48 protein-coding genes and 1 pseudogene (1 of these 49 cut by a window edge) are annotated in these 56,396 nt (G+C 72.2%); 15 read left to right on the forward strand and 34 right to left on the reverse strand.

Features of this window, described 5'->3' with window-relative positions; all coding sequences use genetic code 11:
- The 3 genes and pseudogenes from Apa02nite_RS09665 to dprA form a co-directional block, all read left to right on the forward strand.
- Positions 1–242: the 3' portion of a YraN family protein gene (locus Apa02nite_RS09665; RefSeq protein ID WP_067698658.1), read on the forward strand. The gene continues 118 nt to the left of window position 1, outside the view; the window shows 242 of its 360 coding nt (coding positions 119–360); the start codon falls outside the window, past its left edge; its stop codon occupies positions 240–242.
- Positions 242–1,756 (forward strand): annotated as a pseudogene (locus tag Apa02nite_RS09670) (YifB family Mg chelatase-like AAA ATPase); the annotation flags it as partial. The gene Apa02nite_RS09665 and the pseudogene Apa02nite_RS09670, both read left to right, overlap by 1 nt.
- 297 nt (positions 1,757–2,053) lie before the next feature.
- Positions 2,054–3,229 (forward strand): DNA-processing protein DprA, encoded by a 1,176-nt coding sequence (gene dprA, locus Apa02nite_RS09675; RefSeq protein ID WP_203824765.1) that lies wholly within the window; start codon positions 2,054–2,056, stop codon positions 3,227–3,229.
- Positions 3,230–3,707: 478 nt separating this feature from the next.
- Here the strand turns inward: dprA and Apa02nite_RS09680 are convergent, their stop codons facing one another.
- Both Apa02nite_RS09680 and Apa02nite_RS09685 read right to left on the reverse strand, forming a co-directional pair.
- The gene (locus Apa02nite_RS09680) at positions 3,708–3,893 is read right to left on the reverse strand and encodes a regulator (RefSeq protein ID WP_067698744.1); all 186 of its coding nucleotides are present in this window, start codon (positions 3,891–3,893) and stop codon (positions 3,708–3,710) included.
- A gap of 1,139 nt (positions 3,894–5,032) precedes the next feature.
- A complete protein-coding gene (locus tag Apa02nite_RS09685; protein ID WP_203824733.1) occupies positions 5,033–5,236 on the reverse strand; it encodes a hypothetical protein in 204 nt (67 codons plus the stop codon).
- Between the two features lie 99 nt (positions 5,237–5,335).
- On the opposite strand from Apa02nite_RS09685, the gene Apa02nite_RS09690 reads away from it, so the two are divergent.
- From Apa02nite_RS09690 to Apa02nite_RS09705, 4 genes are all read left to right on the forward strand, one after another.
- On the forward strand, positions 5,336–5,596 hold the full coding sequence (locus Apa02nite_RS09690; protein ID WP_203824734.1) for a hypothetical protein: 261 nt from the start codon (positions 5,336–5,338) through the stop codon (positions 5,594–5,596).
- Positions 5,597–6,424: 828 nt separating this feature from the next.
- On the forward strand, positions 6,425–6,829 hold the full coding sequence (locus Apa02nite_RS09695; RefSeq protein ID WP_067698664.1) for a winged helix-turn-helix domain-containing protein: 405 nt from the start codon (positions 6,425–6,427) through the stop codon (positions 6,827–6,829).
- A gap of 111 nt (positions 6,830–6,940) precedes the next feature.
- Complete coding sequence (locus Apa02nite_RS09700) at positions 6,941–8,206, forward strand: tyrosine recombinase XerC (RefSeq protein WP_203824735.1); 1,266 nt, start codon at positions 6,941–6,943, stop codon at positions 8,204–8,206.
- 70 nt (positions 8,207–8,276) lie between these two features.
- Positions 8,277–9,467: an aminotransferase class V-fold PLP-dependent enzyme gene (locus Apa02nite_RS09705; protein WP_203824736.1), complete on the forward strand. Its 1,191-nt coding sequence runs from the start codon at positions 8,277–8,279 to the stop codon at positions 9,465–9,467.
- Here Apa02nite_RS09705 and Apa02nite_RS09710 read toward each other — a convergent pair.
- From Apa02nite_RS09710 to proS, 13 genes are all read right to left on the reverse strand, one after another.
- Positions 9,432–9,899: a murein hydrolase activator EnvC family protein gene (locus Apa02nite_RS09710; protein ID WP_203824737.1), complete on the reverse strand. Its 468-nt coding sequence runs from the start codon at positions 9,897–9,899 to the stop codon at positions 9,432–9,434. The two genes, Apa02nite_RS09705 and Apa02nite_RS09710, sit on opposite strands and share 36 nt — an antisense overlap.
- A 75-nt stretch (positions 9,900–9,974) precedes the next feature.
- Positions 9,975–10,298 (reverse strand): DUF2469 domain-containing protein, encoded by a 324-nt coding sequence (locus Apa02nite_RS09715; RefSeq protein WP_067698673.1) that lies wholly within the window; start codon positions 10,296–10,298, stop codon positions 9,975–9,977.
- A complete protein-coding gene (locus tag Apa02nite_RS09720) occupies positions 10,295–11,140 on the reverse strand; it encodes a ribonuclease HII (RefSeq protein ID WP_203824738.1) in 846 nt (281 codons plus the stop codon). Before Apa02nite_RS09720 ends, Apa02nite_RS09715 begins: the two co-directional genes overlap by 4 nt.
- Complete coding sequence (locus Apa02nite_RS09725) at positions 11,140–11,604, reverse strand: NUDIX hydrolase (protein ID WP_239164220.1); 465 nt, start codon at positions 11,602–11,604, stop codon at positions 11,140–11,142. Before Apa02nite_RS09725 ends, Apa02nite_RS09720 begins: the two co-directional genes overlap by 1 nt.
- A 55-nt stretch (positions 11,605–11,659) precedes the next feature.
- Positions 11,660–12,322 carry a signal peptidase I gene (lepB, locus tag Apa02nite_RS09730; protein WP_067698676.1) on the reverse strand — a complete coding sequence of 221 codons (663 nt, stop codon included), beginning with the start codon at positions 12,320–12,322 and terminating at the stop codon, positions 11,660–11,662.
- The gene (gene lepB, locus Apa02nite_RS09735; RefSeq protein WP_067698678.1) at positions 12,319–13,209 is read right to left on the reverse strand and encodes a signal peptidase I; all 891 of its coding nucleotides are present in this window, start codon (positions 13,207–13,209) and stop codon (positions 12,319–12,321) included. Before lepB (Apa02nite_RS09735) ends, lepB (Apa02nite_RS09730) begins: the two co-directional genes overlap by 4 nt.
- A gap of 156 nt (positions 13,210–13,365) precedes the next feature.
- Positions 13,366–13,722 carry a 50S ribosomal protein L19 gene (gene rplS, locus Apa02nite_RS09740; protein WP_067698680.1) on the reverse strand — a complete coding sequence of 119 codons (357 nt, stop codon included), beginning with the start codon at positions 13,720–13,722 and terminating at the stop codon, positions 13,366–13,368.
- Between the two features lie 119 nt (positions 13,723–13,841).
- Positions 13,842–14,606 (reverse strand): tRNA (guanosine(37)-N1)-methyltransferase TrmD, encoded by a 765-nt coding sequence (gene trmD / locus Apa02nite_RS09745; protein WP_067698683.1) that lies wholly within the window; start codon positions 14,604–14,606, stop codon positions 13,842–13,844.
- On the reverse strand, positions 14,603–15,172 hold the full coding sequence (rimM, locus tag Apa02nite_RS09750; RefSeq protein WP_067698685.1) for a ribosome maturation factor RimM: 570 nt from the start codon (positions 15,170–15,172) through the stop codon (positions 14,603–14,605). The genes trmD and rimM overlap by 4 nt, the downstream gene beginning before the upstream one ends.
- Before the next feature lie 5 nt (positions 15,173–15,177).
- Positions 15,178–15,435 carry an RNA-binding protein gene (locus Apa02nite_RS09755; RefSeq protein WP_067698687.1) on the reverse strand — a complete coding sequence of 86 codons (258 nt, stop codon included), beginning with the start codon at positions 15,433–15,435 and terminating at the stop codon, positions 15,178–15,180.
- Positions 15,413–15,949 carry a 30S ribosomal protein S16 gene (gene rpsP / locus Apa02nite_RS09760; RefSeq protein WP_203824739.1) on the reverse strand — a complete coding sequence of 179 codons (537 nt, stop codon included), beginning with the start codon at positions 15,947–15,949 and terminating at the stop codon, positions 15,413–15,415. Before rpsP ends, Apa02nite_RS09755 begins: the two co-directional genes overlap by 23 nt.
- 173 nt (positions 15,950–16,122) lie before the next feature.
- Positions 16,123–16,770, reverse strand: a complete 648-nt coding sequence (locus Apa02nite_RS09765; RefSeq protein WP_203824740.1) for a ribonuclease FAU-1 family protein — start codon at positions 16,768–16,770, stop codon at positions 16,123–16,125.
- Positions 16,771–16,772: 2 nt separating this feature from the next.
- Entirely contained in the window at positions 16,773–18,179 is a 1,407-nt protein-coding gene (gene proS / locus Apa02nite_RS09770; protein WP_203824741.1) for a proline--tRNA ligase, read from the reverse strand.
- A gap of 83 nt (positions 18,180–18,262) precedes the next feature.
- Here proS and Apa02nite_RS09775 point away from each other — a divergent pair, with 83 nt between their 5' ends.
- Both Apa02nite_RS09775 and Apa02nite_RS09780 read left to right on the forward strand, forming a co-directional pair.
- Entirely contained in the window at positions 18,263–18,748 is a 486-nt protein-coding gene (locus tag Apa02nite_RS09775; RefSeq protein WP_203824742.1) for a SigE family RNA polymerase sigma factor, read from the forward strand.
- Entirely contained in the window at positions 18,738–20,177 is a 1,440-nt protein-coding gene (locus Apa02nite_RS09780) for an outer membrane protein assembly factor BamB family protein (RefSeq protein WP_203824743.1), read from the forward strand. The genes Apa02nite_RS09775 and Apa02nite_RS09780 overlap by 11 nt, the downstream gene beginning before the upstream one ends.
- An 8-nt stretch (positions 20,178–20,185) precedes the next feature.
- Here the strand turns inward: Apa02nite_RS09780 and Apa02nite_RS09785 are convergent, their stop codons facing one another.
- From Apa02nite_RS09785 to Apa02nite_RS09800, 4 genes are all read right to left on the reverse strand, one after another.
- Positions 20,186–21,262, reverse strand: a complete 1,077-nt coding sequence (locus Apa02nite_RS09785; RefSeq protein WP_203824744.1) for an amidohydrolase family protein — start codon at positions 21,260–21,262, stop codon at positions 20,186–20,188.
- 18 nt (positions 21,263–21,280) lie between these two features.
- Complete coding sequence (locus Apa02nite_RS09790) at positions 21,281–21,865, reverse strand: Uma2 family endonuclease (RefSeq protein WP_203824745.1); 585 nt, start codon at positions 21,863–21,865, stop codon at positions 21,281–21,283.
- Between the two features lie 66 nt (positions 21,866–21,931).
- Positions 21,932–23,479, reverse strand: coding sequence for a signal recognition particle protein (ffh, locus tag Apa02nite_RS09795; protein ID WP_203824746.1), 1,548 nt, complete (start codon positions 23,477–23,479; stop codon positions 21,932–21,934).
- A gap of 64 nt (positions 23,480–23,543) precedes the next feature.
- Positions 23,544–23,771: a hypothetical protein gene (locus Apa02nite_RS09800; protein WP_067698703.1), complete on the reverse strand. Its 228-nt coding sequence runs from the start codon at positions 23,769–23,771 to the stop codon at positions 23,544–23,546.
- A gap of 231 nt (positions 23,772–24,002) precedes the next feature.
- Between Apa02nite_RS09800 and Apa02nite_RS09805 the strand changes: the two genes are divergently transcribed.
- Both Apa02nite_RS09805 and Apa02nite_RS09810 read left to right on the forward strand, forming a co-directional pair.
- A complete protein-coding gene (locus Apa02nite_RS09805) occupies positions 24,003–25,769 on the forward strand; it encodes a stealth family protein (RefSeq protein ID WP_203824747.1) in 1,767 nt (588 codons plus the stop codon).
- 28 nt (positions 25,770–25,797) lie between these two features.
- A complete protein-coding gene (locus Apa02nite_RS09810) occupies positions 25,798–27,060 on the forward strand; it encodes a nucleotide sugar dehydrogenase (RefSeq protein WP_067698707.1) in 1,263 nt (420 codons plus the stop codon).
- Positions 27,061–27,994: 934 nt separating this feature from the next.
- Here the strand turns inward: Apa02nite_RS09810 and Apa02nite_RS09815 are convergent.
- The 3 genes from Apa02nite_RS09815 to Apa02nite_RS09825 form a co-directional block, all read right to left on the reverse strand.
- Complete coding sequence (locus Apa02nite_RS09815; protein WP_239164221.1) at positions 27,995–28,423, reverse strand: GtrA family protein; 429 nt, start codon at positions 28,421–28,423, stop codon at positions 27,995–27,997.
- A 112-nt stretch (positions 28,424–28,535) separates the two neighbouring features.
- Positions 28,536–29,528 carry a glycosyltransferase family 2 protein gene (locus Apa02nite_RS09820; protein ID WP_203824767.1) on the reverse strand — a complete coding sequence of 331 codons (993 nt, stop codon included), beginning with the start codon at positions 29,526–29,528 and terminating at the stop codon, positions 28,536–28,538.
- Complete coding sequence (locus Apa02nite_RS09825; protein ID WP_203824749.1) at positions 29,528–31,156, reverse strand: hypothetical protein; 1,629 nt, start codon at positions 31,154–31,156, stop codon at positions 29,528–29,530. Before Apa02nite_RS09825 ends, Apa02nite_RS09820 begins: the two co-directional genes overlap by 1 nt.
- 85 nt (positions 31,157–31,241) lie before the next feature.
- Here Apa02nite_RS09825 and Apa02nite_RS09830 point away from each other — a divergent pair, with 85 nt between their 5' ends.
- Positions 31,242–33,245, forward strand: a complete 2,004-nt coding sequence (locus Apa02nite_RS09830; RefSeq protein ID WP_203824750.1) for an acyltransferase family protein — start codon at positions 31,242–31,244, stop codon at positions 33,243–33,245.
- On the opposite strand, the gene Apa02nite_RS09835 is transcribed toward Apa02nite_RS09830, so the two are convergent.
- Together Apa02nite_RS09835 and Apa02nite_RS09840 are read right to left on the reverse strand one after the other, a co-directional pair.
- Positions 33,228–33,905 (reverse strand): hypothetical protein, encoded by a 678-nt coding sequence (locus Apa02nite_RS09835; RefSeq protein ID WP_203824751.1) that lies wholly within the window; start codon positions 33,903–33,905, stop codon positions 33,228–33,230. The genes Apa02nite_RS09830 and Apa02nite_RS09835 overlap by 18 nt on opposite strands.
- Positions 33,906–33,907: 2 nt before the next feature.
- Positions 33,908–36,085 carry a glycosyltransferase gene (locus Apa02nite_RS09840; protein ID WP_203824752.1) on the reverse strand — a complete coding sequence of 726 codons (2,178 nt, stop codon included), beginning with the start codon at positions 36,083–36,085 and terminating at the stop codon, positions 33,908–33,910.
- A gap of 102 nt (positions 36,086–36,187) precedes the next feature.
- Between Apa02nite_RS09840 and Apa02nite_RS09845 the strand changes: the two genes are divergently transcribed.
- The gene (locus tag Apa02nite_RS09845; RefSeq protein WP_203824753.1) at positions 36,188–38,464 is read left to right on the forward strand and encodes a glycosyltransferase; all 2,277 of its coding nucleotides are present in this window, start codon (positions 36,188–36,190) and stop codon (positions 38,462–38,464) included.
- A 343-nt stretch (positions 38,465–38,807) separates the two neighbouring features.
- Positions 38,808–39,293: a CAP domain-containing protein gene (locus Apa02nite_RS09850; protein WP_203824754.1), complete on the forward strand. Its 486-nt coding sequence runs from the start codon at positions 38,808–38,810 to the stop codon at positions 39,291–39,293.
- 225 nt (positions 39,294–39,518) lie between these two features.
- Here the strand turns inward: Apa02nite_RS09850 and Apa02nite_RS09855 are convergent, their stop codons facing one another.
- The 7 genes from Apa02nite_RS09855 to ftsY all read right to left on the reverse strand — a co-directional run bounded on the left by Apa02nite_RS09855 (position 39,519) and on the right by ftsY (position 49,175).
- Positions 39,519–40,586 carry an O-methyltransferase gene (locus Apa02nite_RS09855; RefSeq protein WP_203824755.1) on the reverse strand — a complete coding sequence of 356 codons (1,068 nt, stop codon included), beginning with the start codon at positions 40,584–40,586 and terminating at the stop codon, positions 39,519–39,521.
- 55 nt (positions 40,587–40,641) lie between these two features.
- Complete coding sequence (locus Apa02nite_RS09860; protein WP_203824756.1) at positions 40,642–42,912, reverse strand: glycosyltransferase; 2,271 nt, start codon at positions 42,910–42,912, stop codon at positions 40,642–40,644.
- A gap of 31 nt (positions 42,913–42,943) precedes the next feature.
- The gene (locus tag Apa02nite_RS09865) at positions 42,944–45,211 is read right to left on the reverse strand and encodes a [protein-PII] uridylyltransferase (protein ID WP_203824757.1); all 2,268 of its coding nucleotides are present in this window, start codon (positions 45,209–45,211) and stop codon (positions 42,944–42,946) included.
- Positions 45,212–45,215: 4 nt separating this feature from the next.
- Positions 45,216–45,554, reverse strand: coding sequence for a P-II family nitrogen regulator (locus tag Apa02nite_RS09870; RefSeq protein ID WP_014694245.1), 339 nt, complete (start codon positions 45,552–45,554; stop codon positions 45,216–45,218).
- A 36-nt stretch (positions 45,555–45,590) separates the two neighbouring features.
- On the reverse strand, positions 45,591–46,961 hold the full coding sequence (locus Apa02nite_RS09875; RefSeq protein ID WP_275412456.1) for an ammonium transporter: 1,371 nt from the start codon (positions 46,959–46,961) through the stop codon (positions 45,591–45,593).
- 209 nt (positions 46,962–47,170) lie between these two features.
- The gene (locus Apa02nite_RS09880) at positions 47,171–47,968 is read right to left on the reverse strand and encodes an aminoglycoside phosphotransferase family protein (protein WP_067698730.1); all 798 of its coding nucleotides are present in this window, start codon (positions 47,966–47,968) and stop codon (positions 47,171–47,173) included.
- A 40-nt stretch (positions 47,969–48,008) separates the two neighbouring features.
- The gene (gene ftsY, locus Apa02nite_RS09885) at positions 48,009–49,175 is read right to left on the reverse strand and encodes a signal recognition particle-docking protein FtsY (protein ID WP_203824758.1); all 1,167 of its coding nucleotides are present in this window, start codon (positions 49,173–49,175) and stop codon (positions 48,009–48,011) included.
- Positions 49,176–49,320: 145 nt separating this feature from the next.
- Between ftsY and Apa02nite_RS09890 the strand changes: the two genes are divergently transcribed.
- The gene (locus Apa02nite_RS09890) at positions 49,321–51,000 is read left to right on the forward strand and encodes an alkaline phosphatase D family protein (RefSeq protein WP_203824759.1); all 1,680 of its coding nucleotides are present in this window, start codon (positions 49,321–49,323) and stop codon (positions 50,998–51,000) included.
- 51 nt (positions 51,001–51,051) lie between these two features.
- Here the strand turns inward: Apa02nite_RS09890 and Apa02nite_RS09895 are convergent, their stop codons facing one another.
- From Apa02nite_RS09895 to smc, 3 genes are all read right to left on the reverse strand, one after another.
- Positions 51,052–51,672, reverse strand: a complete 621-nt coding sequence (locus Apa02nite_RS09895) for a hypothetical protein (protein ID WP_203824760.1) — start codon at positions 51,670–51,672, stop codon at positions 51,052–51,054.
- Positions 51,673–51,749: 77 nt separating this feature from the next.
- Complete coding sequence (locus Apa02nite_RS09900; RefSeq protein WP_067698738.1) at positions 51,750–52,364, reverse strand: HAD family hydrolase; 615 nt, start codon at positions 52,362–52,364, stop codon at positions 51,750–51,752.
- 7 nt (positions 52,365–52,371) lie between these two features.
- On the reverse strand, positions 52,372–55,962 hold the full coding sequence (gene smc, locus Apa02nite_RS09905; RefSeq protein ID WP_203824761.1) for a chromosome segregation protein SMC: 3,591 nt from the start codon (positions 55,960–55,962) through the stop codon (positions 52,372–52,374).
- Between the last annotated feature and the right edge of the window lie 434 nt (positions 55,963–56,396).

The following is a 56,396-nucleotide window of genomic DNA, read 5'->3' on the forward strand; positions in this document are numbered from 1 at the left end:
ACCTGATCCTGCGGGACGGCGACGACGTGGTGTTCTGCGAGGTCAAAACGCGGCGGACGGCGACGTTCGGGCCACCGGCCGCCGCTGTCGACCCGCGCAAGGTGCGCAAACTGCGGCTGCTCGCCGTCCGCTGGCTGGACGAGTCCGGGACACACGCCCGGCAGATCCGGTTCGACGTGGTCGAGGTGCTCCCGCAGCGACGCGGCGCCAGCCGGGTCGTGCACATCCGGGCGGCGTTCTGATGAGCTACGCCCGCGTGCTCTGTGTCGGCCTGGTCGGCGTGGCCGGCCGCCTGGTCGAGGTGGAGGCCGACCTCTCCGTCGGCCTGCCCGCCGTGGTGCTGACCGGCCTGCCGGACACCGCGCTGCACGAGGCCCGCGACCGGGTCCGGGCCGCCGTGGTCAACAGCGGGCGGGAGTGGCCGAACCGCCGGATCACCGTCAACCTGCTGCCGGCCGCACTGCCCAAACAGGGCAGCAGCTTCGACCTGGCGATCGCGGCGGCGCTGCTGGCCGGTGCCGGCGATCTGCCGGCCACCCCGCTGGAGGGCGTGGTGCTGCTCGGCGAGCTCGGGCTGGACGGCGCGGTCCGCCCGGTCCGCGGCGTGCTCCCGATGGTGGCCGCCGCCGCGCAGGCCGGGATCACCCGGGTGATCGTCCCGCTGGCCAACGCCCGGGAGGCGACGGTGGTGCCCGGCGTCACGGTCCGTGCCGTCGACTCGCTGCGCCGGCTCGTCGACTTCGTCCACGGCGCCGGTCGCCTGCTCGAGCCGCCGCCGGAGTCACCGCACGCGCCCCGCTCCGGCCCCGACCTCGCCGACGTCTCCGGCCAGCAGCTCGGCCGGTACGCCCTGGAGATCGCCGCCGCCGGCGGTCACCACCTGGCCCTGCTCGGCCCGCCGGGCGCGGGCAAGACGATGCTCGCCGAACGCCTGCCGTCGATCCTCCCCGAGCTCGGCGACGAGGCCGCACTCGAGGTGACCGCACTGCAGTCGATCGCCGGCGTCCTCCCGCCGGACAGCGGCCTGATCCGGCGCCCGCCGTTCCAGGCGCCGCACCACAGCTCCAGCCTGGCCTCCTTGATCGGAGGAGGGAGCGGTCTGGCCCGGCCGGGTGCGCTCTCCCTGGCTCACCAGGGGGTCTTGTTTCTCGACGAGGCACCGGAGATAGGACGAGCCACCCTGCAGGCGCTGCGCCAGCCGCTGGAGAACGGCCGGGTGGTGCTCGGCCGCGCCCGCGGCACCACCGAGTACCCGGCCCGGGTCCAGCTGGTGCTGGCGGCGAACCCGTGCCCGTGCGCCTCGACCGCCGGCGACACGAGCTGCACCTGCAGCCCGCTGGTCCGGCGGCGCTACCTGGGCCGGCTGTCCGGCCCGCTGCTGGACCGGATCGACATCCGGATCGACCTGCTGCCGATGCGGGCCGCGCAGCTGATGGCCACGGCGGGCCCGGCCGAGTCGTCGGCCGTCGTCGCCGCCCGGGTGGCCCGGGCCCGGACGGCGGCCGCGCAGCGGTGGGCGGCGGACGGGTGGCGGCTCAACGCCGAGGTGCCGGGTCCGCAGTTGCGGCGTCCGCCGTGGTTGCTGCCGGGCCAGGACACCGCCGTGCTCCGGGAGGCCCTGGACCGGGGAAGGGTGTCGGCGCGAGGCTTCGACCGCGTGATCCGGCTGGCCTGGACGATCGCAGACCTGGACGGCCGTGAGCGCCCGGGCCGCGAGGACGTCGCCGAAGCCCTGCAACTACGAACCGGCCGAGCCGGCCCCACAGCCGGACCACCTCGGACCACCTCGGCCCACCGCTGCCGCCCCCGCCGCGGCCCCGCCGGTTCACGACCGCTCACCCCGACCCGCCACCGCCACCACCACCGCGGCCTCGCCGGATCAAGACAGCTCACCCCGACCCGCCACCACCACCACCGCGGCCTCGCCGGATCGAGACCGCTCGCCCCGGGCCGCCACCGGGTCCGCCGAGGCCAGCGTGCCTGCTGGCAGCGCGTCCGCGTCCGGTTCCGGTTCTCCGGGCAGCTCCGCGGCCGCCGGATCGGCGGTGCCGCGATGAACGGGCCGGGCAGCGACGCCGACCGGGCCGCCCGGGTCGCCCTCACCTGGCTGGCCGAACCCGGCAACCGGGCGGTCTGGACGATGGTCCAGCGAGGCGGGGCGGAGGCCACCCTGGACCGCCTGATCGCCGGGGACATCCCCGACGGTCCACTGCGGTCCGCGGTAGCCGCCCGCTCCCGGGCCGACGACCCGCGCCGGGCGGCCGAGATCGCGCTACGGCTCGGCGACGAGGTCGGCGCCCGGCTGATCGTCCCGGCCGACCCGGAGTGGCCGGCCCGGGTGAGCGCACTGGCCACGCTGGAGACCGACATCGCGGGGCGGGTCAATCAGGACACCCGGCCGCCGCTCTGCTTCTGGGTCCTCGGGTCGCTGCCGCTCGGCGCGACGCTGGATCGGTCGGTCGCGATCGTCGGGGCGAGGGCCGCTACCGGGTACGGCGTGCACGTGACCAGCACCCTGGCCTACGACCTGGCCGAACGGGGCTGGACGGTGGTGTCCGGCGGGGCGTTCGGCATCGACGCGGCGGCACACCACGGTGCACTCGCCGCGGACGGGCTGACCGTGTCGGTGCTGGCCTGCGGGGTGGACCGGCCGTACCCGGTGAGCAACGCGGCACTGTTCGCGCGGATCGCCGAGCGGGGGCTGCTGATCAGCGAGTGGCCGCCGGCCGCCGAGCCGTTCCGGCACCGGTTCCTGATCCGGAACCGGGTGATCGCGGCGGCCACCGCGGGCACCGTCGTGGTGGAGGCCGCGGCCCGCAGCGGCGCCACCCAGACGATGAGCCGGGTGCTGGCCCTGAACCGGCCCGCCATGGTGGTGCCCGGGCCGGTGACCTCGGCGATGTCGGTCGGCTGCCACGAACTGTTGCGAGCCCATCCGGCGACCCGGCTGGTCTGTTCGGCCCACGACGTACTGCAGGAGGTCGGCCGGATCGGCGAATATCTGGAACCGCCGCCGCGCGGCCAGGAACGCGTCCGGGACCGCCTCGATGAGGAGTCCGCGCTGATCCTGGAGGCATTCCCGCGGCGCGGCCCGGCCACACCGGAGGAACTGGCGGCAACGGCAAGGCTCGATTTGCGTACGGTCCTACGCCGCCTGACCCTGCTGGAAGCCACCGGACTGGTCATCCGCACGGAGTCAGGAATAACGCTGGCCCCCCGAAAACCCTGACCCCCGCCCCGCCCCGCCCCGCCCCGCGCAGCACCACCCTCCCAAACTCCACACACAAGACCGCCCCAACCGTTACGTGGGCACTTTGGGTGCGGAACGCACCAAAACCCCACACACAAAGCCGCCTCAACCGTTACGTGGGGACTTTGGGTGCGGAACGCACCAAAACCCCACACGCAAGGCCGCCTCGAATACAGCGTGGGGACTTTGGGTGCGGAGCGCACCGAAACTTCACACGCAAGGCCGCCTCGAATACAGCGTGGGGACTTTGGGCGCGGAGCGCACCGTTACTTCACACACGCGATAGGACTTACACGCGGATGCTCCGGCTCGCTCGGATGCCGAGGGCATTGGGTGCGTTCGGGGTGGCGGTGGGCAGCGCCGGGGCCGGGCCGGGCGACGGTGCCGCGTTGACGCTGCGGCACGGTGGCCCGGTCCGGTCGGCACGCTTCCGCCGGACCGCTCGGCGCGGAGCCGGTCAGTCCTCGGATTCGTCCAGGTCACGGCGATGGACCTTCATCCATGCCTCGACGTCCTCGGTCAGCCACACCTTGCCCTGCGCAAGGTCAGCGGCCGGCTTCGGAAAGTCCGCGCGGCTGGTGATCTGGTACGCCCGCTGGCGGCTCACTCCACCGAGGCGGATACGGATCTCGTGTGCGCCCATGAGGCGGATCGGCTTCACTCCCACATGATCGACCGTAGGCGCGGGACTATTAGGCATTCAGCAGGTTGTCAGGAGACATCTAGTCGTGAAGACAGTACTATCGCCGCATGTCCAGATGTCGCGCGACTACCTATCAGGTACCCGTTTCGCCAAGTCATCGCCGTGATTGGCGAACCCTGTGGCGCCGGTGCCGGTGCGGTTTACCGGCTCCCTGCGTCGATCGACTGGTTCCCCCGACGACGATGCCGTACCCGGCACGGGGCTCCCTCCCCTCCGGGGATCCGATGGCTGCACAACACGACAACCCCTCACCGGACCGGCAAAAGCCCCGTCTCCCCACCCCGCCCGACCATCGTGTCCCCCACCCGCGCGGTCGCGGACGCCACGAAGCCGTCGACCCGCACGAGCCCCCGGCCGAATCACCCCAAGCCCCGGAGTGGCCGCAACCCGGAACATCCACCACCCACCCGGACTGGCCCGCCGCGACCGATCAACCCGCACCGCCCACTCCCGACCAGCCGGCCCCGCCCGTTCCCGCACCGCCCAGGCCGCCCATCCCCGCGCCGCCCAGGCCAGTTGCTCCCGCACCGTCCAGGCCGCCCATCCCCGCACCACCGACTACGCCGGCCCCAAGCCAGCGCGGATGGTCCGGTTCCGATCAGCGGGTGCCGACCAGCCCCGAGTCACCTGCGCCACCGATTCTGGAGCACCACCGACTGTCCGGTTCCGATCAGTCGGGAGGGACCATTCCTCCACCACCGATTCCGGGACAGCACGGGCCGTCCGGGTTCGACCAGCCGGGCCGGGCCATCCCCGCCCCTCCGGCACCGCAGATTCCGGGACAGCACGGGCCGTCTGGCTATGAGCAACCGCGACCGACCGATCACGCACGACTGGCACCGCCGATGCCCGCACCGGGCCCGCCGATTCCGGGACAGCGCGGTCCATCTGGTTGTCAGCGGCCGCGACCGAACGATGGCGCGCCGCTGACACCACCGGCCCCCGCACCGAGACCGCCGATTCCGGGACAGCGCGGACCTTCTATCCATGAGCAGCTGGGGCCAGCTCATCACGCGGCGCCGGAGCCGCCCGTTCCCGCGCGACCGGAGCCGCCCGTTCCCGCGCCGCCGGGGTCTGGCTCAGGACGGGCCACGGTTCCGCGGCCGAGGAATCCGGACGAGAACGTGGGGCGAGCCGGGAATCTGACGCCCGGGCAGCAGCTGCGGGCGGCCGGCAACGAACCGTTCACGCATCACGCGCATCGGCGCCGCGACCACCACTGATACCGGATCGAACGGCGCACCGCCGATGCCGGTGGCGCCCGGCTCGCGGGTGACCACCACGTCTTGAAAGGAAACGAGCTGTTGGGGAACACCGTCGCGCAGCGGGCCCGCCGGGCCGGGCCCGGGCGTGACGGCCCTGGTCGGATTTCGGGGGCACCGTTGACCACCACACAAGAGACCGAACACCTGCACGACCGGCCGGACTGGACCTGCCGCGTCTGCGGCGCACCCTGGCCGTGCTCCACGGCCCGCGCGACGCTGATGCACGAATACCGCGCCTTCCCATCGTTGCTGCGGATCTACCTGTCCGCGCAGATGTACGAGGCCCTCGACGACTTGACCATCGAAGGCAAGGCACCGCCGATGAACCTGTACGAGCGGTTCCTCTCCTGGGTCCAAACCCACCCACCGTCCCCATGACATCGCGCCCAGCCTCCAGGCCCGGCACAGACGATGCCGCTACCCGCTGCGACAAAGAACGGCCGAACACGAGCGCGGCGGGGCCAGCGTGCAATACCGAACAAACCGGCATCGGGACCGCCGGCAGCGACTGGCGCCGGATCCGGGACCTCGACCCGAGGCGGGCGGGAGCCGAGAGCAGGATCGGCCAGGCAAGGGCTGGTGGCGGTGGCGGCACCCGAGGCAGCGCCCGGGGCCCGTGGCGATGGCCAGCGCCCGGCGGCAGAGGCGAGGCAGCGACGGCGGCCGGACCCGGGGGCCGGCGACGGCGGAGGCCAGGGCCAGGGCCGGAGGCGGAGGCCGTGGCCGTGGCCGTGGCCGGTAGCCGGGGCCGGGGCCGGGGCCGGTGTGGCGGAGGCCAGAGCCGGTGGCCGAGGCAGAGGCCGGTGGCCGAGGCAGAGGCCGGTGGCCGAGGCAGAGGCCGGTGGCCGGGACCGGTAGCCAGGGCAGAGGCAGGGGCAGGTGGCGGTGGCAGGGACGGGTGGCAGTGGCGGTCAGAACTGGCGGCCGACGCCGGAACCGAGGCCAAGCACAGCGGTGTAGGCGGTCAGGACCACAGCAAGAGGCAGCCGGAGCGCGAGGGGCCGAGGGGCCGGGAGTGGGCCTGGGGCGCCTGTACGGGGAACGGGCGACGGCCGCGCCCAGCAGTCTTTCGACCGGCCTGGCAAAGCCGCCGCCCGCCCTGTCGCCCGGTCCGGCGGGGCCTTCTCGGGGCGACGGGTTTATTGTAATTAGATTGGCCTGTAGGTACAACGTGACGGCACATCGTGGTTGCGTAAAATAGTTGCCATGATCGATCACTCGGCGGACCGTGCGGTCTTCCGGCAGCTTGCTGATTTGCTGCGGAACAGCATCGCCTCCGGTGAGCTGGGGCCGGGTGAGCCGCTGCCCAGTGAGCTGCGGCTGGCTCAGGATTATGGGATCAGTCGCACCACGGTGCGGCAGGCGATCGGGCAACTGCGGACCGAAGGTCTGGTCACGGTGGATCGGCCACGAGGGACTTTCGTACGGGTGCCGGAGGCGGTGCAGACCGTGACACTGGGCCGGGGCGAGCGGGTCGGCGCCCGGATGCCGACTGACGCCGAGCGACGCAAGCACCGGCTCGCCGAGGGTGTGCCGGTGCTGGTGGTGACCGCGGCGGATGGCGCCGAGACGGTGCACCCCGCAGACCGCGTGCAGCTCGCCCGCCCCTGACCCGCGACCGTCGCGGGCCGGGCGGGCCGGCTCCGGAATCGACTTCGAGCGGCGCGCCATGGGTCCACGCTAGGGGCGGGGTACGACAGGAATCGCGGCACACTGGACGCCGTGGATGTCTATCGGCGGCGGCCGCAGCGGCGCAAGAGTGTGCGGGAGCAGCACGAGGCGCTTCCGCCCGGGCTGCGCGAGGCGGTGGACCGGTTCGGGCATCACCTGGCCGTGGTGGACGGGCGTTCCGAGCACACCGTCCGCGCCTATCTCGGTGACGTCGTCTCGCTCCTGACGCACGCCGCTGACCAGGGCGTTCCATCCGTCGACGAGCTCGACATCGCGGTGCTGCGCGGGTGGCTCGCGGCGCGGCTCGAGGAGGGCTCCGCGCGGACGTCGCAGGCTCGCCGGGCCGCAGCGGTCCGCACCTTCACCGGATGGGCGCACCGGGTCGGCCTCTCCCCCGGCGATCCGGGCGCCGGGCTGGCCAGCCCGCGCGGCCACCGCGACCTCCCGCACGTGCTGCGCGCCGACCAGGCCGCCGCCCTGGTCACCGCCCCCGGCTCCGACCGGGCCGCCGCCACGGGCCGAAAGCCGGCCGCGCCCAGCGGATCGTCAGCCGCCGAAAAAGACAAAACCGGAAGCGACCGGGCCGGAAAAATCCCCGCCCGAGCAGGCAACACCGGAGCAAGCGAGGACGGGGACGGGGACGGCGGAGCTGATGGGGACGCCGCTGTGCTGCGGGACCGGGCTGTTCTGGAGATGCTCTATGCCACCGGTATTCGGGTCAGTGAGCTCTGCGGCCTCGACCAGGCCGACGTCGACCACGGTCGCCAGGTGGTCCGGGTCTTTGGCAAGGGCGGCAAGGAGCGTGCCGTCCCCTACGGTCACCCGGCCCGCGACGCCCTCGCCGCCTGGCTCACCCTCGGCCGACCGGCGATAGCCAGCGGGCAACTGATGGCCGGCGGGCAGGCAATGGCCGGCAGGCAAGCAACGGCCAGCGGGCAAGCAATGTCCAGCGGGCAAGCAACGGCCGGCGGGCAGGCCATGTCGCACCAGCAAGGGATGAGCGGCGGCCGGAGGACGAGGGGGAAAAAGGGCAAGGGGGACGGTGACGCGCTGTTCCTCGGGTTCAAGGGTGGGCGGTTGCAACCCACCGTCGTGCGCCGGATCGTCGCCGCCGCGGCGCGAGCGGCCGGGCTGCCGCACACCAAGCCGCACGATCTGCGGCACTCCGCCGCCACCCACCTGCTGGACGGCGGCGCCGACCTGCGGGCCGTCCAGGAGTTGCTCGGTCACAGTTCGCTGTCGAGCACCCAGATCTACACCCAGGTCTCCACCGAGCGGCTCCGGGCCGCGTTCGAACAGGCCCATCCACGAGCCTGAGCAGGGCCTGCGCCGGAAGCGGGCCGAGTCCGGGGCGAGGTCCAGGCGCCGGGCACGTACGATCCTGACCATGAGCGCCGCAGCCCCGCCCCGCCCGATTCCCGGCGCCCGGCTCCTGTTCTCGCTGGATCCGGCGGTGTCCTATCTCAACCACGGGTCGTTCGGCGCGGTGCCGATCAGCGTGCAGCGCGCCCAGCAGCGGCTGCGCGACGAGACCGAGGCGAACCCGATGCGGTTCTTCGGCGACGGGCTGCTGGATCGGATCATCCACACCCGACGGCACCTGGCCGAGTTCCTCGGCGCCGACCCGGAGGGCTCCGCGCTGACCGGGAACACCACCTCGGTGGTCAGCCTGGTGCTGCAGTCGGCCGGGCTGGGCCGGTCCGACGAGGTGCTGCTGACCGATCACGCCTACGGCGCGGTCGCGATGGCGGTACGCCGGGAGTGCCGCCGCACCGGAGCCACCGCGCGGACGGTCGCGCTGCCACTGGGCGCACCGAGCGCGGAGGTCGTCGCCCGGGTCCGGGCAGCACTGCGGCCCGGGCGTACCCGGCTGCTGATCGTCGACCAGCTGACGTCGGCCACCGCCACCCTGTTCCCGGTGGATCAGATCACCGCCGCGGCCCGTGACCTGGACATCCCGGTGATGGTGGACGCCGCGCACGTGCCCGGGATGCTGCCGGTGGACGTGGCCGCGATCGGTGCCGACTTCTGGGTGGGCAACCTGCACAAGTGGGCGTGGGCGCCCCGCGGCACGTCGGTGCTGGCGGTGTCCCCCGAGTGGCGGCGGCGGATCGAGCCGCTGATCGTGTCCTGGGAGCAGGATCAGGGCTTCCCGCTGTCGGTCGAGTTCCAGGGGACGCTCGACTACACGGCCTGGCTGGCCGCCCCGGCCGGCGTCTACGCCATGCGCACGATCGGGCTCGACGCGATCCGGGAGCACAACGCGGCGCTGGTGTCGTACGGACAAAGGGTTGTCGGCGAAGCCCTCGGTCTGGGACCGGCGGACCTCCCGCAGCCCGGCGGACCCGGGGTTTCGATGCGGATCGTCCCGTTGCCGGCCGGCCTGGCCACCACCTACCCCGAGGCACACGCGCTGCGCCAGCACATCGCCGACAAGCTGGGCGTGGAGACCGCGGTGAACGCGTGGGGCGGGCGCGGCCTGCTCCGGCTGAGCGCGCAGATCTACAACCGTCCCGAGGAGTACGACCGGCTGGCCGAGCGGCTACCCGCGCTGCTCAACGGTTGGCAACACGGGTAGCAGGCGGACCCGGCCGAGGCCGAGCAGGACGAGCGGGTCGAGATACCCCTCGCCGGTGCGCACGCCCCAGTGCAGGCAGGCCCGCACCGGGCAGCCCGGGTGGCCCGCGTCGAGCGTGCCCAGCGGATCACCGGCGGCCAGCACGTCACCGGGCGCGACGGCGGGTGTCACCGGCTCGTAGGTGAGCCGCAACCCGCCCGCGTGCGCCACGCTGACCACCCCGCGCCCGGCGAGCACCCGCGCGTGGACCACGATGCCGGCGCCGGCGGACCGGACCACCGATCCGGCCGGCGCGGCCAGGTCGACCCCGCGGTGCCCGGCCAGCCACGGCTGCGGCGGGGCCTCGAACCGCCGCACCACCGCGGGCGGAGTCACCGGCCACGACCAGGGGACCGGGCTGACGCCCAGAAAAAATGCCCAGAAGAAGTACATGCGGGCGAGTCTGGCCAGCCGTCAGCCGGCCGGCGACCCGACCTGTGGACAACCGCCTCCTGTGCAGAAGGCGGGTTATCCGCCGAAGCCACCATCCTCCGGCAACGAGATGTCCGGCTTCTCCAGCTCCTCGACGTTCACGTCCTTGAACGTCATCACCCGCACGTTCTTGACGAACCGGGCCGGGCGGTACATGTCCCAGACCCAGGCGTCGTGCATCTCGACCTCGAAATACACCTCGCCGTCGGAGTTACGCACGTGCAGGTCCACCTGGTTGGCCAGGTAGAACCGACGCTCGGTCTCCACCACGTAGGAGAACTGGCGGACGATGTCGCGGTACTCCCGGTAGAGCTGCAGCTCCATCTCGGTCTCGTACTTCTCGAGATCCTCTGCGCTCATCGTGTCTCGCCCTCCATGGCCTCATCTTCCCCCACCGACGGCGACGGCTGAGGCTGCTCGCCCGACGCCACGCCGACGGTACCCTCAGCCGCCATCGGAAGCAGCAGCGGCTCGGTAACGGATGCATCGAACAACGACGGGATCGGCTCCGCCGTGGTATTAGCCGGGCGGCGGGCTCGGGGCGGCACATTGCCCCGGCCCGAGGCCGCGGCCACGTTCACGTACGAGAACCGGTGCTCGGCGCAGGGACCGTGCCTGAGCAGCGCGGAACTGTGCTCGTCCGTTATATAACCTTTGTGTACGGCAAAGCCGTACTCCGGGAACTTGTCGTGAAGTTCCACCATCAGCCGGTCCCGGGTGACCTTGGCCAGCACGCTGGCCGCCGCGACACACGCCGCCACCCGGTCGCCCTTCCACACCGCCAGCCCGGGCACACCCAGGCCGTCGACCGGGAAGCCGTCGGTCAGCACGTAATCCGGCCGGACGGTCAGCAGGGCGAGCGAGCGCCGCATCGCCGCCAGGTTGCAGACGTGCAGGCCCCGGGCGTCCACCTCAGTGGGCGGGATGATCATCACGGACCAGGCCAGGGCGCGGTCGACCACCTCGGCGTAGACCCGTTCCCGGGCCGCCGCGGTGAGCAGCTTGGAATCGGCCAGCCCGGGCACCTCGCCGCGCTTGCCGGCCGGCAGGATCGCCGCGGCCGCGACCAGCGGGCCCGCGCAGGCGCCCCGGCCGGCCTCGTCGGCGCCGGCCACGTGCTCGAAGCCGCGCCGCTGCAGCGCCTGCTCCAGGGCGTAGAGACCAGCCTCCCGGCGCACCACGGTGCGCGGCGGGGCCAGCATCAGGGCTCCTGCGACCGCAGCAGGGCGGCCAGGTCGGCGGGGTAGATCAGCTCGTCGCTGGCCTCGATCTCGGCCGCCGACCACCAGCGGTGCTCGGTGATGGTGAGCTGCTCCTCGGCGTCCATCCCGGCCGTGTCGACCTGCCAGTCGGCGACCCGGAACAGGAAGAAGTCCTGAGTCTGCACATACGCCCGGCCGTTGTAGGAGAACTCGGCCTGCTCGTGCAGGATCGACGCGCTCAGCTCGGCCGGGTCGGCCCGGAGCCCGGTCTCCTCGAACAGCTCGCGGGCGGCCGCCTGGGTCGGGCTCTCGCCGGCCTCCAGCCCGCCGCCCGGCGTGAACCACCAGTGCATGCCGGGCCGGGCCGGATCGCCGCCGTGCAGCAGCAGGGCACGCCCGGCCAGATCGACCAGGAGCACCCGTCCGGCGCGGCGGGACACCACGGGCTGGTTCGACTCGGTCACCGGACCAGCCTAAGCGCCCGAGGTGGATCTTCCGAACCGCCCTCGGGCGCCGCGCTCATTTGGACGCGGAGTCCGGAATGTCGTCGTACGAGTCCGGCACGGTCAGCCACGTCGCCCGGCCCACCGGCCAGAAGATGGTGAAGGCCCGGCCGACCACCGAGTCGATGGTGACGGTCGAGTCCAGCATCTTGCCGGCCTCGTCGGCCGCCGTGCTCGTCTCGTAGTGCTCGAGCGAGTCGCCCGACTCGGCGCGGTGGTCACCCATCACCCAGAGCCGGCCGGCCGGAACGACGATCTTGAACTTCTCGTCCGCGACCTCGTTCCGCTTGCCGTCCGCGTCGGTGTAGATGTACGGCTCGTCGAGCGGCTTGCCGTTGACGATCAGACGGTTCTGGTCGTCGCAGCACTCCACGGTGTCACCAGGGGTGCCGATGACCCGCTTGATGAAGTCTTCGCCCTCGGCGCCGGCCTGCCACTCCGTCGGCGCCTTGAAGACGATGATCTCGCCGCGCTTCGGGTCACGGAAGTCGTAGACGAGCTTGTTGACGAGCACCCGGTCCCAGACGTTCAGGGTGTGTTCCATCGAGGGGGACGGAATGTAGAACGTCTGCAGCACGAACGCGCGGACCAGGACAGCGACCAGGATCGCCACGCCCAGCAGGATGGGCAGCTCGCGCCAGAACGATCCGCTGCGCTTTTCGGTGTGCTCGTCAATCACGCTCGGAGCCTACGTCGTCGAGTCACGAACGACATGCCGGAACGCGCGGACAACGCCGCACTCAGCAGCAACGGGAACAGGCCCATGGCCACCTGCGGATCACGCCGGGGCTCCGGCGGGGCCGGACCGATCGCCGCCGTCGGATGGTCCTGGGCGAACTGTTTCCAGACGTCCGGCACGTCGAGACTCTTGAATCGGTCGCTCGGCCAGACGATCACGAAGGCCCGGCCGATGATGTTCTCGATCGGCACCGGACCCTGGCATCGCGCGTCCTGGGAGACCGCCCGGTGGTCACCCATCACGAACATCTGCCCGGCCGGGATGGTGATCTCGGCGAATCTCCGGCTGGTGCACTGCCCCGCGATCGGCGGCTGGCTCAGGTCGGAGTTGAAGCCTTCGGCGATGTACGACTCGTCGATGGCCACACCGTTCACGGTGATCCGGCCCTGTGCGTCGCAGCAGGCGACCTTGTCACCCGGAAGGCCGATCACCCGTTTGATGAAGTCCCGCTCACCGGGACGGCTCACCCCGACCAGGTCGCCGATCGTGCGACCGAGTTTGGACATGAACGCGTCGCTCACCGGCTCGCTGACCTCGGGCGCCCAGTTGTCGGTGCCGCGGAACACCACGATCTCGCCGCGCAGCGGGTCGCGCATGTCGTAGACGACCTTGTTGACCAGCACCCGGTCCTTGAGCTCCAGGGTCTTCTGCATCGACCCACTGGGGATGTAGAAGGCCTGGACCAGGAACGTCCGGATGAGTACGGCCAGGCAGAACGCCACCACGAGCAACAGCGGCAGCTCCTGCCAGAGGGGCATCTCCTTGCGCCGCATAATCGAACGCCGTCGAGGCGGTCGATAGCCTTCCATCGGATCCACGCTTCGCATCTCCTGACGCCTACCGGCCGATCCGCCCCCGGATACAGCACTACCGCCCGAGTTTCCCGGCTAGGGGAAGTTACGAGCGGTAGGACTGGAATGGTTCATCATCCGGCACAGGCGCCAGCTTAGTGCGCTCGCGCCTGCGACTGCCGGAGCGGAAGATCAGACCGTCTGCTTCTCCCGCAGCTCCTTGATCTTGGCCTTCTTGCCACGGAGCTCACGCAGGTAGTAGAGCTTGGCGCGGCGGACGTCACCACGGGTGACGACCTCGAGCTTGTCGATCACCGGGCTGTTGATCGGGTAGGTCCGCTCGACGCCGACGCCGAAGCTGATCTTCCGGATCTTGAAGGTCTCGCGCAGACCGGCGCCCTGACGACCGATGACCACGCCCTGGAAGACCTGGACACGGGAACGGTTACCCTCGACGACCCGGGCGAACACCTTGAGGGTGTCGCCGGCGCGGAAGTCCGGAAGGTCGGTGCGCTGCGACTGGGCGTCGAGTTCATCCAGCGTGTTCATCGCTGCATCCTTGAATAACTAGAGCGCATCGGAACTCGATGCGCGGGGTGACTCTGATCCCCCACCGATCCGAGGGATCCTCGTCGTCCCGCACGGTGTGCGAGAAAACGGCAACCTCCCTACTTTGCCACACCGGGTGGCGGGAGCTCCAATCCGGCCTCGGCCAGGGCCTTGCGGTCCTGCTTGTCGAGGTGCTCCGGCGGATAGGCCGCGAACAGGTCCGGCCGCCGGGCCGCGGTCCGCAACAGGCTTTCGGTACGGCGCCAGCGGGCGATCCGGCCGTGGTCACCGGAGCGCAGCACGTCGGGCACCTCACGGTCGCGCCACGCGGCGGGCTTGGTGTAGACCGGGGCCTCCAGCAGGCCGGCCGCGTGCGACTCCTCGGTGAGCGAGTCGGCGTTGCCGAGCACACCGGGCAGCAACCGGGTGATCGCCTCCATGATGACGATGACCGCGACCTCGCCACCGAACAGCACGTAGTCGCCGAGCGAGACCTCGCGCACCGGCATCCGGTCCGCGGCGTCGTCGATCACCCGCTGGTCGATGCCCTCGTACCGCCCGCACGCGAAGACCAGGTGGTCCAGTGCGGCCAGTTCGTACGCGTCGGCCTGGGTGAACGGCTTGCCGACCGGGGACGGGACGACGAGCGTCGCGCCCGGGCCGGCCACCGCCTCCAGGGCCTGACCCCACGGCTCCGGGCGCATCACCATGCCCGGGCCCCCGCCGTACGGACTGTCGTCCACCGTCCGGTGCACGTCGTGGGTCCACGTGCGCAGGTCGTGCACGGCGAGGTCAAGCGTCCCGGTGGTACGCGCCTTGCCGACCAGCGAGAGGCCGAGCGGGGCGAAGTAGTCCGGAAAGATCGAGATGATGTCGACCTTCACAGATCCAGCAGGCCTTCCGGTAGGTCGACGACGATCCGGCCGCCGGCGATGTCCACGGTCGGGACCATCGCGGTGACGAACGGGATCAGGGCCGTGCCGCCGCCGGCCTTCTTCAGCACGATCAGATCGGACGACGGAGCGTGGTCGATCCGGTCCACCGTGCCGAGTTCGGTACCGTCCGCCGACACCACGCGCAGACCGACCAGCTGGTGGTCGTGGAACTCGTCCGGGTCGGCCGGCGCAGCCATCCCGGCGCTGTCCACCTTCAGGTACACCCCGCGCATCGCCTCGGCGACGTTGCGGTCGGGGATACCCTCGAACACCGCGATGCCGCGGCCCTGATGCCAGCGGATCGACTCGAGAGTGAGTTGCTGGGGAACTTCGAACGGAACGCCGAGAGCGGCAGCGCCCGCCGGGCCGGTGCTCACCCGGCGGTCCCGGGGGACCTCCGTGATGAACACCGAACCGGCGGTGAAGCGTGCCTCGGGTTCGTCGGTCCGCACGACCACCGAGACTTCGCCCCGGATGCCGTGCGGTTTGCCGATCTGGCCGACGACGAGGAGCATCGCGATCAGTACGCGTCGACGATGTCGACGCGGATGCCGCGCCCACCGATCGACCCGATCACCTGACGCAGCGCCTTGGCCGTCCGCCCGCCGCGCCCGATGACCGTTCCCAGGTCATCGGGGTGCACACGAACCTCGAGCCGCTTGCCGCGGCGCGAGTCGACAAGGCGAACCCGGACGTCGTCCGGGCTGTCGACGATGCCCTTGACGAGGTGCTCCAGCGCGGGCCGGAGCGCCCCGTCAGCTCGCGTCGGCGCCGGCACCGGCCGGGTCCTCAGCCTTCTCGGCGACAACCTCGCGCGTCGGCTCAGCAGCAGCCTCGGCCGGCTTCGCCTCAGCGGCGGCCTCGGCCGGCTTCTCAGCCTTCTCGGTCTTGTCGGCCTTCTCCGCCTTCGCCTTCTTCGGCGTGGCGGCCGGCTTCGTGACCTCGGTCAGACCGGCGGCGGCCTTGGCCTCAGCCTCGTACACCTCGGTCTTGCTGAGCTTGGCTTCCTTGACCAGCAGCGGCGGCGGGGCCGGCAGGCCCTTGAACTTCTGCCAGTCGCCGGTCTTCTCGAGGATGCGCTGCACCGGCTCGCTCGGCTGGGCGCCGACCGACAGCCAGTACTGCACGCGCTCGGACTTGACCACGATCACCGAGGGGTGTTCCTTCGGCTGGTAGATGCCGATGTACTCGATCGCGCGACCGTCGCGCTTGGTGCGCGAGTCGGCGATGACGATGCGGTACTGCGGGTTGCGGATCTTGCCCATCCGCAGGAGCCGGATCTTGACGGCCACGGTTAATTCGCTCCTGATGACTGCGAGGGTGAGCCGAACGGTAACCCACGTGGGGATGCGGGACCGATGCCTCGTGGATTGGCCTGTCGCGCGGGGTTAGAGGGCGCCTCGCGACATGCCGGATACCAACAAGCCATTCTGCCAGACCGGAGACCGGAAATCCCAACCGGGTGTCAGCGGGCGCCGGGCCGGTCCCAGCCGGCCGGCATCGAGGCGGGAACCGGCCAGGCCGGGTCCGGCCGGAAGTCCGTCCAGGTCCCGTCGAAGGGGAACTCACCGGCCTCGATCCGCTTGATCACCCGGCGGCCCTCGGCCCGGACCGCGTCCGGGTCGGGCACCCAGTAGTGCTCCGGGACGGCGAGCCGCTCGGCGAACTCGTCCTCGTCCTTCCACCGCCAGGTACGGTCCGGGGCGATCACCACGTCCAGGTCCTGGTCGATCACGTCGACCCCGGCCAGCGCGCCGTCGTCCCAGCGGACCGCGTGCTCCTCGAGGTTGACGTACCACCCGTCGAAGACGCCCTCCGCCGTGCGGAAGAACCACACCGAGTGGTCGGCGCCGGGCGGGAGGAACTTCAGCACACCCGGGCCGGACCAGGTGGACGGAACCAGCTCGCGCGGAGTCGTCGCCCACTCGGCGAACGGCATGTCCCGCACGCCACGGCCGTCCACGGCGACGTCGACCGTCACGGCGGCACCGCGGGCCAGCCAGATCAGCAGCCCGCGGTCGTCGTCGGTGATCACCCGGCAGAGCCGGACGGTGACCAGCCGGTCCCCCGAGAAGTTCCGGTAGAGGACCGGCCGGCCGGTGTCGAAAGGCACGATCAGTACGAGCGGCCCAGGTAGGCGATCAGGTTCGGCTCCTCGTCCGACTCCGGCATCGTGCCGTCCTCGCGGACCAGGCAGCGCACCGTGACGGCCTTGCCGTTGGCTTCCTTCTCGCCGGCCTCGCCGACCACCGACCACGGCACCCGCGCCCAGCCGGTCTGCGACGCCTCGATCGCCTCACCCAGCGTCTTCACCTCGACGGTGCGCTCGGCACGGAAGGCCAGCGCGTCGTCGTACATCCGCTGCTGGTCGGCCTTGAGCGCGGCCACCACCGCGGTGGTCACCTCGGCCAGCGCGATCGGCGACTTCGTGCCGTCCACCCGGCGGGCCACCACGGCGTTGCCGTTGGCCAGGTCGCGGGGGCCGACCTCCACGCGGATCGGGATGCCCTGCAGCTCGGCGTCGACCGCCCGGCGACCGAACGGGATGTCCGAGCGTTCGTCGAGCTTCACACGTACACCTGCGGTTTTGAGCTCGTCGCGGAGCTGAGTGGCAGCCTCCGTGACGCCCTCGCCCGCCTTGACCACCATGATCTGCACCTGGATCGGCGCGAGCCGCGGCGGCAGCCGCAGGCCGTTGTCGTCGCCGTGCACCATGATCAGGCCACCGAGCATCCGGGTCGAGGTGCCCCAGGACGTGGTCCAGGCGTGCTCGACGGTGCGCTCGGCGGAGGAATACGTGATGTCGAACGCCTTGGCGAAATTCTGCCCGAGCTCGTGCGAGGTGCCCATCTGCAGCGCCTTGCCGTCGCCCATCATGGCCTCGACGGTCATCGTGTTGGTCGCGCCGGCGAACCGCTCGCCCTTGGTCTTGCGGCCGGGCACCACCGGGATGGCCAGCACGTCCTCCATGAACGACTGGTACACGTTGTGGTGGATGTCGCGCGCGTGGTCCCGGGCGTCCTGCTCGGTGGCGTGCGCGGTGTGCCCCTCCTGCCAGAGGAACTCGGTGGTCCGCAGGAACGTGCGCGGACGCAGCTCCCAGCGCACCACGTTGGCCCACTGGTTCAGCAGCAGCGGCAGGTCCCGGTACGAGTCGACCCACTTGGCCATGAACTCGCCGATCACGGTCTCGCTGGTCGGACGGACCACCAGCGGCTCGGCGAGCTCCTTGCCACCGGCGTGGGTGACCACGGCGAGCTCCGGCGAGAAGCCCTCCACGTGGTCGGCCTCACGGCGCAGGTAGCTCTCCGGGATGAAGAGCGGGAAGTACGCGTTCTGGACGCCCTGCTCCTTGATCCGGGCGTCCATGTCGGCCTGCATGCGCTCCCAGATCGCGTAGCCGACCGGCCGGATCACCATCGTGCCGCGCACCGGGCCGTTGTCGGCGAGTTGCGCCTTGGCGATGAGGTCCTGGTACCAGCGGGGAAAATCCTCCGCACGGGGAGTGAGCACACGAGCCATGAGGCAGCATCCTAGTCGCGTCCCGAGTGCAACCGGCCGGGTGGGCATCCCGTGTCCCTCATCGGAGAAGGACGGGGTGACGGATGGATTTCGACGGCTTCTACCGGGACACCTCCCGGCGGCTGTTGCGGTACGCCTACGGACTGACCGGTGATCCGGGTGAGGCGCAGGACCTGGTCCAGGAGGCGTACGCCCGGGCCTGGCAGCGCCGGCGCCGGCTCGCCGGGTACGACGACCCGGAGGCCTGGCTGCGGCTGGTGGTGAACCGGCTGTCCGCGGACCGGTGGCGCCGGCTCGGCATCCGCCGGGCACGGGCCGCCGCCGAACCGCCACCCACGCCGGTGGCCGCGCCGTCCGAGGACGTGGTGCTGCTGGTCCGGGCGATGCGGGAACTGCCGGACAAGCAGCGGCGCGCGCTCGCCCTGCACTACCTGCTGGACCGCTCGATCGCGGAGATCGCCGTCGAGACCGGCGCCTCGCTCGGCACCGTCAAGTCCTGGCTGTCCCGGGGCCGCGCCGCGCTCGCGGTGTCCCTCGGCTCGCTGGAGGGAGCTCGTCGTGTCCACTGATCTGGACGAACTGTTCATGGCGCTGGGCCGGCAGGCCGACGCCGTGCCGCCGGTCCCGCTCGCGGCGGTCAAGGCGCGCGGGCGGCAGCGCAACCGGAACCGGACGGCGCTGGCCGCCGCGGCCGCGGTGCTGCTGGTCACCGCGGGCCTGGGCGTGGCCCTGCAGCGGGAACGGCACGCCGACCCGATCCTGCCGGCCACCACACCGTCCCGGATCCGCGGGATGGCGCCGCTCGGCGAGCCGCTGCGCGTCGCCACCGGGGCGAACTGGACCGCGGCCCGGATCTCCGGCACCCGGGTGATCGGGTTCGCCGGCGCGGCGGGCGGCGGGCACGAGGTGGTGGCCCGGGACACCCGGACCGGGAAGACGCTCTGGACCGTGCGCGACCTCGACGTCAGCTATCTCGGGGTGGCGACCACGGCGACGGCGGTCATTTTCGTACGCCAGACCGGCGAGCAGTCCGAGGCGTCGAGTGCGCCGGTGGCCCGGAGCTTCGAGATCCACGACCCGGCCACCGGGGCGGAGCTCTGGAAACTGCCGCACACCGACCAGGACCGGTTCGTGCTGCACGAGGACGTGCTGGTCCGGCTGGTCGGCGCCACCGGGGCGACCGAGGCCTACGACCTGGTCACCGGTGAGCGGCGGTGGTCGGCCCCGGCCGGCGGCGATCGTCCGCTGTTGATCACCGGGACGCAGACCGGGGCGGACGCGCGGGAGGTGACCGCGGGAGGCAGCGACGCGTTGTGGGACCCGTCCTCGGCGAAGGCGTTCCCGTTCACCGACGACCGGCTGGTCCAGGCGACCACGAAGGGCCGGATCGTGATCCGGGACATCCACACCGGCACGGTCCGCTCGACGACGCCGGGCCCGTCGGAGGCCGGGTCGCTGATGGCGTACGAGGGCATGGCGTACACCACCACGGGGCCGGTCATCCGGGCGACCGGTGTCTCGTCCCGCGTGGTCTACGAGCCCCGCACCCCGTGGTACTCGGACGACTTCTTCCCCTGCGGACGCGACCGGCTCTGCGTCTTCGAGTCCGACGAGCAGGAGTCGCGCCTGCTCCTGATCGACGCGACCACCGGCGCGACGCTCCGGACGACCCCGGCGCCCGTCACCGGCACCGCCGCGGTCCGCCTCGGCCACATCATGACCAGTGCCGGCGGCGACAAGGGCACAGCGCTCTACGACGAGAACGGAACGGCGCGCTACTCCGACGCCGGGGTCGGCGGGTTCATCGACGACGGCAACGCGCTGACCATGACCCGGGACGACGACGGCCGGTTCGTCGTCCGGGGCGTCTCCAACATCGACTTCCAGCCGGTCGGGCTGGGGTCGACGCCGGAGCTCTCCGGGCGCTGCGACTGGAACGCGGAGTTGCTCACCTGCCCGACCGGGACGGAGCTGCGGACCTGGCGGTTCACCCGCTGACCACCGCGTCAGCGGATGACGGCGCCCCGCAGCACGATCCGGCGGGGCGCCCGCACCACCCGCAGGTCCTTGCGCGGGTCGGCGTCGTAGACCACCAGGTCGGCCAGGCCGCCCTCGACCAGGCCCGGGAAGCCCAGCCACTCCCGGGCCCGCCAGGACGCGGCGGCCAGCACGTCGACGGCCGGGATGCCGGCCTCGTGCAGGTAGAGCATCTCCTCGGCGGCCAGCCCGTGCCGGATCCCGCCGCCCGCGTCGGTGCCCACGTAGATCGGCACGCCGGCCTCGTGCGCGGCGAGCACCACCTCGGGGAAGTTGTCCCGCAGGGCGATCATGTGGTCGGCGTATCCGGCGAACTTGTCCCTGGCCTGCTCGGCGATCTTCCCGAACGTCCGGATATTGATCATCGTGGGCACCAGGGCGGTGCCCCGCCGGGCCATCTCGTCGATCAGCTCCAGGGACAGGCCGGTGCCGTGCTCCACCGAGTCGACCCCGGCCTTGACCATGACCTCCACACCCTCCTCGGAGAACGTGTGCACCGCGGCCCGCGCGCCGGCCGCGTGCGCCGCCTCGACCGCCGCCGTCATGGTCGCCGCGTCCCAGCTCGGGGCCAGGTCACCGACCTCCCGGTCGATCCAGTCGCCGACCAGCTTCACCCAGCCGGTGCCGGCCTTGGCCTGCGCGGTCACCGCGGCCGCGACCTCCTCGGCGGCCACCTCCACGCCGATGTCCCGCAGGTAGCGGCGCGGGGCCGCGACGTGCCGCCCGGCGCGGGCGAGGCGGGGCACTCCGGGTTCGTCATCAAGTTCGGGGTACGGGTACGGCGAGCCCGCGTCCCGCAGCGCCAGCACCCCGGCGTCCCGGTCGGTGTGGGCGAGGTCGCGCGCCTGGTCGAGGGAGGTGACGGGTTTGGCGCCGTACGCGATCCCGAGGTGGCAGTGCGCGTCGACGAGCCCCGGCACGATCCACCCGCCGTCGCTGATCGTCTCGGCCTCGGCCACCGGCTCGAAGGTGACCCGGTCCCCGACCAGCCACAGATCCCGGACCTCGCCGTCGGGCAGGACAGTCCCACGCACATGCAACGCCATGGGAACAGTCCTACCGGATCACGACTCCTCTTGCGCAGCGAGGTACTTGTTCCGCAGGGCGGTCAACGCCAGAAGATTGATCTTGACCGGAAACGGCTCATCCGTCTCGAAGATCTCGCTCGTGTTGGAGACGATCTCGTAGTCGCCGTTGCCACCAGGCTGGAACTCGGTCAGCACCAGGCCGTGAGAGAAAGTCGGATCGATAACCCAGTAGTGCTTGAGCCCCGCCGCCGCGTAGACCTTGGTTTTGGCGTGCATGTCACGGAAGTGCGAGGTCGGTGAAACGATCTCCACCACCAAGATGGCCTTGTCGACGGGCACAGGAGTTCGCATCATCTCGCTGTCCGCGATGACGGCAACGTCAGGACGAGGCTCGCTGCACTGGTCGATATCCAGCGACATGTCAGGAACGGCGACGTACCCCTCGGGGCAACCCGGTCGCAACGCCAACACGATCTCAACGCCGAGAAGCTGATGAAAGGTGGTGGGCGAGGGCAAGATCAGCCTCCCGTCGATCAATTCATAGAAAAGATCCGGCGGAAGAAGCTTCAGGTCGTCGACGGTCCAGTCCTGCTTGTCAGGCAGTCGCAGAGCAGCAGTCATGATGTCCTCCTCGTTGGGATCGACACTCATGCTACTTGCCCTGCGACTAGTTGCTCCATGCCAACCTCAGCTGTCCTTGCCGTTCGGCTTGTTCAGCTTGTTGAAGTCGAGTTTCGGCAGCTTGAAGCCCGGCGGCATCCCGCCACCGGCCAGCGCGCCCGGGTCCATCCCCGGCGGCAGCTGCGGCATCCCGCCCGGGAAACCACCGGGCAGCCCGGCCGGCATCCCGCCGCCACGCGGCCGGTTGTTCTTGCCCTTGCGCTTGTTCTTCGAGGACTTCGTGGCGCTGCGGCGACCGCCCGGCAGGCCCATCATGCCGCTCATCTGCTTCATCATCTTCTGCGCGTCGGTGAACCTGTTGAGCAGCTGGTTCACGTCCATCACGGTGACGCCGGAGCCGTTCGCGATGCGCAGCCGGCGGGACGCGTTGATGATTTTCGGCTCGGTGCGCTCCTTCGGCGTCATCGAGCGGATGATCGCGGTGACCCGGTCGAAGTGGCTGTCGTCCAGCTCGGCCAGCTGGTCCTTCATCTGGCCCATGCCCGGCATCATGCCGAGGATGTTGGCGATCGGGCCCATCCGGCGGACCGCGATCAGCTGGTCCAGGAAGTCCTCCAGCGTGAACTGCTCGCCACCGAGCAGCTTGTTGGTCATCTTCTCTTTTTGATCGTCATCGAAGGCCGCCTCGGCCTGCTCGATGAGGGTCAGCACGTCACCCATGCCGAGGATCCGGCTCGCCATCCGGTCCGGGTGGAAGACGTCGAAGTCCTCGAGCTTCTCACCGGTGGAGGCGAACAGGATCGGCTGGCCGGTGACGTGCCGGACGGAGAGCGCCGCGCCACCGCGGGCGTCACCGTCGAGCTTGGAGAGCACCACGCCGGTGACGCCGACGCCGTCGCGGAAGGCCTCCGCGGTCTGCACCGCGTCCTGGCCGACCATGGCGTCGATGACGAAGATGACCTCGTCGGGGTTGACCGCGTCCCGGATGTCGCGGGCCTGCTGCATCATGTCCTCGTCGATGCCGAGACGTCCGGCGGTGTCGACGATGACGATGTCCTTGGCGGTGCGCTTGGCGTGCTCGATCGAGTCGCGGGCGACCTTGACCGGGTCGCCGACGCCGCTGCCGGGCTCCGGCGCGTAGACGTCGACGCCGGCCCGGGTGCCGACCACCTGCAGCTGGTTGACCGCGTTCGGTCGCTGCAGGTCGGCGGCGACCAGCAGCGGCTGGTGCCCCTGGCCCTTGAGCCAGCGGGACAGCTTGCCGGCCAGCGTGGTCTTGCCGGCGCCCTGCAGGCCGGCCAGCATGATCACGGTGGGCGGCTGCTTGGCGAACGTCAGCCGCCGCCCCTCGCCGCCGAGCACGGTGATCAGCTCTTCGTGCACGATCTTGATGATCTGCTGGGCCGGGTTGAGCGCCTGGGAGACCTCGGCGCCGCGCGCCCGCTCCTTCAGGTTGGCGATGAACGCCTTGACCACCGGCAGCGCAACGTCGGCCTCCAGCAGCGCGAGACGGATCTCGCGAGCGGTGGCGTCGATGTCGGCATCGGTGAGCTTGCCCTTGCCGCGGAGCTTGGTGAAGATCCCGGACAGGCGGTCACTCAGGGTGTCAAACACAGTGCGACTTCCCGTTGGTCGTTAGTGATGGCGTCGCCGCAAGCCTAGCCGTAGCGGACGACGCTCACCGGTTCCGCATCCGGTACGTCTTCGTCGCCGCCTCGATGCGCCGCTGAGTGCGGGTGCCCGGGGCGATCTCGCGCTTGATCCGGCCGTACAGCCAGAGGCCGCCGCCGACCACCAGCGCCGCCACGATCAGGTAGAAGAACGCGCCGAACAGCAGGTGGGCCACCCAGCTCACCACGACCACGCCGCCGATCACCGCGAGCAGGTACATCACTGCCTTGCCCATAACCGTTCCTCCAGGTCTCGACTACCTACCACCATGCCGGGTCCACGCAACGCCCCGCATCGGCCGACCCCCTGAGACGGTCCCCTAGGGGTGGGTGATCCGGAATAAACCCCAAAGAGGTTCATCGAGCCGTATACCACTGTTAAAGGGCATAGACCGCAACTTCCGTCTCAAGCGCGCCGTTAAGGGTCGCGTGGCCGGTTGGCTGACGTGCGGCGAAAGGACGACGGCGTGACTCTGCGGCGGATTCTGCGGCAGACGCCCTGGCCGATCCGGCGACGGATCTTCCAGGCCGCCGAGAACCGGGTCCTGCCCCGGATCGCGCCGGAACGACGGCTCCGGGTCGCCCGGGCGCTGATGCCGCTCGGCCCGGTACGCCGGGACCGCGCCGCGGCGGCCGGCCGGATCATCCGGGTACGCACCCCGCACGGCCGGCTGGGCGCCCGCGTGGTCGTCACCGGCAGCCCGGTCGAGGTGCGCCGGGCCAACCTGGACCGGGTCGTCGAGGCCCTCGAGCTGGCCGGGGTGAACTGGTTCCGGGTGCCGTCGGTCGACCCCGGGAAGACTGCTGTGGGCGTACCGGAAAAGGACAGCGACCTGGTGGCCGGACTCCTGGCCGGAATCGTCCGCCGGGACCACGGGATGGTGCGCCCGAGTGGCCCGAAGGGCCGGGAGAGTCGGGTGCTGGCGGTCTGCTGGCCGGTCACCGACCCGGACGGCAACGTGGTCCTGGGGCCGGAACACGCCTGCGAGGTGGAGTTCTGGCGGGCCGAGGAGCGCGGCCTGGTCGCGCCCCGCCCCAACCCGGTGGCCTGGAGCATCCCGGCCGGCGAACCCTCGGTGATCGCCGCGGAGCCGGTGTTCGGCCCGTTCAGCGCGCCGGACGACACCACCGCCTACCGGACCCGGCGCACCTTCACCACCGTCGACCCGGACCGGATCGGCTTCCCGATCGACGTGGTCTACACCTGGGTGGACGGCGGCGATCCGGCCTGGCAGCGGCGCAAGAACCGGGCCCGCGCCGAGAACGCCTGGGTCGGCGACGTGAACGGGCAGGCCGCCAACGACTCCCGCTGGATCAGCCGGGACGAGCTGCGTTACTCGATGCGCGCGCTGCACAGCTTCGCGCCCTGGGTACGCCACGTCTACCTGGTCACCGACGACCAGGTGCCGGCCTGGCTGGACCTGAACCACCCGCGGCTGACCCTGGTCACGCACCGGGAGATCTTCGGCGACGCGGGCCGGCTGCCGACCTTCAACTCCCAGGCGATCGAGTCGAAGCTGCACCGGATCCCGGGGCTGGCCGAGCACTTCCTCTACCTCAACGACGACGTGATCCTGGGCCGCCCGGTCACCCCGGACATGTTCTTCACCCCCGGCGGGCTGACCAAGTTCTTCCCGTCCGCGTCACTGGTCGACCCGGCGCCGCGCGGGCCCGGCGACCGGCCGGCCGACTCGGCGGCGAAGAACAACCGGCGGCTGATCCGGGAGACGTTCGGCCGGGTGCTGACCCGCAAGATGATGCACACCCCGCACCCGTCCCGGCGCAGCGTGCTCCGGGAGATCGAGGAACGGTTCGCCGAGCAGGTACGCAGCACCGCGGAACACCAGTTCCGGCACCCGGACGACGTGTCGATGCTCTCCTCGCTGCAGCAGTACTACGCGTACCTGACCGGTCAGGCCACCCCCGGGGAGATCCGCTACCGGTACACCGACCTGGCCGACCCGGTCACCCCGTACCGGCTGGCCCGGCTGCTGCGCTCGCGGAACGTGGACGCGTTCTGCCTCAACGACGTCGACGACGGGCACGCCACCCGGGCCGAGCAGGAGGCCCTGCTGGCCGACTTCCTGCCGGCGTACCTGCCGTTCCCCTCCCCCTTCGAGCTGCGCCGGCCGCGCGGCGCCACGGCGTCGCCGGCCGCGCTGGCCGCCCTTTCCCGCCTGCCCGCCGGTCCCCGCCGGCCGGTCGGCGAGGTCGCACTCCCCCCGGTCGCCTAACCCATCCGCTACACGCAAGGAGACTCCCTTGAGTTACGACGTGGTCATCCTCGGCCTGGGGTATGTCGGACTGCCGCTGGCCCAGCAGGCGATCCGGGCCGGCCTGTCGGTGCTCGGCTTCGACGTGGACGAGACCGTGGTCAAGTCACTCGCCGACGGCCGGTCGCACGTCGACGACCTCAGCGACGACGACATCGCCGCGATGCTGGCCGGCGGCTTCCGGCCCACCTGCGACGAGACCGAGATCGCCCAGGCGCGCACCGCGGTGATCTGCGTGCCCACCCCGCTCTCCGAGGGCGACGGCCCGGACCTGCGGGCGGTCACCGGCGCGACCGGGTCGGTGGGCCGCAACCTGCGCCCCGACATGCTCGTCGTGCTGGAGTCGACCACCTACCCGGGCACCACCGACGACGTGGTCCGGCCGCTGCTCGAGCAGCTCTCCGGGCTGACCGCCGGGATCGACTTCAAGCTGGCGTTCTCCCCGGAGCGGATCGACCCCGGCAACCCGGTCTACGGCGCGCACAACACCCCGAAGGTGGTCGGCGGCTACACCGCGGACTGCACCACGGCCGCCGCCGAGTTCTACGGCCGGTTCGTCGAGACCGTCGTGCGGGCCCGCGGCACCCGCGAGGCGGAGACCGCGAAACTGCTCGAGAACACGTACCGGCACGTCAACATCGCGCTGGTCAACGAGATGGCCCGGTTCTGCCACGAACTCGACATCGACCTCTGGGACGTGATCCGCGCGGCGTCCACCAAACCGTTCGGCTTCCAGGCGTTCTACCCCGGCCCGGGCGTCGGCGGCCACTGCATCCCGATCGACCCGAACTACCTCTCGCACAACGTGCGCAGCAAGCTCGGCTACCCGTTCCGCTTCGTCGAGCTGGCCCAGGAGATCAACGCGACGATGCCGGCCTACGTCGCCCGCCGCGCCCAGAACCTGCTCAACGCGGACGGCCAGGCGGTCCGCGGCGCGACCGTGCTGCTGCTCGGCATCACCTACAAAGCCAACATCGCCGACCAGCGCGAGTCACCGGCCACCCCGCTGGCCCGGCAGCTCACCGCCCTGGGCGCCACGGTCGCCTACCACGACCCGCACGTGCAGACCTGGGACGTCGGCGGCGTCCCGGTCTCCCGCACCGACGACCTGGAGGGCGCGGTCACCTCCGCCGACCTGGTCATCCTGGTCCAGAACCACCGCGAATACGACGTCGACCATCTGGCCAGGCTCGCCAAACGCTTCTTCGACACCCGCGGCGCCACCACGATCCGCGAAGCTCACCGCCTCTGATTTTCCTTTTCGGTACGGGCTGCCCCTCCCCAACCGCACCAGCGAAGTCCCGTGGCGGCGAACGCGAGGCAGTCCGTGCTCCCGACCGACACCGCGCGCGCCGGGGCGGTGCAGGTGGTCCCGGCCCAGAGCCCCACCCCCAACCCGCACCCACTCCCGGGGTCGCGTCGTCGCGTCGTCGCGTCGTCGCGTGGTCGCGTCGTCGCGTGGTCGCGGTGTTGCGTGGTTGCGGGGTCGCGGTGTTGCGGGGTCGCGGTGTTGCAGGATCGCGGTGTTGCAGGATCGCGGTATGTGGCGGGCCGTCGGTGGCTGGGGCTGGCTAGCCAGGCGGGGGCGCTGTTGTGTCACGGTCCGGCACGCCGCCCCCGATCGCCGCTGGGCACGGCCGTCCCAAAAGGTAGGCGTCTCATCCCGGCAGCTGGTCCGGTCCCGGCCCGGCTGGCCCTCACGGCCCTTTCACGCCTGCCATAACGGCCACCAGGCCCAGCCGAGCTCACTCGGCTGGGCCTCAGCGGTGCCTCAGCCGCCTTGAGACACCCCCACGCACCAGCCCGCGCCAGCCGAGCCCGCGGCTGGGCCCCAGGGGTGTCAAAGCGGCCCTGAGGCACCCCTGCGCGCCAGCCCGGGCCACGCGGCTGGCCCCCAGGGGTGTGTCGAAGGCCTTGAGGCACCCCTGAGGCCCAGCCGGGGCCGCGCGACGAGTGCTGCCGTTGCGGCGAGGCGGGGCGGATCTGACCAGCTGCCGGGACCGGACGCTCACCCTGCAGGAAGCCCTGACCAGCAGAAACCCCGGGTGGCGTGGCGGACCGTGACCCGACGGCTCCCCCGCCTGGCTAGCCGGCACCAGCCAGCGATCAACCGGGAGCGGGACCGGTCAAGGAGCGGGCAGGGCCGGGTCGGCACCAGCCTGCGGTCTGCCGGGAGCGAGGGCCGGTCAAGGAGTGGGCAGCGCCGGGTCGGCACCAGCGTGCGGTCTACCGGGAGTGGGCCGGGTGGGGGTGGCGAAGGTCCAGCGGGAGTTGAGGGAGTAGTTGATCAGCGGGATCAGGGTGAGGGCGATCGGCTGGACGATCGGATAAGGGGTGGAGAGGAGTTCCGTGCCGGTCCAGAGGACTGCGGTGTTGATGGTGAAGGCGACCGCGGTGACGGTCAGGAACTTCGCGCCGGCCAGGGCGTGGCCGGCGGTGGAGCGGAAGACCCAGGCGCGTTGCAGCAGGTAGGAGACCGCGATGCTGGCGAGGAAGCCGGCCGTCGAGGCGAGTACCGGGCGGAGGTGGAGCACGTGTACCCCGGCCAGGCCGATGGCGAAATGGGTGAGTGCGCTGGCTCCGCCGCTCAGGGCATATCGGACCAGCCGTGCCACTTTCGGGCGCCGCAGCACAGCGGCAAAGAATCGGGCCACGCCGCCGGGCAAACGCACAAGATCAGACACCGCGCGAGACAAGACCGCGCGGGAGGGCAGCGCTCCGGTGGGGTCAGTGGTGGTCGGCATGTTCGGTCCACTGTTCCGGGACATCGAGTGACCGTAGCCGCCTCGGGCCGGTCGTCTCCGTGACCCGGTGGCCGCCGGCGTGTTCCTGGATCAGGTAGCGGGGGCGGCCCCGGACCTCCTCGTGGATCCTGGCCAGGTATTCGCCGATCACGCCGAGGCCCAGCAGCACGAACGTGCCGGTGATCAGCAGCAGCAGGATGACCGTGGGGAAGCCGGCCACCGAGTGGCCCTGCATCCAGCGGACCAGGGTCTGCACGCCCAGCACCAGCGAGAACGCGGCGAAGGCCAGACCAACGCCGGTGACCAGGTGCAGCGGCGCCGAGGTGAACGAGGTCAGGCCGTTCACCGCCAGGCGGAACAGCGAGCGGACGGTCCACCGGGACGTGCCGCCCTCCCGGTGATCGATGTCGATCTCGACGGTCTCCCGGGTGAAGCCGATCCAGCTGCTGGTGCCGCGGAAGAACGACGAGTGTTCGGGCATCCGGAGCAGCGCGTCCAGCGCGGGGCGGCCGAGCAGCCGGAAGTCGGTGGCGTCGACCAGGTCGACCTGGGTGAGGCGGGTGAACGCGCCGTTGAAGACCCGGGCGCCGAGCCGGCTGCTCAGGGACTGGCCGGTGCGGTTGCGTTTGACCGCCTCGACCACCTGGGCGCCGGACCGCCAGCGGCGGATCATCTCGGGGATCGCGGACGGCGGGTGCTGCAGGTCGGCGTCGATCACCACGGTGGCGTCGCCGGTGGCGTGTTCCAGCCCGGCCAGCAGGGCGGCTTCCTTGCCGAAGTTGCGGGAGAGCCGCACCCCGTGAATCCGCGGGTCGAGGACCGCGCAGGCGGCGATCCGGTTCCACGAGTCGTCGCGGGAGCCGTCGTCGACCAGGATCAGCTCGTACTCGTAGCCGGCGAGCACCTCGTCCATCCGGCGGAGGAACCGGTCGACGCCGGCGCCCTCGTTGTAGACAGGAGCGACCACAGAGATCATCACGGCGCCTCCGTACAGAAGGGTCGGCCGGCCAGTTTCCCGGCGGCCGTGTCGACGGCCTGGTCGAAGCGCCGCATCTCGGGCGGGTAGCCGGACCGGCGGGCGGGCGGCAGCGTCGCGCGGAACTGGTCGCGCAGCGTGCAGCGGCGGGCGTCGCCGGCCGCGGACCGGTCGAAGTCGACGACCTCCTGCGCCACCCGATCGTGCAGGTAGGCGGCTTTCTCCGACGCGCCGGCCGCCCGGAAGTCGCGGTTCGCCGAGGTCGAGACCGCTGCGATCAACACCAGCATGAGTACGCCGGTGAGCACCCCGATCCGGTGCCCCCGAGCGCTCCGGTGCCCGCGGGCGAACACTCCGGTCAGCACCGCCACGGTGAGCAGCGCGCCCCCGGCCCCGGCCAGCGCGCTGTCCCGCCAGCCCAGCCCCCACCAGCCGGCCGTGGCGAGCCGCTGCACCTGCTCGTTGAGCGCGCCCATCCCGGCGGCCAGGATCAGCGCGGACAGCCCGATGCCGGCGAGTGCCAAGGCCTGCCGCCGGTCCGGGGTGTCGCAGCGGGGCAGGTCGGCCCAGAACCGGCGGACCAGCAGGAGCAGCACCAGCAGCGCGAGCAGCAGGGCCGGGCCGAGGGTGTGGCCGTACGGGCCTTCGGTGGCGCGCTGCCACATCAGCGGGGGCAGCCACGAGGTCAGCCGGTTGGGCATCGCACCGAGCGCGCCGGCCGGTGCCACGTCCGAGCCGGAGTAGCAGTTCCCGTCCGCGCACTTGTCCGCGATCAGAGCCCGGACCGGCACCGCCACCGGCAGGAACCCGGCCCAGAGCAGCCCGGTGAAGCGGGCCCCGGCGCCCCGGAACGTCTCCCGCCAGGTGAGCCCGAGCACGGTGCGGGCCCGGATCACCGCGGCGGCGGTGGCCAGCGGCAGGGCCAGGTAGGCCATCTCGTTGAAGGCGGCCAGCACCGCGCCGAGCAGCACGGCGAGCACGCCGAGCCGGGTGCCGAGCCGGATCCGGCCGACCGTCCGGGCGGCGAGCGCGGCGACCAGCAGCACCATCGCGGCGGTCAGGAAGTAGAGGCCGCCGAAGAGGACCGTGGTGCTGGTCCGGCCGGCCGCCACGAACCCGCCGCCGAGCGCGAACGGCAGCACCGCGGTGATCAGCGACGGCGGCCCGGCGAACGGGCGGCCGCGGGACACCACGCACTCGGCCAGCACCAGCGTGGCCAGGGTCAGCAGGATCGCGGTGGCGAACGAGACCAGCCGCAGCGCGACGTTGGCCGGCAGCCCGAACAGGTCGACGAGCCCGAACGTGACGGCGTCCAGCGCCCACTCCACCATCCGGCCGAGCGGGCGGAAGTTGCCCAGGTTCAGGTATTGCGGGACGGACCGGATCGCCTCGCCGAACAGTTCCCACGGGCGGGACAGGTAGCGGGCGCCGTTGGCGTACACGTTGAACCGGTGGTCGGCGCTGGGGGCGACCGCGACCAGCGGGGACATCACGATCAGCGGGACCAGGGCGGCGCGCAGCACGATGCCCCGCCACACCGGCCGCCAGGACGGGCTCGCGGCGAGCGTGGGACGCGGCCCGGCGCCGGCGTCCGGCCGTGGGGTGGCGATCGACGTCTCGGCTGTCACACCAGACGCAACGACGGCCCGGTGGCGAGGATGCGACACGGACGACAGGCCGACACCTGTGCCCGGGGCGGCGCGTTAGAGGGCGATGAGCCACTCGCCGACGACCCCGGACCGCCCAGGTTTCCGTCCCGACATCGAAGGCCTGCGTGCGGTCGCGGTGCTCCTGGTCGTGCTCGGGCACGCCGGGGTGCCGCTGGCCGCGGGCGGCTACGTGGGGGTGGACGTCTTCTTCGTCATCTCCGGTTTCCTGATCACGTCGTTGCTGCTGCGCGAGGCGGCGACCGGACGGGTGTCGATCCGCCGGTTCTATGCCCGGCGGGCCATGCGGCTGCTGCCGGCCGCCGCGCTGGTGCTGGTCACCACGCTGGTGGCGGCCCGGCTGTGGCTGCCGGCGATCCGGATGGGCGAGCTGGCCCGGGACGCACTGTCGGCCGCCGGCTACGTCGCCAACCTGCGCTTCGCGGTCACCGGTACGGACTACCTGAACGCCGACGCCCCGCCCTCGCCGTTCCAGCACTTCTGGTCGCTCGCCGTCGAGGAGCAGTTCTACCTGGTCTGGCCGCTGCTCCTGCTGCTGATCCCGGCCCGGGGACGCAAGCCGCTGCTGGTGGCGCTGGTGCTGGCGTCGTTCACGGCCGGGGTGCTGGAGACCGCGCGCTCGGCGCCCTGGGGCTATTTCGGGCCACACGCACGGGCCTGGGAGCTCGGCGTCGGCGCGCTGCTCGCGGTGTTCCTGAAGAACCCGAGGCCGAACACGTGGCTGGGCGGGGCCGGGCTGGCCGGGATCCTGGTCGCGGCGCTCTGGTTCGACGACGGCACGGCGTACCCCGGTGGGTTTGCTCTGCTTCCGGTGGCCGGCGCGGCGGCCGTGCTGGCCGGTGGTTTCCGCCCCCTGGCGGCCCGGCCGTTGCAGGTCGTCGGCCGGCTCTCCTACGGCTGGTACCTCTGGCACTGGCCGCTGCTGCTGATCGGGCCGGCCGCGCTCGGGGTGGAGCCGTCGTTGCCGCTCGCGCTGCTGCTCTCGGCGGTCGCGCTGGGCCTGGCCTGGATGACGTATCACCTGGTGGAGAACCCGCTGCGGCAGCACGCGCAGCTGCGCCGGCGGCCGATCCGGGCGCTCGGGCTGGGCGCCGGGCTGTCCGGCGCGGTGGCCGCCGTCGCGGTCACCATCGCGCTGCTGCCGCACCCGGTGCCGGCCGGCGCGGCGATCCGGGACCTGCCGGCCGCGGCGGCCCGGGCCACCGACCCGTACGCGGTGATCACCCGAGCGGTCCGGAGCAGTCGCACCACCCGGGAGTTGCCGGCGAACCTGACCCCGTCGCTGACCACGGTGAACGCCGACAAGGCCCGGGTGTGGGCGGACCAGTGCCACGTGGAGGTGCCGGTGCTCGTCGCGCCGGCCGGGTGCGTCTACGGCGACCCGGCCTCGGCCACCACGATCGTGCTCTACGGCGACTCGCACGCCGCCCAGTGGTTCCCGGCGCTGGAACAGCTCGCCACCCGGCGCCACTGGAAGCTGGTCTCGCTCAGCAAGTCCTCCTGCTCGGCCGCCGACCTGCGGCTCTGGCACGACGGGCTGAAGCGGGAGTACACCGAGTGCGGCGCGTTCCACACCTCGGCGGTGGCCCGGATCCGGGCGCTGCGACCGGCGCTCGTGGTGATCGGGTCGAGTTTCAACTACCGGCCGGTCGACACCCGTACGGATGAGGCCACCCAGTGGCAGGCCGCCTGGCAGCGAACGGTCACCTCGGTGCGGGCACCGGTCGCGCTGATCGCCGACACCCCCTACCTGGGTGGCGAGCGGGTGCCGATCTGCGTCGCCCGGCAGGCCCGTCTGAAGCGGATCAACCGGTGCGGGAAGAGCGCCGCGACGGCCCTGCGTGGGCCGGCGCAGCGCTCGGCACTGCACCGGCTCACCGGGGTCACGGTGATCGACCCGGTGCCGTGGCTGTGCACGGACTTCTGCCCGCCGGTGATCGGCAACGTGCTCGCCTACCGGGACTCCAACCACCTGACCAGCACGTATGCCAGAACGGTGGCGCCGCTGCTAGAAAAGGCGCTGGAGCAGGCGCTACCGCAGCTGAAGTAGGTCGGCGAGGACCGGCGGGCGCAGCCGGTCCACCACCACGGTCCGGTCCAGCGCGTGGTCCCGGGACAGCTGGGCGAGTCGCTCGGCGAGCAGGTCGTCCCAGGCCCGGTCGGGCCGGTGCTTCTCCCAGGTGGCCCGGTCCGGCAGGTACTCCAGCAGCACCCCGAGCTTGCGCAGTAGGGAGAACGCCGGATCGTCGGTGAGCACCACCGGCCGGTGGTCCGGCGTCACCAGCAGCCGCTGGTTGACCGTGACCAGGAAGTCGCGCAGCGCGTCGTGGTCCAGGCCGATCGCCACGTACAGGCAGGCGGGCCGCCGCTTCGCGGCCGGCGTCCGGGAAACCTGCTCGGGTACGACCGGAACCCCCTCCCCCTGGGGCCGCAACCGCCGGGCCAGTCCCCGGACCAGCTGCGGCGAGGTGTGCCACGGGTCCCGGGCGAACGACACCAGCGCCCGTCCCAGCCGGTACGACCCGCTGGTCCGCAACCGCTGGCTCTTCTCCCGTTCCCGGTCCCGCTGCTCGGCGAGCCGATCGCAGCGGGCCCGCCACGAGTCCCGTTCCAGCTCGACCGAGCGCATCCGCCCGGTCAGTGCGGCGATCTCCCAGCGCAGTCTCTCGAGTTCGGGCCCGGCCGGGGCCATCGTGGATGAGTCGGACATGTTCACGCTCCGCTTCGTACGTTCTCTGCGGCCAACCCGGCCAGCCACCGGGCCGCGGCCGCCGCGCCGTTGCCGAATCCGACTTCCGCGCACCGCCGGGCGAGCTGTTCCCGCACCTCGGGCCGCACCGCCTCGGCGAGCACCCGGTCCAATTCACCACTTTCCGGGTCTTCTACGCACAACGCCGCGCCGGTGGCCGCCGCGAACCGGGCCCGGGCCACCTGATCGTCGAGCGAGGTGGCCCGGTTCGGCACGAACACGGCCGGCACCCCGAACGCCAGCAGCTCGTGGAACGAGTTGTATCCGGACGCGCTGACCACCAGGTCCAGCCCGCGCAGATACCGGCTGATCGGGTACACCTTGACCACCCGCGCGCCGGGCACCACCGGCATCGGGTCGGTGGCGATCATCGACTCGGCGAGCAGCACCTGGAAGCCGGCCTCGCGCAGGTGCCGGGCGATCCGGCCGACCGGCGACGCGATGTCGTTGATGTTGCCGGCGCCCAGTTGCAGCAGCGCGGCCGGCCGGCCCGGTTCGATGCCGAGCGCGGCCCGGGCCTCGTCCGGCTCGGCCAGGTCGTCCCGGTCCAGCAGCATGATCGGCTCGACCTGGTGCACCCGGGCCCGGTCGGCGACGGTCGGTCCCGCGTCGACCGACGAGGCGAACTCGCCGGGCTCCAGGATGCCGTCGAAGACCGCGCCCCGGCTGATCCACTCGGCGCCGGTGTCGCGCCGCCACATCGGCCGGCGCACCCACACCCAGGTGACGTCCGGCCGGGCCGCCGCGGCGGCCACGATGCCCTCGTGCGGGACGCTGTCCACCGCGACCACGGCCGGGCGGTGCAGGTCGACCAGGTGTTCCAGCCGGGACTGCAGGAAGCCGGCCCAGCGCTGCTTGGGCAGGCCGAGCACGGCGCGCGACGGCAGGTACTCGGTGAGGAAACCCTCCCGGTGTGCGACCGACGCGCCGTACGACTGGGTCGCGATCACCGCGGGGTGACCGGCCGGCAGCCGGCGGCCGATCGCCATCAGCCGGGACAGGTGCCCGAGCCCGGCCCCGTTGTCGCTGAGCATCAGCACCGGGCGGGGCGCCGGCGGGCGCGCCCGGTGCGTCGTCGCGCGATGGGCGGCCGCCCGTCCGACGACTCCCCGGTCGGCGAGCCGGGCCAGGTGCGAGGCGGTGCCGTACCGGGCGTCGACGAAGTCCCGGGCCCGGGTGACCACCGCGCGGTACCGGTCGCGGTCCGCCCACAGCTCCCGGACCAGCGGTTCCACCCCGGCCGGCGTGGTGTAGAGCGCGGCGTCGCCGAAGATCGGCCGGAAGTGCTCACCGACGATCGCCGGCACCCCGGCGGCCATCGCCTCAAGGATGGTCCGGCCGAACGCCTCGACCAGGTCCGGGTCGTGGAAGTAGACGAAGAAGTCGACGGTGCGCAGGAACGCGGCAGGCTCCTCGGCGCCGAACGGGACCACGTCCCAGCCGGCCGGCCGGCGGCCGAGCAGCCGGGTCGCGATCTCACCGCCGCCCAGCACCCGGACCCGCAGGTCGCCCCGGTCCGGGTAGGCCCGCAGCAGCTCACCGGCGGTCCGCGGCCACTTCACCGGGTCGGCCCGCCCGTGCCGGCCGATCACCGGTACGGCGGCGACCGGCCCGTGCCGATCGGCCCACCACTGCCCCGAATCGATGATCTCGTGCCAGTCGCCGGCGGCCAGCGGCACACCGGGCATGGTGTCCCGCACCTGCGGGCTGATCGGCATCCACTCGATCGCCGGGCCGAAGTACAGCTCGACCCGGTCCCGGACCTCGTCGACGTCGTAGTACCGCTTCGGGTCCGCGGCGTCGCCGGGCGCCTGGTTGAACACCATCACGGTGTGCTCGGCCTGCACCCGCGGCACCACGGCCAGGTCGGCCGTGAAGATCCGGGGCTGGCGGACCACCAGCAGCCGGGCGTTGACCGCGGCGTCCGGCGTGGCCAGCTCGGCCAGGCCGTCCCGGATCAGGTCGGCGATCCGCGGGCTGAACGGCAGCCCGTCCCGATTGTGCGGGGACGGTACGTGCACCAGGATCGTGCGCAACCCGGCTTCGGCCTGGGCGCGCACCTCGGCCGCGATGGCCGCCGAGTTCCCGCCCGGGTATCGGAAATCGGAGAGGATCGCCACGTCATGGACGGTCACGGTCATGCTCGTGTACTCCGTTGCTAGAACCGGACTTTCCCCCGGCGGGCACAACGAACCGCGGCCCGGTCACGTCACGCCGGGCCCGGCCGGGGCGTTGGGCAGACCATGCGCACGCACATCACCCCGGATTCGTACGGATCAGCCCTGTTGGACCGGCATCTGCGGACGCTGCGCAAGGCCGGTCCGGAGGGGCCCGCGACGGCCGCGCTGCAGGCCCGCTCGGTGGACGCGCGAGCGCTGCTGGCACACGCCGCGGGCGTCACCGACCTGGACGCGCTGATCGCCACGGCCCGGGCCGGCCGCCCGCTGCCCGGCGGCGCCGACCCGTGGGCGCTCGGCGAGCTGGCCCGGGTGATCGCCTGCCAGGACCTCGAGCCGGAGGACCGAGCGGACGGGCTGGCGCTGTTCGACGCGCTGCTGCGCGAGCACGGGCCGGCTGCGATCGCCCCGGAGCACCAGGGCCTGCACGCCCAGCTCGCGTTCCCGGTCGGGCGGGCCGCCGACCTGCTGGCCCGGTACCCGACGATCCCGAGGACGGTCCGCGAGGCGCTCGCCGTCGACCTGGCCGAGCCGGGCGACTGGCTGGCCCGGTTCACCGCCCTGCTGCCCGCGCCGGGGCTGACCGTCGCCGACGGGACCGGGCCGCGGTTCGACCGGCTGGTGCCCGGCGCGGTGGCCGCGGTGGACGACCCGCGGACGATCACGACGGTGGTCACCACGTACCGGCCCGGGCCGGCGCTGCTGGTGACGGTGCGCTCGCTGATCGCGCAGAGCTGGACGAACCACGAGATCCTGATCGTCGACGACGGGTCCGAGGACACCACGGCCCTGGACGCGGCGGCCGCGCTGGACCCGCGGGTCCGGGTGCTGCGGCTATCGGTGAACGGCGGCACGTACCTGGCCCGCAACGCCGGGCTGGACGCGGCGGCCGGCGAGTTCGTGACGTTCCAGGACTCCGACGACTGGTCCCATCCGCTGCGGCTGGAACGGCAGGTGGCGCCACTGATCGCGGAGAAGCAGGTGTTCGCGACCACGTCGGCCGGGATGCGGGTGACCGGGGATCTCGTGGTGACCCGGCCGGGGTATCCGGGGCACCGGTCGTACAACCTGTCGTCGCTGATGCTGCGCCGCGAGCCGGCCCTCAAGGAGCTCGGCTACCTGGACACCGTCCGCAAGGGCGCGGACGCCGAATACGTGGAGCGGGCCCGGGCGGTGTTCGGCCGGCCGGCCGTACCACACCTGGGCGGCGAGACCCTGGCCCTGATCCGGCTCTCCGGCGGCTCACTGTCCAGTGCGGACATGGCGGCCGGCTGGATGCACCCGGCGCGGCACGCGTACCTCTCCGCGTTCCAGGCCTGGCACACCCGGGTCACCGCCGGGCGGGAGGCGGCCTTCCGGCCGCGGAGACCGCTGCGGCGGACGTTCGCCGCGCCGCACCGGCTGGCCGGGACCACGGTCAACCCTGACGGGTACGACCTGGTGCTGGCCGGCGACTTCACCGCGCCGGAGAGCGCCGGCCCGCTGCGCGCGCTGCTGGCCGAGAACGTGCCGGTGACCGTGCTGCACCTGCCGACGCTCGACGCCGCCACCCGCAACCTCGACCCGGACGTCCAACGCATGATCAACGTGGGTTCGGTGGCGCAGGTGCTGCTCGCCGACCGGGTGCACGCCAGGCTGCTCGTCGTCCGCGGCCCGGCGCCGCTGGCGTTCGCGTCCGGACTGCCCAGCGGGGTGCGCGCCGACCGCGTGGTGATCGAGGACGATCCGGCGTGGGCGCCGGCCGCCGGCGCGTGCCTGGCCGCGGCCCGGCGGCTGTTCGGCGCCGAGCCGGCGCTGGTGACGCTGCCGGCCACGGTGGATCCGCGCCGGTGGCGGGCGACCCGCGGGGAACCGGACTCGGAACGCCCGATCCTGGGCCGGGCCGTCGCCGGCGACGAGTTCCGGTCGCTGCGCCAGACGCTGCGGGACTCACCCGACTTCGACGTCCGCCTGCTGGACCGCTCCGACGGCTCCCCCGCGGCGTTCGGCGCCCGCCCGCCGCTGCACTGGCTGATCTACCAGGAGCGCGACGTCACCCCGCGGTCGTTCCTGCACCAGCTCGACTACTACCTGGGCGGCGCCGACGGCCCGGCCGACCTGCTGGCCCCGCTGGCGGCCGGCTGCGTCCTGCTGCTCCCCCCGGACCGCGAACCGGAATACGGCGAAGCCGCCGTCTACTGCACCCCCGACGACCTGCACCGCACCGTCCGTCGCCTGCACCGCTCCCCGGCCCGCTACGCCGCACAGAGCGCCCGCGGCCGCGACTACGCCCGCCGCCACCACCACGGCCGCTACGCCGAAGCCCTCCAGGCCCTCCTGCACCCCATCCCCCGCCCCCGCTGACCCGCACGCGACGCGGGCGGCCGCACCGGCAGGCAGCGCGCCTCCGGGTTGGTGGCTGGCTCTCAGGGGTGTCTCCGCGCTGCGGAGACACCCCTGAGGCCCAGCCGGGGCCGCCACGCGCGCCGCGGTCCGGAGCGGGCCGCGACGTCGCGTCGGCCTCACGGGCGGGACTCGGCTCGTAGCCTGCGGCGGGGCGCTCCGTATTCGTACAAAATGGGGTTGGGGGTCGGCAACCGAACAGCGACGCAGCTACGCCCGGTTGGCATTCGAGTCGGCCGGAGCGGGGCCGAAGAGAACGGTGAACCTGGCAGCAGCCAGGCGCCGAACTCCGAAAGGGCCTCCCTTGCGCTCGCTCTTCCGCCGCTTCGCCCTGGTCGCTGCTCTCGCCCCCGCCGCCGCTCTCGGCGTCACCCTGTTCGCCGCGCCGGCGCAGGCCGCGCCGGTCACCGAGGCCACCATGCAGGCCGACATCGTGCGGCTGACCAACGTGCAGCGCACCGCGCACGGCTGCGCCGCCCTCAAGGTCGACGAGCGGCTGATCACCGCGGCGCGGGGGCACAGCGCCTACATGGGGCAGACCGGCTCGTTCAGTCACACCGGCAAGGGCGGCTCGAACTTCGTCGCCCGGGAGAAGGCCGCCGGCTACCCGAAGCCGTCCGCCGAGAACATCGCCTGGGGCTACCGCTCCGGCAAGGACGTGGTCAGCGCGTGGATGAAGAGCCCGGGCCACCGCGCCAACATCCTCAGCTGCAAGTCGAAGACGGTCGGCGTAGGCGCCGTCTACAGCGACAACGGCACCCCCTATTTCACCCAGGACTTCGGCTACTGAGCCAATTGGCCTCGCTCCGCTCAGCAGGCGTTTCGCCCCTGAGAGTCGGGCGACATGCGTGCTGGTTGCGGTCACACCAGCCTGCCTGACGGAAGAAGCTCGGAGTCCCGGCCGATCCCCCTGCGGCCGGGACTCCGGATCAACGCCCGTGTCGCGGACACAGCACGGAGTTCCGGCCGATCCCCCTGCGGCCGGAACTCCGGTTACACCATCCGTTTCACGGGCTCAAGGCAACGCCCCGGCCGATCCCCCTGCGGCCGGGGCGTTTGCCGTTGCCGTCATGAGGACTTTGCGCTCGTAAGAAAGGACGGCGTGGCGGCCGAGCATCTCGCCCTCGCGGGACAGGCCGTCGACAGTGGTCAGCCAGCGGTCGATGGCGGCCTGTTCGTCCTTGCGGTTGACGTCGTCGAAGACGATCGTGGCGTGGTCCGCCAGGCGGGGGCCGATCACCGGCAGCGCCGGGTAGCGGCTGTCCGGCCCGACCGCCGCGGGCGGCCCGTCGACCAGCAGGAAGTCGACGCCGTCCAGATCCTCGCAGGCGGCCGGGTCGTACCAGGGGTAGACACGGCCGGCCAGCTCGACCGGTGCCAGCGGCGCGTCGCGCACCTCGGCCACCCCGGTCAGCCCGTGCGCCTCGAGGGCCGCGCGGGTGCGGTTCGCGTACTCCGGGTCGTGGTCGAGCGAGATCAGCCGGCCGCCGACCTGTTCCAGCGCGTAGGCCAGCCAGATCGTGGACGTGCCGCTGCCCAGCTCGAGGACCAGTTTCGGTCGCCGGGAGCGGACCAGGAACAGCAGCTCCAGCAGGTCGGTCGGGTTCAGCGCGTAGTCGCCGGAGGACGGCATCGGCGCGCGCGGCGTGAAGCCCTGGAACAGCTGCACCGTCGCCTCCAGCTCGCGGGGCACCGCCAGCTGCAGGTTGCGCACCCCGCGGTCGGCGATCCGCTGCACCCGGGTGACCGCGTCGAACAGTTCGCGGTGCCGGTCCTCGGTGGCGAGCCGCTGGCGTTCCACGGCGGACACCACCCGGCGCTGCGTCTGGTCGAGCACCACGCGCAGGTCGCGGATCTCCCGGCGGTCGGCGCGCAGCGTGACCAGCCGCCGGTTCAGGTGCAGCACCCCGGCCATCACCAGGGCGAGCAGCGCGGCGACCAGGCAGACCGCCAGACCGGTCGCCCCGAGCGCGGCGGCCGCGGTGACGGCGGCGACGAGCAGTGCGGTGAGCGCGACGGCGGCCAGGGTCCGCGGGCCGAGCTCGCGTACCCGCCCGGCCAGCCGATCAAGTCTCCGGACCATGAAAACCGCCACCTCCCGTGCCTGCGCGCGGCCGCGGGGGCGACCACATCAAGCCCTAACGCGGCAAGCTACCGAGCGTTACGCGGATCCGGTCGGTGAACGGCTCCGGGTGGTAGGCCGCGCGCAGCGCCGACCGGTTGCGCCGCCGCTGCTCGGCGACGAGTTCCGGATCGGCCTGGAACCGGCGCAGCAGCGCACCGACCTGGTCGGGCCGGCAGTGCACCCCGATCGGCCCGGGCTCCCCGGTGATCACGACGCAGCCCATCGCGGCGGCGTCCAGCACCGAGCGGCCGGTCGGCGCCGGGAAGCTCAGCGCGAAGTCGAGCTGCCCGAAGAACTCCGGCGGGTCCACCTCGGCGGCCCGGTAGATCAGCCGCCGGGCCGACTGCCGGGGCAGCGGCGCCCCGTCGGCGAGCCGGATCCGCACGTCGACGCCGGTCAGCCCGTCGAACACGGCAAGTTCCCGGCTGTCGGTCACCTCGGCACCGACCACCGGCACCCGGGGCAGCGTCGGGCGGCGCAGCGTGTCAGGCCCGTCGGTGGCCACCGTCGGCAGATCAAAGTCGGTCACCACCAGGTCCGGCACGCCGTGCAGCGCCGCGCGGACCGCCGGCCCCTGCGGGCACCACAGCGCCGGGACCCGGAACATCCGCTCGGCCGCGGCGGTACAGGCGCCCAGCGCGCCTCCCGGCACCTCGTCGATCAAAAACATGAGGGTACGGGGTGACAGCCCCACCTCCCCGGCCGGCGGATGGCGCATCACCTCGGGCTGCCGCACCAGCAGCAGTCCGCAGTGGACCCGATCGGTGAGCACCACCTGCCCGATCCGCCCCGTGTTGACCAGGTGCTGCACCGCCGGGTGCACCGGCAGCCGGGTCCGTACCGGTCGCCGCCAGTCCTCCAGGTGCAGGATCGCCACCCGCAGCCCCCGGGCGGCGAGCGCCTCGATCTCGGCGAGCGCGGACCGCTGGGTCTCGGCCAGCACCCGCCAGTCGGCGGCGACTGTCACGTCGTACCAGAGCGGTGGCACCTCGGTCGACGCGGACCGCGAGAGGTGCGGCGGCGCCGGGAACGGGCGGTCCGATCCGTCGCGCGGCCGGAAGGCCGACGCCTCACCGGCAGCGATCCGCCGGTGCCAGGTGGTGTAGCCGGAGAGGTAGGCGGCCCGGGCCGGGTGGATCCAGTACGGCCGGATCTCGGACCGGGACAGCGAGCCGGCCGACAGCCGGATCAGCGCGAGGTGCACCGGCAGGTGGCGCACCGCCCGCTCGCCGAACGCCGCGGTGATCCGCGCGATGTACTCGGAGTCGCCGCCCTTGCGGACCACGTCGAGGTATCCGGCCCGGTCCAGCACCGCGGCCCGGCGCACCAGCAGCGCGGACGGGTTGAGCTTGCCGCCGCGCCGGCCGAGCCGGGTCAGCGTGAGGTCCTCGGTGACCCGGCGGCCGTCCGACGTGGACGCGACAAGTGCCGGGTCGATCAGCAGCGGGGTGACCTGCAGCTCCAGCCGTCGCGGATGCGACCAGTCGTCGGAGTCCTGGAACGTCACGAACTCGCCGGTCGCCGCGTCCAGCCCGGTGTTGCGGGCCACGTACGTGCCGGCGTTCACGCTCTGACGCAGCAGCCGCACCCGCGGGTCCAGCGCCACCGCCCGCCGCAGCACCACGTCGAACTGCGGCGGCGACGCGTCGTCCACCACCAGCACTTCCAGGTTCCGCCAGGACTGCCGGGTGATCGACCGGACCGCGGTGATCAGCCCCTCGTCCGGCCGGTACGCGGTGATCACCACGGTGATCCGTTCCGGTCGTTCGATCGGGGCGGGCTCCCGCGTGTAAAGCCGGTCGAACGGCGCCAGATGGTCCCGGTGGTCCAGCCGGAGCGACGGACCGGGCAGCCCGGCGCCGAACCGCCGCAGCCACGGCCCCACCGGCCGCCCCGGGTTCCGGAACGGGTTGGCCAGGTCGGTGCCGATCTCGTGCCGGACCTGGCGGTCGAGCCCGGCGAGCCGCACCGGCCGGCCCTCGAGCAGCGCCAGCTGGGCGTGCACCGCGATCCCCCGGGCGCCGATCAGCTCGAACAGCGCGAGGGCGTCGGCCCGGTCGGTCGGCAGCACGTCCTGCAACGCCATGATCCGCGCCAGGGTGGCCAGCAGGTCGGGCCGGACCGTCACGTCCCGCCCGCGCAGCCCGCCCCGGGCGGCCGCCAGCAGCTCGGCCAGGCCACCCCGGCCGCTCAGCCCGGCAGACGCCAGCTCTTCCCGCAGACTCACCGCGCGGTTACGGACCATCGCGGCCACCAGAGTGGCCGGCTTCTCGTCCCCGATCATCGGTCGGTCCAACGCGCCGACCGGCGTCGAGTTACACGGCGGCCAGGACCGCCCGCTGCACCCGATCCCGCTCGGCCGCTTCGTCCCACGCCCCGACCAGGTAGAACGCGTCGACGACGTCACCGCCGAGGGTCGAGATCCGCGCCGCCCGGATCTCCGCGCCGGCCTCGTCGAGCGCGCTGGTCACCCGGTAGAGCAGGCCCGGCGAGTCGGCCGCCCGCAACTCCAGCACGACCGCGCCGGTGGCGACCGCGCGCTGCCAGACCACCCGCGGCTCGGCGGTGCCACCGCGGGCGCTCATCGCACGGGCCCGGACCCGCTGGGTCACCGAGACGTCACCGGAGGCGACGCGGCGCAGGTCCGCGGCGAGGGCGACCGGATCGTACGGCGTGCCGTACCGCGGCTGGGTGTAACACGAGACGATGGCTCGCCCGTCGACCGTGGAGGTGTTCGCGGCGACCACGTCAAGCCGGTGCATGGCCAGGCAGGCGGCCACCCCGGCGAGCAGTCCCCGCCGGTCGGCGGCCGCCACCGACACCTCGTCGCCCTCCAGGTGCACCACCGGCAGGTCGCCGGTGAGCAGCTCCGGGTCGGGCTCGGGCGGCTCGGGCAGGGCGCCGGTGTCCAGCGCGGTGTGCACCCGGCGGACCAGCTCGGCCATCAGCCGGCCCTTCCAGTCCGACCAGGCGGCCGGGCCGGTGGCGTGCGAGTCGGCCCGGGACAGCGCGTGCAGCAGGTCGAGGGTGGCCGGGTCGCCGACCGCCTCGGCGACCGCGGAGATGGTCAGCGGGTCGTCGAGGTCGCGGCGGGTGGCCACGTCCGGCAGCAGCAGGTGCAGGCGGACCATCTTCTCGACGGTGGCCACGTCGGCCGGCGGCAGACCGATCCGGGCGGCGATGTCGGCGGCGATCGGCGCGCCCACGAGGCTGTGGTCACCGGGCAGGCCCTTGCCGACGTCGTGCAGGAACGCGCCGATCAGCAGCAGGTCGGGGCGGTCCACCTCGCGGGCGTACTTGGTGGCCTCGTAGGCGGCCTGGACCAGGTGCCGGTCCAGGGTGAACCGGTGCACCGGGTGGTGCTGCGGGAGGCTGCGCATCCGGGCCCACTCGGGGAGCCACGCGTCGATCAGGCCGTACCTGTCGCAGGCCTCCCAGGCCGGCAGCAGGCCGGGACCGGCGCCGAGCAGCGAGACCAGCGCGGCCCGGGCGGAGGCCGGCCACGGGTTCGGCAGCGGCGGGCAGAACGAGGCGAGCCACTCGCTGGTGGCCCGGGCGATCGGAAGCTGCACGGTGGCGGCCGCGGCGGCCACCCGCAGCGAGAGGCTGGGGTCCGGCAGCGGGCCGATCGCGGTGCGGGCCAGCACGAGCTCGCCGTCCTGCTCGACCACGTCGCGGGCGACCGGGCGGCGGGCCGGTGCGATCGGGGTGGTGCCCCGGCGGCGGCCGCTGCGCAGCCGGTCGATGGCCCGCCAGGCGTCGTCGACGGCGTGCGCGACGGTCCGCGCGTCGCCGGAGACCCGCCGCAGCAGTGTGTCCGGGTCCTCGATCTCCAGCAGGTCGGCGACGGTGGAGCGTTCCTGGGCGACCAGGCGGTCCACCCGGCGGCCGACCGCGAGGTGCAGGGCGTCCCGGGTGTCCAGCAGCCGCAGCGCGGCGGCGCGGACCGCGGGGCGCATGGTGTCGGCGATCCCGGCGCGGCCGACGCCGCGCAGCAGGGTCACGTCGCGCAGCCCGCCGGACGCCTCCTTGAGGTCGCCCTCGAGCAGGAAGGCGAGCTCGCCGTGGCTGGCCCAGCGGCTCTGGGTGATCTCTTTGAGCTGGGGCATCAGGCGGACCGCGGTGCGCCGCCACTGATCCCCGGAAGCCGCGATCATCTCGGCGGAGAGGCTCGCGTCGCCGGCCACGTGCCGGGCGTCGAGCAGGCCGAGGGCGACCTTCACGTCGTCGTGCGCGACCGACAGCGCCTCGGGCAGGGTGCGCACCGAGTGGTCCAGGCCGAGCCGGGCGTCCCAGATCGGGTACCACAGCGCGGACGCGATCCGGTCGATGCCGGCCGTCCCGTTGTGCAGCAGCACCAGGTCCAGGTCGCTGTAGGGGGCGCAGTCGCGCCGGCCCAGCCCGCCCACCGCGAGCAGGCTGACGCCGGGCAGGTGGCTCGGGAAGAGCTCCCGCAGCCAGACGTCGAGCGCCGCGGCACGCTCGTCGCGTGCCGCGGCTCCGATGTGTTCGCGCAGCTTGTCGAGGGAGCCCCCGGCCGGACGCGCGGGCGGGGCCGGAGGCTCACTCAACGGGTTCGTCATGTGCTTACAGTGCGTCCAGGCCGCGTTCGCCGGTACGGACCCGGATGACGTCGTCGACCGTCGTCACCCAGACCTTGCCATCACCGATCTTGCCGGTCCGCGAGGCGGTCACGACGGCGTCGACGATCTTCTCGACGTCGATCTCGTCCGTGATCACCTCGACCTTGATCTTCGGGAGGAACTCGACGGTGTACTCGGCACCCCGGTAGACCTCGGTGTGCCCCTTCTGCCGGCCGTAACCCTGTACCTCGCTCACGGTGAGCCCGGCGACGCCGAGGGCGTGCAGAGCCTCCTTCACCGCGTCGAGCTGGTACGGCTTGATGACCGCGGTCACCAGCTTCATGCTCAGTCCTTCCAATCCAGCAGCCATGGGGGGAGATTAACCGGCGACCTTCTGGCTGACATCAGCCTTGCCATCGGCGTCGACGGCCTTGCTCGAGGAGATACCCGCCATGGCGAAGGCGCCACCGCCACCGGAACCGGCGGCCGGGGTGTTCTCGTACGCGGTCTCGCCGTGGTCGGCGATGTCGATGCCGCCGATCTCGGCCTCCTCGGAGACCCGCAGCAGCTTGATCTTCTTCAGGACGAAGGCGATCAGGGCCGCGATGGCCAGCGAGTAGACGGTGACCGCGGCGCTGCCGACGAACTGCCGGCCGAGCTGGGTGAAACCGCCGCCGTAGAAGAGGCCGTCCGAACCACCGAGCACGTCGGTGATCGCGCTGTTGGCCGTGTTGGTGGCGAAGAAGCCGATGGAGAGCGAGCCGATCCAGCCACCGACGAAGTGGACGCCGACCACGTCGAGCGAGTCGTCGTAGCCCAGCTTGTACTTCAGGCCGACGGCCAGGGCACAGACCACGCCGGCGATCAGACCGAGCAGCACGGCCGGCAGCGGGGCGATGAAGCCACACGCCGGGGTGATGGCGACCAGACCGGCGACCGCACCGGAGGACGCGCCGACCAGGGTCGGCTTACGGTCCCGGATCCACTCGACGGCGACCCAGCCGAGCAGCGCGGCGGCCGTGGCGAGCTGGGTGTTGACGAACGCGATACCGGTGACGCTGTCGACGGTCAGCTCGGAGCCGGCGTTGAAGCCGAACCAGCCGAACCAGAGCAGACCGGCGCCGAGGGCGACGAACGGCACGTTGTGCGGACGCATGTTGTCCCGCGGCCAGCCGACCCGCTTGCCGAGCACCAGGGCGACACCGAGGGCGGCCGCACCGGCGTTGATGTGCACAGCGGTACCACCGGCGAAGTCCAGCGCGTGCAGCTTCGCGCCGATCCAGCCACCGCCCCAGACCCAGTGGGCGACGGGGACGTAGACCAGGGTGAACCACCCGATCGCGAAGAGCACCCAGCCGCCGAACTTGAGACGGTCCGAGAGCGCGCCGCTGATCAGGGCGACCGTGATGACCGCGAACATCATCTGGAAGGCCATGAAGACGTAGATCGGGATACCGGTGGTGCCCCAGAGGTCGCCGGCCCAGCTGATGTCGGTGCCGCCGTACTGGGTGAGGTTGCCGATGAACTGGTTCAGGCTCGCGTTGCCACTGGCGCCGAACGAGAGGCTGAATCCGTAGAGCGCCCACAGCACGGAGATGATCCCGATGCTGGAGAAGCTCATCATCATCATGTTCAGGGCGCCTTTGGACCGGTTGAGGCCCCCGTAGAAGAGCGCCAAGCCGGGTGTCATGAGCAAAACGAGCGCAGACGACAGGAGCAACCAAGCGGTGTTGCCGATGTTGATCTCCACGCTGCCTCCTCTCGGGATTAAGTGTCTTCACACCTGACCGAGGTGGCTGCGATGCCGGTCGGCCGGTTCGAGGCAGAGCGTTCCGGCTGGCTGTTTCGAGCACGGTCTACGCGCGATTTCCGGCGCGTCACGGGTTGTTTCCGACGTGTGAAGAAACTCTCACAGGCGGTTAAGTGATCTTGGCTGAACAGGCAAAATGCCCGCCTGATCTAGCGGAGGGCGTATTCGAGCGTGTGCCGCTCGTAATCCAGCAGCCGCAGATCGCGCATCGGGCGGCGCAGATGGCCCTTGTGCACGATCCGGACGAACGCCGGGTCACCGGCCGCCGCCATCCGGCGGATGCCCTCGACGTGATCGACGATCCGTTTCCTTATGGTCCGCACCAGCCGATGCCGGTCCCGCGGGATCAGCCCGTAGGCGTCCGCGAACAACCGCAGCCGGCGCGGCCGGTTCGGCCGCTTCCAGCCCAGCGTGTACGAGTCCCGGTCGCTGAACAGCGGCACCCAGGTCCACGCCGCGTACGCCACGTCGTAGATCCGGGAACCGGGCGAGGCCAGGTCGAAGTCGATCAGGGCGAGGGTGCCGTCCGGACGCCAGACCACGTTGTGCGGGGCGGCGTCGTGGTGGCAGATCACCTCGGTGTCCGGCGGGGGCGGGCCGAACGAGCGCCAGACCGCGCCGGGCGGCGGTACGAAGCCGTACTGCGCGTCGTGGAACATCCGCAGCATGGTCGCGACCGTGACCAGCGCTTCCTCGGTCACCCAGTGCGGGGCCAGCGGGTATTCGCCGCACTCGCCGTCGAGGTACGTGAGCACCTCGCGGTTCTTCTCGTCCATCCCCAGCGCGCTCGGCGAGCCGGTGAACCCGACCCGTTCGAGGTGGTTGAGCAACGCGTGGACGGCCGGCGTCCACGGCCCGGCATTACGCCGGACCGTGTCGCCGATCCGGGACACCGTGCTGACGTTGCCACCGTGCAGCGGTATCTCGCGCAGCGGCTCCTGCGTCACCCACAGCCTCCCTGGATATACCCACGTAACAAAGGCGAGCCTACGCGGTCTCTCCCAGCAGGGCCTCGACGAAGGCCGCCGGCTCGAACGGGGCGAGGTCGTCCGGACCCTCGCCCAGGCCCACCAGCTTCACCGGAATACCCAGCTTGCGCTGCACCGCGATGACGATGCCGCCCTTCGCGGTGCCGTCCAGCTTGGTGAGCACCACACCCGTGACATCCACCACCTCAGTGAACACCCGGGCCTGTTCGAGGCCGTTCTGGCCGGTGGTGGCGTCCAGCACGAGCAGCGTCTCGTCGACCGGGCCGTGCTTCTCCACCACCCGCTTGACCTTGCCCAGCTCGTCCATCAGGCCGATCTTGTTCTGCAGCCGGCCGGCGGTGTCCACCAGCACCACGTCCACGCCGGTCTCGATGCCGCGCTTGACCGCGTCGAACGCCACGCTGGCCGGGTCGCCGCCCTCCGGCCCGCGGACCGTCTCGGCGCCGACCCGCTCGCCCCAGGTGGCCAGCTGCTCGGCGGCCGCCGCCCGGAACGTGTCGGCCGCGCCGAACAGCACGGTGCGCCCGTCCGCGATCAGCACCCGGCCGATCTTGCCGCAGGTGGTGGTCTTGCCGGCGCCGTTGACGCCGACCACCATCACCACCGCGGGACGGCCCTCGTGCCCGGTGGTGCGCAGGCTGCGGTCGAGATCCGGCTCGAGTGCCGCGGTCAGCTCCTCGACGAGCTGCTCACGCACACCGGCCACGGTCCGGGTGCCGAGGATCCGGACCCGCTCACGCAGCCGCTCCACGATCACCTGGGTGGCCTCGACGCCGACGTCCGCGGTGATCAGGCTGTCCTCGATCTCCTCCCAGTCGTCCTCCTCCAGGTGGTCCCGGGAGAGCACGGTGAGCAGGCCCCGGCCCAGCGCGGACTGCGAGCGGGCCAGCCGGGCGCGCAGCCGGACCAGGCGGCCGGCGGTCGGCTCGGGGGTCTCGATCTTTTGAATGAGAGGAGGCAGCTCCTCCTCTTCCACCGGAAGCGGCGGAAGCACCACCGGCGGCGCTTCGACCGCGGGTTCGACGACCGGCGGCCGCTCCAGGGTGGTGGTCGAGGCCTCGGACGGCGGCGGGAGCTCCCGGCGGCGCATCTTCGGCACCACCAGCCCGACCGCGCCCACGACCAGGACGACGAGCAGGATCACTGCGGCGACCACGTATTCCATAGCCGAAATCCTGACAGATGAGCCGTCCGGCCGTGGCAGAGGCCACGCACTGGCGAATCCGGGCGTGGGTAGTAAGGATGTGCAGGCCCCTCGTGACACCGTTCGGAAGGCTCTCCCGCATGCGACACATCCCCGGCGCCGCCCGGTGACCGCCCAACTGCTGATCGGTCCGCTGCTGCGGCGCGTCACCGGCGACCGCGCCACCATCTGGGTGGAGACCAGCGAACCCGCGCAGGTGCGGGTCGAGGCCGACGGCGGGGCCGCCGGGTCCGCTGCGACATTTTGCGCGTACGGCCACCACTACGCCCTGGTCGTGGTGTCCGGGCTGGCCCCGGACTCCTCGCACGCCTATCGGGTGACCCTCGACGACAACGAGGTGTGGCCGGCGGCCGGGTCGCCGTACCCGCCGTCGGTGATCCGGACCCGGGCCGCCGAGGACGCGGCCCAGCCGGTCAGCCTGCTCTTCGGCTCGTGCCGGCAGGGCAGCCCGCAGGACGCCGGCCGGACGTTGCCGCCGGACGCGCTGGACGCCTACGCCCGGCGCCTGATGGCCGAGCCGGAGCACCGCCCCGACCTGCTGGTCCTGCTCGGCGACCAGGTGTACGCGGACGAGACCTCGCACAAGGTGCGCCGGTTCCTGCGCCGGCACCGCAAGGCCGGCAGCGACGCGCCGTCCGACCAGGTGGTCACGTTCGAGGAGTACACCAAGCTCTACCTGGAGTCCTGGCGTGACCCGGAGGTCCGCTGGCTGTTCTCCACGGTGCCCAGCGTGATGATCTTCGACGATCACGAGCTGATCGACGACTGGAACACCTCGGCGTCCTGGCGGGCCGACATGGCCGGACAGTCGTGGTGGCGGGAGCGGATCGCCGGCGGTCTCGGCTCCTACTGGGTCTACCAGCACCTGGGCAACCTCAGCCCGGACGAGCTGGCCGCCGACCCGCTGTTCCAGAAGGTGTCCGCCGCCGACGACGCCACCGACCTGCTGCACGAGTTCGGCCGGTCGGTCGACGAGCCGGATTCCGCGGACAACACCGACGTGCCGTACCAGTGGAGTTTCGCCGTCGATCTGGGCCGGACCCGGCTGGTCGTGCTGGACAACCGGTGCAACCGGGTGCTCACCCCGGGCGCCCGGGCGATGCTGCCGGCCGCCGAGTGGGACTGGTTCATCAGCCAGGCACACGGCGACTACGACCACCTGGTCGTCGGCTCGTCGCTGCCGTGGCTGATGCCGCCGGCCATCCACCACCTGGAGGCGTGGAACGAGGCGGTCTCCGAGTCGCGCAACCCGCGCTGGGCGGCGTTCGGCGAGAAGCTGCGGCGCGTCTTCGACCTGGAGCACTGGGCCGCGTTCGGCAAGTCCTTCACCGCGCTGGGCGAGCTGTTCCGGCGGCTCGGCGAGGGCGGCGTCGGCGCGCCCGGCCACCGGGTCGGCGCCGGCGGGGCGTACGCCGCACCCGCCTCGATCAGCGTGCTCTCCGGGGACGTGCACCATTCGTACGTGGCTCGGGCCGACTTCGGGCACGCCATGGTCACCCCGGTGATGCAGCTGACCTGCTCGCCGATCCACAACGAGGTGCCGCTGCCGCTGCGGCCGCTGATGCGGGTGAGCTGGCTGCCGCCGGTCGCCCGGGTGGTCCGCGGCCTGGCCAAGTCGGCCGGGGTGAAGAAGCCGCTGATCCGGTGGAAGCGGCTCTCCGACCCGTATTTCGGCAACGCCATCGGCACCCTCACCCTGGACGGGCGGACCGCGCGCGCCCGGATCGAGGGCACCTCGAAGGACGGCCACCTGCACGAGGTGGCGGACAACACGTACCGGCCGTAGGTGAGGACGCCGGATCCGGTGGCGGCCGGATCCGGCGCCGACTCGTGAGGGTCAGTCGCCGAGCCGCGGGAGGGTCGACTTCCCCTGGTCCCGTACGGTGAAAGAGGTCTTCCCGCCCTCCTGGACCACCACCTGCTCGCCCTTGTCCTGGGTGAGCAGGTAACGACCGTCGACCTCGATCACGATGCCCTTGCCGGCGCTGGTCTTCGGGAACGTGAAGATCTGGTCCTGCTTGCCGGTGTCGCACGCGGCGGTCTTCAGCTCCAGCGGCTGGGTGCCGCCGGGCGAGTGGACCGCGAGGCACCACGGCTCCCCGCCCTCGAGCATCTTGGCGGTCTGCATCAGGTACTCGTCGCCACCGGCCCTGACCGGCGTGGTCACGAACAGCGCCTGGTCCTCGAGGTGATCGGTGACGGTCAGCACCCCGTCGGCGCCGACGGTCAGCATCATCCGGCCGCCGGACTGCGTGGTGGCGAAGACGAACTGCCGCCCGGCCTCGATCGGCACACCCGGCCCGACCGGCGCGAACCCACCCGGCGTTTCCATCGCCGACGGCGTGCTGCTCCCCGCCGTCCTGTCCGCGGCCGGCTCCCCCGCTGACGTGGAGGAGCAGGCCGCCACACTCATCAGCGCGACAAGTACACCGATCTTGGCGATAGCGGCAGACATCACGTTCCCTCCGGGCCGGTATGCCGTTCATCATCAACGAACATCATCGATGAAATACCCGTCCGGGGACAGAACAGGCATCAATCCGGGAGATCGAGGGCCTTGCGCAGGTAGGCGACGTGCTCCGGGCCGGCCCAGCGGTACCCGGCCAGCTTGGCCGCCCGCGCTCCCTGGATCACCCGGTCGTCGTCGTCCACGAAGAGCACGTACTTGGGCAGGTGCCGGATCGCCAGGCAGGCCTGCTTGAAGAACTCCGGCGCCGGCTTGTGCACCTTCATCTCCGAGGAGCTGAGCACCAGGTCGAACTCGTCGGTCAGGCCGAGCGCGTCCAGGTCGCCGCGGAGCCGGTCGGTGGCGTTGGTGGCCAGCCCGACCCGGCGGCCGGCCGCCCGCACCCCGCGGACGAACGCCAGGGCGTCCGGGTCCACCTCACCCCGGTACTCCTGCCACTCGGCGACCGCGGCGGCCGCCTGCGCCTCGTCGAGCGGGAGCCGGCTCGCGACCAGACCCATCCACTCCGCGTCGGTGATCTCGCCGGCCATCGCGGGCTGGTAGATGTCCCAGGACATCGACGTCTCCAGCAGGGCGGCCGGTTTCAGGCCGTACTTCACCTCGACGGCGATCATCGGGGCCGGATCCCAGCGGCGCAGCACGCCGTCCAAGTCGATCAGCAGGGCCTGGGCGGGATCGCGCATGCTTGTCCTAGTCCTCTTCTTCGCGGTCTTCGCGGTTGAGGCGCTGGCTGATCACCTGGGTGACGCCGGCGCGCATCGTGACGCCGTAGAGCGCGTCCGCGACCTCCATCGTCCGCTTCTGGTGCGTGATGATGAGCAGCTGGCTCTTCTCCCGGAGCTGCCGGAAGAGCGTAATCAACCGGCCCAGGTTGACATCGTCGAGGGCTGCCTCCACCTCGTCCATGATGTAGAACGGCGACGGGCGGGCCCGGAAGATGGCACAGAGCATCGCCACCGCGGTCAGCGAACGCTCACCGCCGGAGAGCAGCGACAGCCGCTTGATCTTCTTGCCCGCCGGCCGGGCCTCGACGTCGACGCCGGTGGTCAGCATGTCGTCCGGGTCGGTCAGGATCAGCCGGCCCTCACCACCCGGGAAGAGCACCTGGAAGACCTGCTCGAACTCGCGCGCGGTGTCCTCGAACGCCGACGTGAACACCTCGAGGATCCGGTCGTCCACGTCCTTGACCACGGTGAGCAGGTCCTTGCGGGTGGCCTTGAGGTCCTCGAGCTGGTCGGAGAGGAACTTGAACCGCTCCTCCAGCGCGGCGAACTCCTCCAGCGCCAGCGGGTTGACCTTGCCGAGCAGGGTGAGGTCGCGCTCCGCCTTGTTGGCCCGCTTCTCCTGGGCCGGCCGGTGGAACGGGGCCGGCTCGGGCGCCGGCTTGCCGTCCCGCTCGGCGGCGGCCACGTCGGCCTGGGTCGGCGGGACCGGTTGCTCCGGGCCGTACTCGTTGATCAGCGTCTCGACGTCGAGCGAGAAGTCCTCGGCGGCCTTGGCCTCCAGCTGGTCGATGCGCATCCGCTGCTCGGCCCGGGCCATCTCGTCCCGGTGCACCTCGCTGGTCAGCCGCTCCAGCTCGCCGACCAGACGTTTCGCGGTGGCGCGCACCTCTTGGAGCTCGGCCTCCCGGCTGGTCCGCTCGCTCGCGATCCGGTCCCGGTCCTCGGCCGCGGCGGCCAGCGAGACCGCGACCCGGGCCAGCGCGGTGGCCGCGCCGGACGCGACCGCCCTGGCGATCTCGGCGCCCCGGGCGCGCGCGGCCCGGCGGGCGGCGGCGCGTTCCCGGGCCTGGCGCTCCTGGTTGGCCTGGCGGGTCAGCGAGTCGGCGCGGCCGGCGATCGAGGAGACCCGCTCCTCCGCGGTCCGCACGGCCAGCCGTACTTCCATCTCGTTCTGCCGGGACTGCGGCACCAGCGCGCCCAGCCGGTCGCGTTCCTCGGTCGACGGCTCCTCGTCGATCGGGGAGTCCTCGGCCAGCCGCAGCCGCTCCTCCAGCTCGGCCACCCGCATCAGGTCGGCCTCCCGGGCCGCTTCGGCCTTCTGCCGGGAGGCGCCGAGCCGCTCGCTCTCCGCCTTCGCCGACCGGGCCGCCGCGCCCAGCTCGGCCAGCCGCCGGGCGGCCGCGTTGCGCTCACCCTCGGCGGCCCGCTTCGCCTGGGCGGCCACCGCCACCACCTGCTTCAGCTCGGCCACCTGGGCGCGAGCCTCGCCGAGCTGCTCCTTGAGCTCGGCGATGGCCTGCTCGGCGGCGGCCCGGCCGGCCTTCGCCTCGTCGACCGCCGCCTGCACCTCGATGTAGCTGGTGGCCTTCGCCGAACCGCCGGCCGCCGCGTAGGCGCTCAGCACGTCGCCGTCCGGCGTCACCGCGCGCAGCTCGGCGTTCGTGCCGACAAGTGCGGTCGCCGCGGCCAGGTCCGGGACCAGCACCACGTCACGCAGCGCGCGGTTCAGCGCAGGACGGATCTGCTCCGGGCAGTCGATCAGGTCGGGCGCCCAGAGGGCACCCTCGGGCAGCGCCGGCCGCAAACTGTCCAACGACCCCTGCAGACCCGGCCCGGCCGAGGCCGCGATCACCAGCGCGGCCCGCCCGGCATCAGCGATCTTGAGGGTACGGACGGCCTCCACGGCCTCGTCCAGGCTGGCCAGGGCGACCGAGTCGGCGAGCGTGCCCAGCGCGGCGGCGAGCGCGGTCTCGTGGCCGGGCCGCACGGTCAGCATCGACGCGAGGCTGCCCAGCAGGCCGGGCACCTGGCCGGCCTTGGCGAGCAGCGCGCCCGCGCCGTCCTTGCGCTTGAGGCCGAGCCCGAGCGCCTCCTCGCGGGCCTTCAGACCGGCCGCGTCCTTCTCCGCGGCGCGTTCCGCGTCGGACAGCTCGCGCACCACGGCGGCGGCTCGGTCGTGCGCGGCGACCGCCTCGTCGTGCTGCGCGTCCAGGTCGGCGTTGTCCCGGTCGGCCTCCGAGGACTCGGCGGACACCAGGTCGACCTCACCCTGCGCCGCCTCGGCCCGCATCAGCGCGTCCTCGTGCGCGGCCGCCAGCCGTTCGATCTCCTCGGCCGCGCTGGTGGTCCGGGCCCGCGCGGCGTTCACGTTGCCGGTCAGCTTGGCGAGACCCTCACGGCGGTCGGCGATCGCCTTCGCGGCCCTCCGCAGCTCGCTCTCCGCGGCGGCCAGCTGGCGTTCCAGGTCCTGCCGGTGCTCGACCGCCTCGGCCAGCCGCATCTGGTCCTCGGTGAGCGCCTCGCGCAGCTCCTCCTCCTGCTCCCGGACCCGCTCGGCCTCGGCCTCGAGCATCTCCGGGTCACGGCCCGGCCGCTCGTCGTCCGGGGTGGCGGCCAGGTGCCGCAGCCGCTCGGAGGCCAGCTGCTCGGTGGACCGGAACCGTTCCTGCAGGGTGGAAAGCTTGTACCAGGTGTCCTGGGCGGCCTGCAGCAGCGGCGCGTCCTCGGCGTGCGCCAGCTCCAGGTCGGCCAGCATCCGCTGGATCTCCCGGTTCTCCGCCTCGACCTGCCCGCGCCGGTCCCGCATCGCGGACTCGTCGGCGATCTCCCGGTCCAGCGTGGTCCGCAGCGTGAACAGGTCGTCGGCGAGCAGCCGCAGCCGGGCGTCGCGCAGGTCGGATTGGATGCCGGCCGCCCGCCGGGCCACCTCGGCCTGCCGGCCCAGCGGCTTGAGCTGGCGGCGCAGCTCGGCGGTCAGGTCGTTCAACCGGTTCAGGTTGACCTGCATCGCGTCGAGCTTGCGGATCGCCTTCTCTTTGCGCTTGCGGTGCTTGAGGACGCCGGCCGCCTCCTCGATGAACGAGCGGCGGTCCTCCGGCTTGGCGTGCAGCATCGCGTCGAGCCGGCCCTGCCCGACGATGATGTGCATCTCCCGGCCGATGCCGGAGTCGCTGAGCAGCTCCTGGATGTCGAGCAGCCGGCAGGAGTTGCCGTTGATCTCGTACTCGCTGGCGCCGTCCCGGAACATCCGCCGGGTGATCGAGACCTCGGTGTAGTCGATCGGCAGAGCACCGTCGTTGTTGTCGATGGTCAGCGTGACCTCGGCCCGGCCCAGCGGCGCCCGCCCCGCCGTACCGGCGAAGATGACGTCCTCCATCTTGCCGCCACGGAGCGCCTTCGCACCCTGCTCGCCCAGCACCCAGGCGATGGCGTCGACAACGTTGGACTTGCCGGACCCGTTCGGCCCCACCACACAGGTGATGCCCGGTTCCAGCCGCAGCGTGGTCGCGGAGGCGAAGGACTTGAAGCCCTTGACCGTCAGGCTCTTGAGGTGCACGGATCTCCGAGGGTCGGCGGAATCTGCTGGGTGGCAGGCTACCCGCAGAGGCCGGGCAGTACAGTGCTACGCCGCGCCCAGCTCCCCCCGACCACCCGGAATATCCGCCCGCCCTGCCTGGCCGCGGACCGCTCAGTGGCCGGGATCGGTCACCCCCAGCCGTTCCGACGCTCCCGACGGCGGGGTGGCCGAGACGCCCAACCAGTCCGGCGCGCGCGGCGGCCCCCGGTCCCCGGCCCCCGGCGCCGGCCCAGGCCGCTGCCGGTCCCGACCGTCCGAGAGGTAGGCGACCACTCCCGCAGCCGGTCGCCCCGCACCCCGGCTGGCGCCCACGGTCCCCTCACGGCCGTCGAGACGACCGCCAGCGCCAGCCGGGACCGCGCCAATGCCGCTCAGCCTATTTTGATCTCGGTGGGGCTCTGCGGTCTTGGGGC

Origin of the sequence: Actinoplanes palleronii, from assembly GCF_016862315.1 — a bacterium.
Taxonomy (GTDB): domain Bacteria; phylum Actinomycetota; class Actinomycetes; order Mycobacteriales; family Micromonosporaceae; genus Actinoplanes; species Actinoplanes palleronii.

Bases quoted from the DNA above. Each gene is read 5' to 3' on its own strand.
- dprA (WP_203824765.1), top strand. From the start codon at position 2,054: ATGAACGGGCCGGGCAGCGACGCCGACCGGGCCGCCCGGGTCGCCCTC.
- Apa02nite_RS09680 (WP_067698744.1), bottom strand. From the start codon at position 3,893: ATGGGCGCACACGAGATCCGTATCCGCCTCGGTGGAGTGAGCCGCCAG.
- Apa02nite_RS09695 (WP_067698664.1), top strand. From the start codon at position 6,425: ATGATCGATCACTCGGCGGACCGTGCGGTCTTCCGGCAGCTTGCTGAT.
- Apa02nite_RS09705 (WP_203824736.1), top strand. From the start codon at position 8,277: ATGAGCGCCGCAGCCCCGCCCCGCCCGATTCCCGGCGCCCGGCTCCTG.
- Apa02nite_RS09710 (WP_203824737.1), bottom strand. From the start codon at position 9,899: ATGTACTTCTTCTGGGCATTTTTTCTGGGCGTCAGCCCGGTCCCCTGG.
- Apa02nite_RS09715 (WP_067698673.1), bottom strand. From the start codon at position 10,298: ATGAGCGCAGAGGATCTCGAGAAGTACGAGACCGAGATGGAGCTGCAG.
- Apa02nite_RS09720 (WP_203824738.1), bottom strand. From the start codon at position 11,140: ATGCTGGCCCCGCCGCGCACCGTGGTGCGCCGGGAGGCTGGTCTCTAC.
- lepB (WP_067698678.1), bottom strand. From the start codon at position 13,209: ATGCGAAGCGTGGATCCGATGGAAGGCTATCGACCGCCTCGACGGCGT.
- rplS (WP_067698680.1), bottom strand. From the start codon at position 13,722: ATGAACACGCTGGATGAACTCGACGCCCAGTCGCAGCGCACCGACCTT.
- rimM (WP_067698685.1), bottom strand. From the start codon at position 15,172: ATGCTCCTCGTCGTCGGCCAGATCGGCAAACCGCACGGCATCCGGGGC.
- proS (WP_203824741.1), bottom strand. From the start codon at position 18,179: ATGGCTCGTGTGCTCACTCCCCGTGCGGAGGATTTTCCCCGCTGGTAC.
- Apa02nite_RS09775 (WP_203824742.1), top strand. From the start codon at position 18,263: ATGGATTTCGACGGCTTCTACCGGGACACCTCCCGGCGGCTGTTGCGG.
- Apa02nite_RS09785 (WP_203824744.1), bottom strand. From the start codon at position 21,262: ATGGCGTTGCATGTGCGTGGGACTGTCCTGCCCGACGGCGAGGTCCGG.
- Apa02nite_RS09790 (WP_203824745.1), bottom strand. From the start codon at position 21,865: ATGACTGCTGCTCTGCGACTGCCTGACAAGCAGGACTGGACCGTCGAC.
- Apa02nite_RS09800 (WP_067698703.1), bottom strand. From the start codon at position 23,771: ATGGGCAAGGCAGTGATGTACCTGCTCGCGGTGATCGGCGGCGTGGTC.
- Apa02nite_RS09820 (WP_203824767.1), bottom strand. From the start codon at position 29,528: ATGATCTCTGTGGTCGCTCCTGTCTACAACGAGGGCGCCGGCGTCGAC.
- Apa02nite_RS09830 (WP_203824750.1), top strand. From the start codon at position 31,242: ATGAGCCACTCGCCGACGACCCCGGACCGCCCAGGTTTCCGTCCCGAC.
- Apa02nite_RS09835 (WP_203824751.1), bottom strand. From the start codon at position 33,905: ATGTCCGACTCATCCACGATGGCCCCGGCCGGGCCCGAACTCGAGAGA.
- Apa02nite_RS09840 (WP_203824752.1), bottom strand. From the start codon at position 36,085: ATGACCGTGACCGTCCATGACGTGGCGATCCTCTCCGATTTCCGATAC.
- Apa02nite_RS09845 (WP_203824753.1), top strand. From the start codon at position 36,188: ATGCGCACGCACATCACCCCGGATTCGTACGGATCAGCCCTGTTGGAC.
- Apa02nite_RS09855 (WP_203824755.1), bottom strand. From the start codon at position 40,586: ATGGTCCGGAGACTTGATCGGCTGGCCGGGCGGGTACGCGAGCTCGGC.
- Apa02nite_RS09860 (WP_203824756.1), bottom strand. From the start codon at position 42,912: ATGATCGGGGACGAGAAGCCGGCCACTCTGGTGGCCGCGATGGTCCGT.
- Apa02nite_RS09865 (WP_203824757.1), bottom strand. From the start codon at position 45,211: ATGACGAACCCGTTGAGTGAGCCTCCGGCCCCGCCCGCGCGTCCGGCC.
- Apa02nite_RS09870 (WP_014694245.1), bottom strand. From the start codon at position 45,554: ATGAAGCTGGTGACCGCGGTCATCAAGCCGTACCAGCTCGACGCGGTG.
- ftsY (WP_203824758.1), bottom strand. From the start codon at position 49,175: ATGGAATACGTGGTCGCCGCAGTGATCCTGCTCGTCGTCCTGGTCGTG.
- Apa02nite_RS09900 (WP_067698738.1), bottom strand. From the start codon at position 52,364: ATGCGCGATCCCGCCCAGGCCCTGCTGATCGACTTGGACGGCGTGCTG.